The following is a 57400-nucleotide window of genomic DNA, read 5'->3' as shown; positions in this document are numbered from 1 at the left end:
TCCTTTGGCGGCGTGAAGCGCCGCTTTACCCATACTGGTGCGTGGAACGGCGTCGACATATTCGACGACTATGGCCATCACCCGGTCGAGATCAAGGCGGTGTTGAAAGCTGCGCGCGATTCTGCCAAGGGCCGGGTCATCGCGGTTGTCCAGCCGCATCGCTTTACCCGTCTGGCCAGCCTGTTCGATGAGTTCGCGGCGTGTTTCAACGATGCGGATACGGTTGTCGTCGCGCCCGTCTATACGGCGGGGGAAGACCCTATCGAGGGTGTGACATCCGAAGCTCTGGTTTCTCGCATCAGGACAGCGGCACACCGTGACGCGCGCTACATCAACGGTCCGCAGGAAATCGCACCATTGATTGCATCAATCGCCAAGCCCGACGATTTCGTGATTTTTCTGGGTGCCGGCAACATCACCCAGTGGGCCTATGCCTTGCCAAAAGAGCTGGCTGCGCTTTAGAGCATTCTCCGGCCATAGTGACCTATTCTGACGGAGGAATGTTGGGCCAAGATCAAGCAAAGACAGGAAGGCCCGCACTCTTCGTGCGGGCGAGTGGCTTTGCGCCGGAATTGGCGCATCGGGCCCCGTCCCTTCAGGTTTCCGGCTGGCGGACACCCACTTTGTCAGGCGGCGTCGCCCGATGGAAAGACATCGGCCTCGCCACCTTCCGCGTGGACTGTCTCGCCATCCGGGAAACAGAATATGGCCAATATGGCCGGAAAATGCTCTAATTTCGCGGCTGCGCGGGACCCTCTGCGTCTCGCGCCATAACTGCTGGAAGGATATCATGTCTTCAAGGATTGACGGCGAGGCCCTGCTTGGCAAGCTCGGGGATCGTTTCTCGGGGCTGCGCGGGCGTCTGACGCCCAATATGGGGATGGAAAAGGTCACCTGGTTCCGCGCCGGCGGCCCGGCGGAAGTCATGTTCCAGCCCGCCGATGAAGAAGACCTTGCTGCCTTCCTGCAAGCTGTCCCCGAGGAGTATCCGATCCTTGTCGTCGGCATCGGTTCCAACCTTCTGGTGCGGGATGGCGGCGTGCCGGGTTTTGTCGTTCGTCTGTCCGCCAAGGGCTTTGGCGAGGTCGAGCGCGTTGGCGATACGCAACTGCGGGCAGGGGCTGCAACGCCCGACAAGCGGCTTGCCGCAACTGCGCTTGAAGCGAAGATTGCCGGTTTCCATTTTTACCATGGGATTCCAGGCGGACTGGGCGGTGCGCTGCGCATGAACGCCGGTGCCAATGGCGTCGAAACGCGGGAACGGGTTGTCGAGGTGCGTGCGCTGGACCGCAAGGGCAATGTACACATCCTGTCCAATGCCGACATGGGCTATGCCTATCGCCATTCCGGTGCTGCCAAGGACCTGATCTTCACCTCCGCGCTGCTGGAAGGCACACCCGGCGAAACCTACGAGATACAGGCCGCTATGAACGCGGTGCAGCAGCACCGCGAGACAGTGCAGCCAATCCGGGAGAAGACCGGCGGTTCAACGTTCAAGAACCCTGAAGGCACCTCCGCGTGGAAGGAAATCGATGCGGCCGGCGGGCGTGGCCTGATGATTGGCGGGGCGCAAATGTCGCCGATGCACTGCAATTTCATGATCAATACGGGCACCGCCACCGGTCATGACCTGGAAACGCTCGGGGAGACAATCCGTTCGCGCGTGCTGCAGAATTCCGGCATCCACCTGCACTGGGAAATCAAGCGTTTGGGACTTTTCCGTCCCGGACAGGAAGTCCAGGAGTATCTGGGCCAGCTTTTGTAGAAAAAACCGAAATTTTTTTTACAATGAATCAGGGGCGCGTTTGCCTCTGATTTTGTTTCCGAAATTGAATCGCAAACACTTTTTTTTACGCCAAATTTCATTGTTGAATCAAAGGGGACTTGTCACGGAATCAACTCTCTGATTCTTTAGGGGCAAGCGTTAACTGATTTGAGTCGGCTGATTTTGTCAGCCTCGGGTGCCTGCGGTCTTGATCGCCGGGCTTGTGGAGACTCACGTTCTTTTTTCGCCGCGCAGAACCCTGAAAATCGCTTCGATTTTGGAGAGGGTTATGCGCTGACAAAGGATGCTGCTGCGTCCTTTGTGCATCCGGGCGATGCACGGCGCAGTAGTGATGGGGATGTGTACAAGGGGTTGCCTCCATGGCGAAAAAGCATGTTGCGATGCTGATGGGCGGATTTTCATCGGAGCGTCCGGTGAGTCTCTCCTCGGGCAATGCCTGCGCCGATGCTTTGGAAGCCGAAGGCTATCAGATCACCCGTGTTGATGTGACCCGGGACATTGCCAGTGTGCTCGCTGAACTCCGTCCCGATGTGGCCTTCAATGCGCTTCATGGCCCGTTTGGTGAAGATGGTACGATCCAGGGTATCCTTGAATATCTGGAAATTCCCTATACCCATTCCGGTGTGCTCGCTTCGGCACTGGCCATGAACAAGGAACAGGCCAAGACTGTCGCCAAGGCGGCCGGTATTCCCGTGGCTGAAGCCAGGGTGATGAGCCGATTCGATTTCACGACGAAGCATCCGATGAAGCCGCCCTATGTGGTCAAGCCCGTAAACGAGGGGTCGAGCTTCGGTGTTGTCATCGTCAAGGAGGATCAGTCGCATCCGCCGCAGGTGATCACGTCCGCCGAATGGAAATATGGCAGCACTATCATGGTCGAGCGCTACGTTCACGGGCGGGAGTTGACCTGTGCCGTCATGGGCGATGTGGCAATCGGGGTGTGCGAAATCATCCCTGTGGGGCATCAGTTCTACGATTATGATTCAAAATATGTTGCAGGCGGATCAAATCATGTGTGTCCGGCTAAAATTTCACTAAAAATTTACCAAAAAATACAAACACTAGCACTCAAGGCGCATCAGGCAATTGGATGTAAAGGGATTAGCCGGTCGGACTTCCGTTACGACGACCGTTTTTCCGAAGATGGTGAACTGATTTGGCTCGAGGTAAACACTCAGCCGGGCATGACTCCAACATCCCTTGTACCTGATATCGCCAAAGCTGCGGGGCATACCTTCGGTGAATTGTTGAGTTGGATGGTGGAGGACGCATCGTGTTTGCGTTGAAGGGCAAAAAAGTTCACCCGCGGGGTGTAGCGCCGGTGTCTTCGGACAGGCCGTCGTACACCTATGGGGCTTTTGGCCGTTTCCGATTCGTCCTGCCGAAATTCCTGCGCAAGCCCGTGCGTGTCTTTACCCGCATGGTCGAGGGCGAGGTTCATATACCGAACCATACCGGGACCCTCGGTGCCGTGGTTTTTCTGGCTCTGACAGGTGCTTACGGTGCCATTCTCGGTGGTCATGCCCCCGAGGTGGTCAAGGTTACGACCTCGACCTTCGGTTTTGCCATTGAAGATGTGAAAGTGGTCGGCAACAAGGAGACCTCCGAGATCGACGTGCTCGGTGCTCTTGGTCTTGATGGCGAGACTTCACTGGTCGGTCTGAGCGCAGCCGATGCGCAAAAGGCCGTCGCAACCTTACCCTGGGTCGAATCCGTCGATGTGTTCAAGGTCTACCCGAACACGATCCAGATTTCGATTCACGAGCGGTCCGCGCTGGCAGTCTGGCAGAACGGCGATGACCTCTCGGTTATCGATGCTGACGGCCGCGTCATCGTTCCCTATTCCGCCGGCCGCCATTCAGCTCTGCCGCTGATCATGGGCGCCGGTGCCGACAAGCAGGCGAAGATACTGTTTGCGCAGATTGCAGCGTTTCCGGATGTCGTTTCACAGGTCAAGGCCTATGCCCGGGTGGCTGACCGGCGCTGGGATCTGATCCTGAAGAACGGCGTGACAGTGAAGTTGCCGGAGTTCCGTATTGACCAGGCGCTTGCGGATATTGTTGCCATGGACCGGAAGGACGGGCTCCTGTCCCGGGCGATCTCGTCCGTGGATATGCGGCTTGCCGACAGAGTTGTTTTGAAGCTGACGCCAGATGCGATGGTTCAGCGTGTAGAGTTTTTGAAGGCGCGAGACAAAGCGCCTAAGCGTTCGGAGAAGCGTATATGAGTATTCTGAACGGTAAGAGCACGTCGACTGGAGCTGCTTCCGCAAAACGGACGCGGTCTTTGACGGTTCTTGATATTGGTTCAAGCAAGGTGTGCTGCATCATCGCCCGGCTGCGTCCGCGCGAGGAAAGCGCGCACCTGCCCGGCCGCACGCATCGCATCGAGGTGCTCGGCATCGGCCACCAGAAGTCACGCGGCATCAAATCAGGCGTGATCGTCAATCTGGATGCGGCGGAACAGGCCATCCGCCTGGCTGTCGATGCGGCCGAACGCATGGCTGGCCTGACCGTCGATTCGATGATTGTCAATATTTCCGCCGGGCGCCTGAAGAGCGAAAGCTTTTCCGCCAGCATCAATCTGGGCGGACATGAAGTCGATCAGTCCGATATCCGCCGGGTGCTTGCTGCCGGTGCCAAGCAGGCGCTGGCAACGGAGCGTCACCTCGTGCATTCGCTGCCGATCGGCTATGCGCTCGATGGTGAGAAGGGTATTCGTGATCCGCTTGGCATGATCGGGGATACACTCGGTGTCGAGATGCATGTGCTGACAGCCGACGCGGCGCCATTGCGCAATCTGGAACTGTGCGTCAACCGCTGCCACCTTTCGGTCGAAGCGATGATTGCAACCCCTTATGCCAGTGGCCTTTCAGCCCTCGTCGATGACGAAGCGGAAATGGGTGCTGCCTGCATCGACATGGGCGGCGGCACCACGACGATTTCCGTATTCTCTGAAGGCAAGTTCATTCATGCGGACGCCATCGCCATCGGCGGCAACCACGTCACGATGGATGTGGCTCGCGGTCTCTCCGCCCATATGGACGATGCGGAGCGTCTGAAGGTCATGCACGGTTCGGCCCTGCCGAGTGCAGCCGATGACCGGGATCTCATCAGCGTCTCGCCGCTCGGCAATGACGGACGTGATGTCCCCAATCAATATCCACGCGCGGTGCTGACACGCATCATCCGGGCGCGTGTTGAAGAGACACTGGAATTGGCACGCGATCGCCTGAACCAGTCCGGCTACGGCCAGATTGTCGGCAAGCGTGTTGTCCTGACAGGTGGAGCCAGCCAGTTGGCCGGCTTGCCTGAAGTGGCGCGCCGTATCCTGGCCCGCAACGTACGTATTGGCCGTCCTCTGGGTGTTACGGGGCTTCCCGAAGCCGCCAAGGGGCCAGCTTTCTCCGCAGCGGTGGGTCTGTTGATCTATCCGCAGGTGGCAGGAATTGAGGAGCGTTCTGTAAAGGCCGGTTCATCATCGCTGATGACAGGTACGGGTGGGCGTTTTCAGCGTATCGGCCAGTGGCTGAAAGAGAGTTTTTGATCAATCCGGGGAAACCCAAAAAAGATACCGCGGCGGCGAAGCGGTAAAGGAAAAAGGAACAAACAAATGAGCATCAATCTGCAAAAGCCGGACATTACCGAGCTTAAGCCCCGGATCACCGTATTTGGTGTTGGCGGTGGCGGTGGCAACGCGGTCAATAACATGATCAATGCCGGTTTGCGCGGTGTTGAGTTTGTTGTGGCCAATACGGACGCCCAGGCGCTGTCGCAGTCAAAGGCTGAACGTCTTATTCAGCTTGGTGCTGCGGTAACCGAAGGTCTCGGCGCTGGTTCGCAGCCGGAAGTCGGCCGTGCGGCGGCTGAAGAATGCATCGATGAAATCAACGATCACCTGCAGGGCACGCACATGTGCTTCGTAACCGCAGGCATGGGTGGCGGTACCGGTACCGGTGCAGCGCCCGTCGTTGCCCGCGCCGCACGTGAAAAAGGCATCCTGACGGTTGGTGTCGTCACCAAGCCTTTCCATTTCGAAGGTCAGCGCCGCATGCGCACCGCCGACATGGGTATCGAGGACCTGCAGAAGAACGTCGATACACTGATCGTCATTCCAAACCAGAACCTCTTCCGCATCGCCAATGACAAGACGACCTTTGCCGATGCCTTCGCCATGGCTGATCAGGTTCTTTACTCCGGTGTTGCCTGCATCACCGACCTGATGGTCAAGGAAGGCCTGATCAATCTCGATTTTGCCGACGTTCGTTCGGTCATGCGCGAGATGGGCAAGGCGATGATGGGCACGGGCGAGGCATCCGGTGACGGTCGCGCCATGGCCGCTGCCGAAGCTGCAATTGCCAACCCGCTGCTTGACGAAACCTCCATGCGCGGTGCCAAGGGTCTCTTGATCTCGATCACCGGTGGCCGTGACATGACGCTGTTCGAGGTGGACGAAGCTGCAACCCGCATCCGCGAAGAAGTCGACCAGGATGCCAACATCATCCTCGGCGCAACCTTCGACGAAAGCCTGGAAGGCATCATCCGCGTTTCGGTCGTGGCAACAGGTATCGACAAGCAGCTGGGAGAGTCGGCCCCTGCGCCGATCGAATTTCGCCAGCCGATGAAGCCGATCGCCAAGCCTGTCCAGCAGCCAGCTGCCCGGGTAGAAACCGTTGCACCACGTCCTGTCGTGCAGCAGCCAGCTGCTCGCATCACAGATCCTGTCGCCGACGCCATTCGCGCCGCCGAAATGGAAATGCCGCAGCGTGCACCACAGCCTGCCGAACAGGAATTCCGTCCGCAGAGCCGCATTTTCCAGGCTCCTGCTCCGGAAGTGTTTGATGCACCGGTTGCCGCAGCTCCGCAGCAGCCCGTTCATCAGCCTGTAGCACAGCCGCAGGTTGCGATGCAGGCAGCACCGGCTCCACAGCCAGCTCCGGCACCACGCATGCCAAACGTTGCTGACTTCCCGCCAGTTGTTCAGGCTGAACTGAATGCTCGCGATCATGGCCGTGACCAGGCATCCTATGACAGCCACGAAGACCGCGGCCCGATGGGTCTTCTGAAGCGCCTGACCGCTGGCCTGACCCGCCGCGACGATGACACTGCACGGCTTGAGCCAGCGCAGCCACGTGAACCGGCCATGCGCCCGGCAGAGCCACGCCGTCCGCTGTCGCAGGATGCGTCGATCTATGCACCACGCCGTGGTCAGCTTGACGAACAGGGCCGTGTTCAGCCCCAGTCACGCCAGTCGTCGGAAGATGACCAGCTGGAAATCCCGGCGTTCCTGCGCCGTCAGGCCAACTGATCCGATCACGTATTATTAAGAAATATGAAACCCGCCATTGCCTCAATGGCGGGTTTTTTCTTTCAAACTATTGAAAAAGCTTGGGAACGACCTCATTTTTGCCCGAGCAGCATGGTTATGCGGCTGTAGAAACCGTGATTTTGTCTGGTGCCATGACAACTGTATCTTGCGGCGCAAAATAGCCGTGGTTCAGTTTGATTCTGACAAAGCGGCGCAGATCGAATTTATGATGACATTGACAAATCAGGGGCCCCAGTTGCGCGACTATCAAATGACCATTGCAGAACCGGTCTCGCTCTCGGGTATTGGCGTGCATAGCGGCACGCCTGTCAGCATGACCTTTTTGCCCTCGGACGCCAATACCGGGATTGTGTTTCACAGGATCGATCCCGCTGGAACCAGCCATGCAATCAGGGCGCTGGTTTCAGAAGTCGGCACAACGGATCTGAGCACAACCCTCGCCAACCGGGATGGTGTGACCATCAGCACGGTTGAACACGTCATGGCGGCGATAGCAGGGGCAGGAATCGACAATCTCATTATCGAGATTGACGGGCCGGAAGTGCCGATCGTCGATGGCACATCGGCCGCTTTCCTTGCGGCCTTTGATCAGGCTGGATTTGCGCCCCAGACAGCCAAGCGCCGCTTCATTCGTGTTCTGAAACCATCGCGGATTGAAGCCGGAGAATCGTGGGCGGAGTTTCTGCCCTATGATGGCACGCGCTACGAGGTGGAGATCGATTTCGAAACGCCTGTGATCGGCAGACAGACCTTTTCCGGTGATATGAGCGAGGCGGTTTTCCGCGACGAGATCTCCCGTGCCCGGACCTTCGGGTTCATGCGGGATGTGGAAAAGCTCTGGGCGGCGGGGCTGGCACTTGCGTCATCACTTGATAACTCGCTCGTCATTGGTGACGACAACAATGTCATCAATCCCGGCGGACTGCGTTTCAGGGATGAATTCGTCAGGCACAAGACCCTCGATGCCGTCGGGGATCTCGCTCTGGCGGGGGCGCCGTTCATCGGCTGCTTCCGCTCTCATCGCGGCGGCCATCGCCTGAACGCCATGGCTCTTCGCGCGCTGCTGGCTGACCATTCGGCGTTTGAAATCGTCGAGGCGGCGGGACATGACCGCGGCGCACCGCTGATTGCAGTCAATGCGCCGGTGTTTGCCCCGTGGGCTGTTTAGCTATTCCGACCCGATAGTTTTGCATGGCATATTGATGGTGAGCTTGTCGAACCACGAACCGCGCACCGCATTTTCTGCAGCATCCAGCGACACAACCAAGTTCACCTAAGCAGCTTTTGCATCGGCTGGCTGGAATTCCTGCAATGCATGCAGGATGATCGATGCCAGCCGGGCTGTGACGGGTGCGGATTCTGCATCGGCGCGGTGCAGGTCGAGCCCGATTTTCGGCAGCATTGGCAGACCGTTTTCTCCCGGTAGTATCGGCTGTACCGTTTTCGGCAAACCAATCGGCGTGCGGATTGTCAGACCCAAACCTGCCGCTGTCGCTGCCCACAATCCGCCGAGGCTTGGACTGATAAAGGCGAGACGCCAGGCTATGCCGGCACGATCCAGTGCATTGATGGCGGCGGTGCGCAGGAGGCAGGGTGCTTCGAGTGCGGCCAGCGGCAAGGGTTCACCATCAGATCTGTGCCAGATCAGGTTGGGATTGACAGGGCCGACCCAGCACATGGGAACCTCCATGACGCGTTCGCTGTTAGGAAGAGGCGCGCTGTTGTTCCATGCCAGCGCGAGATCCAGGCGGCCCGATGTGACACGCTCAATAAGCTCCGCATTGCGGGCCACGCGCGCTTCGATGCGCACCTTCGGATGGGCGCGGGCAAACTGCCCGAGAATATTGGGAAGCAAGGTTTCACCGAAATCCTCCTGCAGGCCGAGCCGTACCCAGCCTTCCAATTCGATGCCATGGATGGCGCTGGCTGCTTCGTCATTGAGGTCAAGCAGCCGGCGCGCATAGGCGAGCATCGTCTCGCCCGCGTCGGTCAGGGCAAGGCCGCGTCCGGATTTCTGGAAAATCGGTGTCCCGGCCTGCTGTTCCAGCTTTTTCAATTGAGCGCTGACCGCAGAAGTGGAGCGGCCCAGCTTATCGGCTGCCTTGGCAAAATTGCCGAGATCGACGCCTGTCGTAAAGGTCCGCAAAACGTCCAAATCGAATATGGTCCGGCGCATTTCCAATAATCCACTTTTTCAGGATAATTGATCCATATATTTCTGATTATCAGGATTATTGTGTGGTGTTAAAACAATTTCGTCAAGTTCAATTGCGCCTGTCCTCTTGTTCTGAGGCGCCAGTCAAAAAGGATCGTGCCATGCCTTTCGCCCGCATTTCCCTGATCGAGGGCAAGTCTGATGAGTACCTGAAGGCGATATCGGACAACCTGTATCAGGCCATGATTGAGACGTTCAATGTTCCCGTTAATGATCTCTTTCAGGTCATTCACCAGCATCGTCCGAACGAGTTCATTTTCGACCGCAATTATCTCGGCGGTCCGCGCTCGGATGATTTCATCATCTTTGCCATTGCAATCGGCAAGCCGCGCGATACGGCAACGAAGAAAGCATTCTACGAGCGACTTGTGGAACGGCTGGCGACTTCCCCCGGTGTGCGGCCTGAAGATGTCATGATCATCATCAGCACATCCTCCCGGGACGAATGGTCGTTCAGCAATGGCGGCATGCAGATGTTGGAAGTCGTCTGATCCGGCTTTAATTCAATACGAGGGATAGTTCGATGAATGACGATACGATGATCAAGCCAAAGGCCTGTCCGGTGGAGATGACTGTGCTCCGGGCAGGAACGGCAATCGGACGCGCACCCGAGGGAATCTCTTCGGCGCCGTTCTGGGCCGAAATGCTGCTGGAAAGCGGGCAGGAAGCGGAAAACACCGTGATGCGCGCCACGGTTGACCCTGCCGTCATTACCCATTGGCACACCCATCCGCGTGGACAGTTTCTCTATGTTCTGTCCGGGGTCGGCGTTGCCCAGCGTGATGGCGGGCCGCTGGAAGAGTTGCGGGCAGGGGATTGTGTCTGGTTCGCGCCGGATGAGCGCCATTGGCACGGCGCCAGTGACACCAGCACATTCTCCTATGTCAGCATTCAGGCGGTACGCGACGGCAAGTCCGTGCATTGGCTGGAACCTGTCGAACGGGAGGGCGTGTGATCATGATCGCGATGCAGTACAGTTTCACGCTGCCCGCCGATTACGACATGGCGATTATTGACCGGCGGATTGCGGAGAAGGGGCATTTGCTCGACAACTATCCGCATCTGCAATTCAAGGCCTATCTGTCGGCACGACGTACGGATGAAACCCGCAGCAGCGACAATTCCTATGCGCCATTCTATCTGTGGAAAGAGGTGCAGGGCCTGAACAATTTTCTCGGCGGCGACGGATTTGCCGCCGTATCAGAAGCATTCGGCAGGCCGCAGGTGAACTCCTGGTTCGTCTGGCAGGCGCGCATTGCGCCTGATATCGCGCAGGCCGTATTTGCCACCCGCGAGTTTCTGCCGGTCGACGCCCGCATACCACTCGGCGACAGACGGCGTCTGGAGAGTGAAAGAGCGATCGAAGACATTGAACACCCTGATATTGTTGCGTCCGTTACCGGCTTTGAGCCTACCTCGTGGACAGTTGTGCGATTCCGTTTGTGGGGGGCAGAAGGGCCGGGACCCGTCAACGATGCAACCCGGATTTACAGGGTAGGGCATATGTCACTGCCAAAATGAGAGGAATAATTCCTTTTCACAGCTCATTTTTGTCTCCGCCACAAATTTGGACGATTAGATGGCAATAAGATTGCTGATTCTGTTGGCTTGTGGTTTAAGAACGCCCAACTAACGGTTAGTTTGACTGTATCTAGAGCATGATGCGCAAACGTGATATCCGATTTGCGCATGCTCTAATTTCTTGAATGGGGCCTAAGACAGAATGGCGAGTTGCAGAATGTCGATGAGTGCAGGGTTTGGCAGCAAGGCCCGTTTGGCCCTTCTTCTGGCGTCCGTTGCTGGTATTGCAGCTATCTCAGGTTGTGCTTCGAAAGATGACGATCTTGATCTGTCGGCCTATGTCGATACTATCGAGCCCGCAGACGTGCTCTACAATCAGGCCCTGGCCAATCTGAATGCCGGGCGTCTCGACGAAGCCGCCAAGAAGTTCGATGCGGTTGACCGCCAGCATCCCTATTCCGAATTTGCCCGCAAGGCGCTCGTCATGGGTGCTTTCGCGAATTATCGCGCCGGCAAATATGACGACTCCCTTGCCATGACCAAGCGGTACATCGCACTTTATCCGACGCAGCCGGAAGCCGCCTACGCCTATTACATCACCGGCCTTTGCTATTATCGCCAGATTCCGGATGTCACGCGCGAACAGTCTATGACACGCCGCTCCATTGCTGCGTTCAATGAAGTGGTCGAACGCTTCCCGCAGTCGGAATATGTTGACGATTCCAAGGAAAAGATCCGCTTTGCCCGGGATCAGCTCGCCGGCAAGGAAATGCAGGTCGGCCGCTATTATCTTGAACGCAAGGACTATCTTGCCTCGATCAAGCGCTTCCGCGGTGTCGTCGAGCAGTACTCCAACACCCGCCACATCGAAGAAGCACTGGCACGTCTGACGGAAGCCTATTACGCACTTGGTCTGACCAGTGAAGCTCAGACAGCCGCTGCCGTGCTTGGCCAGAACTATCCGGACAGCCAGTGGTACAAGGACAGCTACAAGCTGCTGCAAAGTGGTGGTCTTGAGCCGCGTCAGAATGCCGGTTCATGGTTGTCAAAGGCTGCCGCGTCGATTGTCGGCGGCAAAAGTGGCACCTAATAGACTTTTAACCTGAGCGATTCATGCTTTCGCACCTGTCGATCCGCGATATTGTTCTGATTGAACGGCTCGACATTGAGTTTCGCGATGGCTTGTCGGTACTGACCGGCGAGACCGGTGCCGGAAAATCCATCCTTCTCGATGCCTTGTCGCTTGCCCTTGGGGCACGCGGCGATGCCTCGCTTGTGCGCCACGGCGCGGAGCAGGGGCAGGTGACCGCCGTGTTCGACGTGGCTGGCGCTCATCCGGCGCGGCAGCTCCTGCGCGACAACGATATCAGCGATGACGGCGATATTATCCTGCGCCGCGTTCAGACGTCCGATGGACGCAGCCGCGTTTTCATCAATGATCAGGCCGCAAGCGTAACCTTGTTGAAAGAGCTTGGCCGCCGGTTGGTCGAAATTCATGGCCAGCACGATGATCGCGCGCTGATTGATATCGATATCCACCGTTCGTTGCTCGACGCTTTCGGTTCGCTGGAAACGAAGGCCGCAACCGTTCGCTTCTTGCACAAGACATGGCGGGACGCCGAGAACACACTGGTGCGGCATCGCGCCAAGGTTGAGGCGGCAGCCCGTGAGGCCGATTATCTGCGTGCTTCCGTTGACGAACTTTCAAAGCTTGATCCGGAGCCGCAGGAAGAAGAGGCGCTGGCGACCAAGCGCACCGAGATGATGCGGTCTGAAAAGATCGCCGGCGATGTGAACGATGCCAATGAAGCGTTGTCGGGGTCCGGTTCCCCGGTCCCGTCACTGGCGAGCCTTGTGCGGCGGCTGGAGCGCAAGGTGCCGGAAGCGCCGCAATTGCTGGAGCCGGTGGTCAAGGCGATTGACGAGGCACTCAATGCGCTTGCCGAAGCGCAGAATGGTATCGAACAGGCGATCCGCGCTATTGATTTTGATCCACGCATTCTCGAGCAGACGGAAGAACGGCTTTTCGCCCTGCGCGGCGCCGCGCGCAAATATTCAGTGCCGGTGGATGATCTGGCCGGCCTGCGCGACAAAATGGACGCCGATCTGGCGGATATCGATGCGGGTGCGGAGCGGCTTGCCACGCTTGAAAAAGAAGCTGTCGCGGCGCGAGCCGCCTATGACGAAGCAGCATTGAGCCTGTCGAAGGAACGGCATGAAACTGCCGATCACCTCAAGGCTGCTGTCATGGCCGAGCTTCCGGCATTGAAACTGGAGCGGGCTGAATTCATCGTTGAGATGTCGGTAAATCCGGAAAACCGCCTGCCCGAGGGTATTGATACCGTCGAATACTGGGTGCGGACCAATCCTGGCACCCGTGCAGGACCAATGATGAAAGTCGCTTCGGGCGGCGAGCTGTCCCGCTTTCTGCTGGCGTTGAAAGTGGCTCTGGCTGACCGGGGTTCTGCGCCGACGCTGGTTTTCGACGAGATCGATACGGGGGTCGGCGGTGCGGTGGCTGACGCCATTGGCCAGCGTTTGCGCCGCCTGTCGGATAGGGTGCAGGTGCTATCGGTCACGCACGCACCGCAGGTCGCGGCGCGGGCCCAAACGCATTTTCTGATTGCCAAATCCGCCACGGGCAATGACCGCGTTGCCACATCCATCCGTGCCATGGAAACCGGCGACCGGCAGGAAGAAATTGCCCGCATGCTGGCCGGTGCCAGCGTGACGGACGAGGCGCGCGCCGCTGCCGTGCGTCTTCTGCGCGAGAACAGCGCTGCTGCGTCCTGAGCAGGCTGCACATGGATGGTTCGTGGTTCGACAAGCTCACCATGAGGGAAAGAGTGGGCTGCAAGATAATTCACCACCGTTGCAGAATAGAACTCCCTGCAATCCTCACTCTCCCTCATGGTGAGCTTGTCGAACCACGAACCACGCACTATCGTGATGCAGAAAGGCTCATGGCAGGAGCTGACCGCAACCGGCGGTCTACGACGATTTTGAACGGTGCTTTTCCCCGCCTCTTCAGCTAATCTCCGGCCGAATCCGTATTTTCAGCGTCGGACAGGCCATGGCAGACATTTCCGTAGAAGAACTGAGCGAAGCAGAAGCGGCAGAGGAGCTTGGTCGTCTGGCGGCAGAAATTGCCCAGCACGACTATCGCTACAATACGGAAGATGCCCCCACCATATCCGACGGCGAATATGATGCCCTGCGACGCAGGAATCTGGCCATCGAGCAACGCTTCCCGCAGCTGAAGCGCGAGGATTCGCCATCGAACAAGGTGGGCGCAACGGTCTCGGAGAAATTCGGCAAGGTCACGCATTCCATCCCGATGCTGTCACTGGACAATGCCTTTTCCGATCAGGACGTGCAGGATTTTGTCGATCGTATCCGCCGTTTCCTGAAGCTGGGTGCAAGTGCTCCGGTAGAAATTACCGCGGAGCCGAAGATCGACGGGCTGTCTCTGTCCCTGCGTTATGAGCTGGGACGTCTGGTTACGGCGGCAACCCGCGGCGACGGGACAACGGGCGAGAACGTCACGCTCAATGCCCGCACTGTGGCCAGCATTCCGAATGTGCTAGGCGGCAATCCGCCAGATGTGCTTGAGGTGCGTGGCGAAGTCTATATGAGCCATGCGGATTTTGCCGCGCTGAACGAACGCCAGACACAGGATGGCAAACCGGTTTTCGCCAATCCGCGCAATGCGGCAGCGGGATCGCTACGCCAGCTCGATGCCACCATTACCGCATCGCGGCCGCTGCAGTTCTTCGCCTATGCGTGGGGTGAAGTCAGCACCATGCCGGCAGTGACACAAATGGGCATGGTGGAGGCGTTCAAGTCCTATGGTTTCCGCGTCAATCCGCTGATGCAAAAGTTTGATACGGTTGAAGGCCTGGTCAAGCATTATCACCAGATCGAGGAACAGCGCGCGATGCTGGGCTATGATATCGACGGCGTCGTCTACAAGGTGGATGATCTTGCCTTGCAGCAGCGGCTGGGGTTTGTTTCCCGCAGCCCACGCTGGGCCATTGCCCACAAATTCCCGGCCGAACGGGCGATCACCATTCTTAGGGGCATCGATATTCAGGTCGGGCGCACCGGCGCGCTGACACCTGTGGCGCGGCTTGAGCCGGTCACCGTGGGCGGTGTCGTCGTCACCAATGTGACGCTGCACAATGAGGACTACATTAGGGGTATCGGCCAGAATGGCCAGCCGATCCGCGAGGGGCGGGACCTGCGCGTTGGCGATACCGTCGTGGTGCAGCGGGCGGGCGATGTCATTCCGCAGATCGTCGATATCGTTGAGGACAAGCCGCGCGGCCCGTCACCTTATGTTTTCCCGGATACCTGCCCGGCCTGCGGTTCACACGCGGTGCGTGAGGAGGGGGAAGCGGTCCGCCGCTGCACAGGTGGTCTCATCTGCCCGGCGCAGGCGGTGGAGCGCATCCGGCATTTTGTCTCACGCAACGCCTTTGATATTGAGGGCCTTGGCGAAAAGCAGGTCGAGTTCTTCTTCAAATCCGATGATCCGGCACTGCATATCGGCACACCTGCGGATATTTTCACCCTGCGAAAAAGGCAGGCGGCATCGCTGGCCAAGCTGGAAAATATCGACGGCTTTGGTTCTGTGTCCGTCAAGAAACTCTATGACGCGATCGATGACCGGCGGCAGGTGACGTTGAGCCGGTTCATTTACGGGCTGGGTATTCGCCATGTCGGCGAGGTCAATGCCAAACGGCTGGCCAAAGCCTATCGCTCCTATGGGGCGCTGGCGGCCGTTGCACAGGCCGCAACTTTGCCGGTGGACAAATCAGACAAGGGCAATGACGCCTGGCGTGAGCTCAATGAAGTGGACGGCATCGGCAGTATCGTGGCCGAGGCACTGGTCGATTTCTATGCGGAAGAGCACAACCGGACAGCATTGGCGGCATTGCTTGCTGAAGTGACGCCCCTGGATGAAGAGGTGCGCACGGTCAGCAATTCGCCGGTCGCCGGCAAGACCATTGTCTTCACAGGTTCGTTGGAGCGTATGTCACGCGACGAGGCAAAGGCCATGGCGGAGCGTTTTGGCGCCAAGACCGCCGGGTCCGTTTCCAAGAAGACCGATCTCGTGGTGGCAGGACCGGGCGCGGGATCGAAGCTGACGCAGGCGCAGTCTTTGGGCATTGAAGTTATTGATGAAGATGCCTGGTTTACATTGGTGGGCGCATGAGCGAGACGGTTTTCAAGGGCTTTGGCGACAAGGCACTGCCTTTCCTCAAGGCGCTGGATTTTCATCAGAACCGGGAATGGTTCCTTGAAAACAAGGATCTGTTCGAAGCCCATCTGCTCGAACCGCTGGGCGACCTCGTTGACGATCTCATCGCCCGGTTTGAAAAAGCCGGACTACCGTTCAAGGGAGACCGGAAGAAATCGCAGTTCCGCATCAAACGGGATACGCGTTTTGCCAAGGACAAAAGCCCTTATAACAGGCACCTGTCAGCACTGCTTTCCTCCGATGGCAGCAAATGGGCCGAATCAGGCTGCTTTTATGTCTGCATCGGTCTGGAAGATTACAAAGGGTGCTATGCTGCCGTCGCGTGGTGGCAGCAGAAGCCGGAGCTTCTTGCGGCCATGCGCAAGGCCATTGTCGAAAAGCCTGAGAATTACCGGGCCATGGTGGCAGCATTGAAAAAGAGCGGTCTCACCTTGAGCGACTATGACCGACTCAAGCGCACGCCGCGCGGCTTTGAAACTGTCACCGAACCTGATCTTGTCGAGGGTCTGCGCAACCGGCATTTTGCCGTGCGCTACCCTATCGATCCGAATGGCATCACCTCGCCGGATCTGGCCGATGAACTTTTCGGGTTCGCACTGAAGGCAAAGCCGCTTATCGACTGGGGTAAGAAAATCGAGGGAACGCTGATTTCCTGACGATATTTCAATGGGCTGCGGCTTGCCTTCCGCTACGGAACGTGTCGTCGCGGCAACACTGTTCCAGTCAATAAAACGCCCGGAAATAATCCGCCTCATTAATATTGACTTTTATAGTCATGTTTTTGTACTGAACAAATGTACAGCGTGAATACACGCAGGATAATTCGCTCAGCAAGCCATCAACGCGGTGTGTAAAACACGCTGCCCGTTAAGCCAGCCAAGCATTCTCTCGGGGGTTTGTTGGATATGGTTTTGGCACGGAATCTGCTTGCGCGCCTGTTGTGTGGTAGCGCCGGTACTTTGTTGGTTGTCGGGTTAGGTACGGGTGCTGCATTCGCGCAGACGGCACCTGCACCTGCATCGGGTGAGAATATCGAGCTCGCACCGATTGTTCTCAAAAGAAATCAGAGCGGTACGGAGGCGACGCCGCTGACGACGACGACTGACCGGGAAACCATCCAAAAACGGATGGTCGATAATTTTCAGGATCTCGGGCGCCGAGTCGATGCTGGCGTGAACTTCAATTCCGCCTCGAAAAGCATTAATCTTCGCGGTCTGGATCAGAACCGTGTTCTGACGATCATCGATGGCATCCGTGTGCCTTGGCTAGCCGATCCGCGCGGTATGCAGGGCGGGCTTGATGGTTTTGACTTCGATGGGCTTTCAAAGATCGATATCACCAAGGGTGCAGATTCGAGCCGCTATGGCTCGGGTGCATTGGGCGGTGTCATTCAGCTGAGAACGCTTGATCCCTCGGATGTGATTGGCGAAGGGCGCAATTGGGGTGTTCTGACGAAGGGCAGCTATGACAGCGGCGACAGCAGCTGGCGTACAAACGCGGCGGTTGCAGCCCGTGCCGGTAATACGGAATTTTTGGTGCAGGGCGGATATCGCCAGGGGCATGAGAAAGATATTCCCGGCGATGTTGGCGGCTATGGCGCTGCGCGAACAGAACAGAACCCGCTCGACTATGATCAGGGCAATGTGCTGGTGAAACTCTATCAGAATGTCGAGGGCGGGCACCGCTTCGGCCTGACGGGCGAGATTTTCAAACGCGATACCGATTACGACAACATGGTCGGTACGACATCTGCCTATGTACCGGGCAGCTTCAAATCCGGCGAGAATTACGATCGCAAACGTATTTCCGGCAGCTACGATTATATTGCTCCGGAAAAAGGCGGCTGGCTGGATGAGGCGCACGCCACCGTCTATTGGACCCAGCAGACCCTTAACAACACCACTGATGCGATCCGCGTGCCGGACGCCCGCGCGCGGGCGATCCGCGGCGACCCATTCCGCTATGGCTTCCCCTCTGGCGTGTACAAACGCGACAATGAGCTGAACCTCGACGCCTATGGCTTCAGCGGTTACGTGATCAAGGAAGCCGAGATCGGCAACATCAAGCACAAGTTCCGCATTGGTGCCGAAATTTACCGGCAGGACTGGCATCAATACGCTGCCGGCGTCGATAACTGCCCCAATGTCGACTGGACGAAGATAGGGCAACCCATGGGCCCGCAGACGTGCCGGATGCTGCACGCCAACAGCTCCGATATGCCTGATGTTCAGTCTACAGGATTTGGCATCTACGCCGAAGACGATATCGAACTGTTCAATGGCCGTCTGACCCTGACGCCCGGTGGCCGTTTCGACTGGTACGAGCATAGTCCGCAGTCGACGGCGGCCTATGAACGCGGTCCGAACTATGATGGCACGCTGCCGGGCTCCAACAGTGACTCGCGCTTTACGCCGAAGCTGCGTGCGACTTACCACGCAACCAGTGATCTCGATTTCTACGCACAATGGGCCCAGGGGTTCCGTGCGCCGTCTGCGCAGGAACTGTTCCAGAACTACGGTGCTCCTGGCTCCTATGCCAGTGTCGGCAATCCAGACTTGAAATCGGAAACCAGTAATGGTTTCGAAATCGGCACCAAGTTCGAGAATGCGAAGTACGGGTTGTCGGCGAGTGTGTTCAACAATTACTATCGCAACTTCATCGATACTGTGACGATTGCGCCTCCGGGCGGTGAATACCCGGTTGGTGGTATCACTGGCTACGCCAATCTCGACCGTGTGCAGATTTATGGTGCTGAGATCAGCGGCCACGTCAATTTCGCAGAGAAATGGGTTACCTGGGCATCGGTTGCCTGGTCAGAAGGCAAGAACACCGAAACCGACGAGTATCTGAACTCCATTCCTCCGATCCGCGCGATTGTCGGACTGGGCTATAACGCAGACAGCTGGGGTGCCGATGTTTCCCTCACCATGGCAGCTGCACGTGACAAGGTCAGTACCGGCGGTTTCGTTGCGCCAGGCTATGGCATCGTCGATACAACTGCCTATTGGGAACCGAAGTTTGCCAAGGGCATGAAGATCCAGGGCGGTGTGTTCAACGTCTTTGACAAGAAGTACTGGACGGCGACGGATGTTCCCAACAGCATCAACCTTGCGGCGAGTGACCGTTATGCTGAGATCGGACGCAGCTTCCGCATTTCCCTGACCCAGAAGTTCTAAGCCAGCTTCTGTCGGTCTGATGCCACCGGGCGCCGACCTCGCCCGGTGGCATTTCTTTTGCGCGGTGATGCTACTCAAGCCATTCTGTTATGAAGACATCATTGGCGTGAATATCAATGGTCTCAAGAAGATCGGGACCAAGGTTCTTGAATTTATGCGGCGTATTGGCAGGGGCGATGACGATTTGCCCCGCATGTGCATCGATCACCTCGTCACCCACAGTGAAGCGGGCGTTGCCGGAACGGATGATGAAAGTTTCGGGGTAGGGATGCGTATGCAGATCCGGACCGCCCCCAATCTTGTGCGTGCTGTAGAAGATCACCGAAACATTGGTGCCGCAGGACCTACCGGTGAATTCGCCCTTCCACAGTTCGGTATCTTCGGCCCAGTCCTTGCGGTTGATGATGTGTGCCATGCGTCTCCTCCCGATAGACTTTGCATGAGCCTACGCTCGGCGCCACGCTCCTGACAAGCGCCGGACATTGCAACAACATTGATGATAGCGATCAACAATTCTCACGTGACAGGCTGGCCAACCTGCCTTAGACCAGCCTCATCATGAGCGAACAAACATATCAAGATAACACTGCCGTCGCGCGGCAGGCGGGCTTTGGCGTGGAATTCTGGCAAGGATTCCGCCGCGGCCTTCCTGTGATGATTGCCTCGGCGCCTTTCGGTCTGCTGTTCGGCGCTTTGGCGATCGATAATGGTTTCACCGTGTTCGAAGCGGTGCTGATGAGTGCGGCCATCTTCGGCGGTGCGAGCCAGATGGTCGGCATCGAGTTGTTCGGCCATAATATTCCGGCGTGGCTGATCGTCTTTTCCATCTTCGCGGTCAATTTCCGCCATGTACTGTACTCAGCGGCCGTCGGCCGCCGTATTGGCCATTTCACCATACCGCAGGCTTTGCTGAGCTATTTTCTGCTGACTGATCCGCAATATGCGGAGACAGAGAAGCGGGCGGAATCTGGCGTCCGGGTCACCTTCGCGTGGTATCTTGGTGTTGCGACGCCGATCTATGTGATGTGGGTCGTGGAAGCGTGGATTGGCGGTCTTTTTGGTAATCTGATCAAGGATCCGCACGCGCTCGGTATTGATATGCTGCTGCCGATCTATTTCCTGGGATTGGTGATGGGGTTCCGCAAACGCTCCAACTGGGCACCCATCGTCATTGCCAGCGGGATCGCATCGATTGTCGCGGCCAAGACCATTGGTTCGCCATGGCATGTCAGCATCGGCGCTCTCGCCGGTATCCTGACTGCGGTGATCGTGACGAAACCTGAAAAAGCTGCGGGAGAGAATTGAGATGTCGACGATCTTCTGGATCATCCTTGCCGGCGCCGTTCTGACGTTTCTCACTCGTATCGGGGGGCATCTCGTCCTGTCGCGCTTCGACCATGTGCACCCGCGGGTGGAAGTGGCGCTCAATGCCGTACCCGCTGCTGTCTTGACGACCCTTGTGGCGCCCGCCATCGCCACAGCGGACTGGCGCGGAGTGATCGCGCTGGTGTTTGCCGGGCTGGTTTCCCTGCGGTTCAATGCACTGACGATGTTTCTCGCCGGCGCAGCCATGATCATCCTGCTGCGCCAGCTTCCGGTTTAAGCTATCCGAGCGGTTCGGTCGCCTTGATCAGCCAGTCGCGGTCAGCTGCGCTGGTGTGCGGCAGCAAGGTCTCCCGCACCTTCGCGTGATAGGAATCGAGCCACACCAGCTCTTCCCGGATAAGCAGACTGGTATCAATCAGCCGCCTGTCGATCGGGCAGAACGTGATCGTCTCAAAACCCATCATCGGGATATCGCCGCCCTCGGGCACAACAGGTTCCGTGACAATGAGCAGGTTTTCCGTGCGGATGCCATAGCCGCCGGGCTTGTAGTAGCCCGGTTCGTTGGACAGGATCATGCCCGGCAGCAGTTCGTGCATGCCGCGCTTGGAGATGCTCTGCGGCCCCTCATGCACCGACAGGAACGAGCCGACACCATGGCCGGTGCCGTGGCCGTAATCGTAGCCCTGTTTCCACAGGGCTATACGGGCGAGCACATCGATATCCATGCCGCGCGTACCCTTGGGGAACCGCGCCGTGGTGATGGCGATCACGCCTTTGAGCACCAGCGTGAACTTGCGCTTCATGTCGTCCGTCGGCTTGCCCACGGGCAGGGTGCGGGTGATATCGGTCGTGCCGTCGCGGTACTGGCCGCCACTGTCGATGAGATAGAGCTCGCCCTCCTGCAATTTGCGGTTTGACTGGGTGTTGACCCGGTAATGGGCAAAAGCGCCATTGGGGCCAGCGCCCGAAATGCTGTCGAACGAAAGGTTTTCGAGCGGCATCTGGAAACCTTCGGCCACGGTGCGGCGGGTTTCCTCCAGCTTCTTCGCCGCGTCGATCTCGTCGATCGTGCCGGGTGTCTGCGCGTCGACCCATGCCAGGAAGGAGACCATGGCAACGCCATCGCGTTCGTGGGATTTGCGTGCGCCTGCAAGCTCAGCTGCGTTTTTGAGCGCGCGGGGCAGGCGGGCGGGATCCGTGCCCTCGACGACCCTGCCACCGGCATGTTCAACCACGAGCCGCAGTTTTTCGGCTGCAAGCGCCGGATCGAGCATCACCACTTTGCCTTGTGCGCCGAGGTTGGCGACATCGGCTTCAAGGGCTGATGGCGGGCGGAGCGTGGTGAGTTGTGTCAGATAGGCTTCCGTCTCGATGGGCAGCTTGCGCTTGTCGATGAAGAGCAGCGGCTCGCCCGAAACAGGGATAATGGCAAAGGCGAGAGGCAGGGGCGTGTTGCTGACGTCATTGCCGCGAATGTTGAATGCCCATGCGATTGAGGAGGGGTCTGTCAGCACGGTTGCGTCGGCCTTTGCCTTTTCCACCGCTTCAGCCAGTTCCTTCAGCTTGTCGCTGGCGAGTTTCCCGGCATATTTTTCCGGCTGGATCGTCACGGCTTCCAGTGGCGGAGCAGGCTGGTCTTCCCAGACCAGATCCACAAGATTGTCCTTGACCGCAACGAGGGTGCCGCCATTGGCTTCAAGCGCTTCGCGCAATGCCTTTGTTTCGGCAATGGTGTGCAGCCAGGGATCGAAGCCGATGGTGAGTTTGCGGCCACTGTTGCGCAGCCAGACTGGCGGAGGGGTTTCCACCAGGCTTTCCACCGTGAACACCGCCGGGTCGGTCTGTTCGGCGGCCTGCAGCGTGTAGCGGCCGTCGACAAACAGATGTGCGTTGTTCCTGAGGACGAGCACAACGCCGGCAGAACCGGTGAAGCCCGTCAGCCATGCCAGGCGCTGCGCGCGGGGTGGTACATACTCGCCCTGATGCTCGTCCGCACGGGGGACAAGAAAACCGTCAAGATTGTGGGATTCGAGTTCGGCGCGCAGCTTGGCGACGCGCGGGGCGCCGGTGGCCGGATTGCTGACGACCTCAAACGACTGGAACATGGTGATGCAAACCTCTGCTGTTGGGTGATGGAACCTATCTTTCGATCACGGCGGAGGCAATGGAGGCGTATTGTTTACACCGGCTTTTTGCAATGGCTGACGGTCGTCGTATCATGTGTGCATTGCACAATCATGACTTCGCATATGCACAATCGTCATGACTGCCATGCAGCGGGACGGCTGGCCGAGATAGGGGAGAGTCAGCTATAGCGTAACAACGGGAGGATCGGTTGCCACCATCAATCACGGAGATGCACCATGGCACAGAAGGTCCGCGGGTTTTTCAAGACAGCGCTCGAAAATCTGATCGCTTACCGCACGGCCCAGATGGAACGGTATGTTGTCCGTTCCGTCGACGGCACGCGTGAAAGAACCAAGCACATCGCTTATTACGTTTAAGCATTCAGGCTGAGAATAAAGGGCAGCTTTTGGCTGCCCTTTTGATTCAGTAGGTGGATTTTGCCTTGAGGTGCAGGGTGACCCAGCCCTCGCGCCGCAGCGTCTTCTGATGGAAAAGACCCTGCACGCGATAGGCGGCCAGCACCTTGTCGCGCTGGGTCTCCAGAATGCCAGAGAGAATAAGCGATCCGCCCCAGGCCAGATGCTTGCGCATCTCCGGCGCGAGCTGCATCAGCGGGCGGGCGAGAATATTGGCGACGATCAGATCGAACGGCGCGGCAAAGCGCATGGCCGGGTGATGGAAACCTGTGGCCGTCTCTGTCTGGACGCGTGACGCAACGCCGTTTTTCACCACATTATCCTGCGCCACCGCCACGGCCACCGGGTCGATATCCGTTGCGAGAACCGGAATGGGCGCGAGCTTGGCAATGCCGATGGCCAGCACGGCGCTACCGGTGCCGAGATCCAGCGCATTGCGCGGATGTTCGCGGCGGATCACTTCGCCGATCATATCAAGGCAGCCGGATGTGGTGCCATGATGGCCCGTGCCGAAGGCAAGACCCGCGTCAATCTCAATACCGAGGTCATTGATGCGGCGCTTGTCGCGGTCATGCGATCCATGCACGAAGAAACGGCCGGCGCGAACCGGCGAAAGGCCCTCGAGTGAGTGGGCAACCCAGTCGATATCCGGAACCTGCTCGCGCTGCACGTCGAGGCCAAAGGCATCAGCGCCAAGTATATCGCGGATGCGCGGCTCGATCTCGTCAGGTTCGAACGTGTAGACCGAGACCTCGAAGATTTCCGCATCCTCGTCCACTTCGAAGGTGGAGATCGGCAGGCCATCCTCTTCAAAGGCGAGCTGCAACAGATCGAACACGCGGTCGGCTTCGATCTTGCCAGCGGTGAGGAACAGGCGGGTTTGGGTCATCAGGTCGTGTACTTTCGAAATTCTAGGTGGCGCTGCTTTAGTGCATCAGCTCTTGGCCAGACGTTTCAGCTTCGCGACAGCCGTATCAGGATTTTCGCCATAGGCAATGGTGCCGAAGAAACCGCCCTTGCTATCCAGAAGAAAGACCGAGGCGGTGTGATCCATGGTGTAGTCATTGCCCTCGGTGGCCACTTTGCGTGCATAGACGCTGTAACCTTTGAGCATTGCCGCCATTTTGTCAGGATCGCCAGTGATGCCGGTGATGCGGTCCGATACATTGCCGACATAGGTTTTCATGACATCGGCCGTATCGCGTTCAGGATCGACGGTAACGAAATAGGCATTGATGTTCTGCCCCTCCGGGCCCAGCTGCTTCAGCCAGGCGTCAAGTTCAAACAGGGTGGTTGGACAAATCTCCGGGCAATGGGTGAAGCCGAAGAACACCACCGACGGTTTTTGCCGGAAAGCCGCCTCGGTGATCGGCTGGCTGTTCATGGTAACCAGCTGAAAGGGCACGCCGAAAGGACCGGCATTGGCGGAACCCGGCTGATGGCGGTAGGATTGGAACGTGATCCATCCGGCCGCGGCGGCAAGCAGAACGATCGCGGCGACAAGGAACGGCATCAGGCCTCTGTTCATGGGGAAATGTCCTTTGGAAGTGATGTCGGCGCTTCTACATGCACCAGGAAAGACCAGCCTGGATAAGCGATAGAAAGATTGTATCGCCATGGTTGAACCATGCGGCGAAGGTCACACCGGTTGCAACGGCAGCGGCAAGCGCCAGCGTTGCGTAGAGTGTCAATCGCGACGGGCTGATGGAATAGGATGATTTCATCAGTTGATTATAGGATTTCACCGTCATTTATGCAAAAGGATTGCCCTGATAGTGCACGAGAAACATGATGGCTGAACCCGACGAACTGCGTTTCCAAAACCCCGAGCCGCGTATTCACCCGACGGCACAGCTCAAGAGCGTGAAGCTTGGCCGTTTTGCCGAGGTGAGCGAACGGGTGATCCTGCGCGATGTGACGATGGGGGATTTCTCCTACATCGAACGCCACAGCGAGGGCATCTACGCGGATATCGGCCGCTTCTGCTCGATTGCGTCCAATGTGCGGATCAATGCACTGGAACACCCGATGGAACGGCTCACCACACACAAGGTGAGCTACCGGCCCAATGAATTCTTCCGTTTTCGGGGTATCGATTTCGATTTCCGCGCCCGGCGGCAGGCCAAGCGGGTCAATATCGGCCATGATGTGTGGATCGGTCATGGCGCGGTGATCATGCCTGGCATCAGCATCGGCCATGGCGCGGTGATCGGAGCCAACGCGGTGGTCACCAAAAATGTGGCGCCTTATACGATCGTTGCAGGCAATCCGGCGCGGGTGATCCGTCCGCGGTTTTCCGCTGATATTGCAGAGCGCCTCATGGTGCTTGCCTGGTGGGACTGGCCTGCAGAGACGATTTTCGAGGCCGTGCCTGATATCCAGTCGCTCAGCATCGAAGATTTTCTGGCGAAGTGGGAACGATAGCAGCAGCAGGCCGTTCTGCTTGCAATTCCAGGACACGGTACCCAACTGTGTCTCGCACTTCTAATCAACTTTCAGGAGAATTTCGATGAAGCGTGCTCTTGCTGCTCTGGCCCTTCTGGGCGCTGCCATCCTGCCTGTACAGGCCGAAGAGGTCGGTAAAGTCGGTGTGGACTGGCTGGGCAATGATATCGTCATCGATGCGGTTTCCGACCCGAAAATTCAGGGCGTGACCTGCCATCTCGCTTCATTCTCCCGCGGCGTGATTGACCGGCTACAGAAGGGTAACTGGTTCGAGGACCCGTCCAACGCATCAATCTCCTGCCAGCAGACCGGGCCGATCGTGATCGGTGATATCAAGCTGGGCGAGGGTGGTGAGCGGGTTTTTTCCGAGCGCACGAGCCTTATCTGGAAGAAGCTGAACATCACCCGTATCTATGACAAGCAGAACAATGCGCTGATCTATCTGGCCCACGCCAGCCAGGTGCAGGATGGTTCCGCCAAAACCTCGATCGCTACCATTCCGCTGTTTGCCGGGAATGTCACCTGGACAAAGGGCAAACCGGAATAGGTTTGCTGCGATTCCAGGGAAACGATTTATACCCCCCTCTACCCTGTCGGGCATCTCCCCCACAAGGGGGGAGATCAGCCTTCACTAAGGTTTCAGCTAATCTTCAATGGTGAAAATTGAGCGGGATCGTGATGGCGATGTGATCTCCCCCCTTGTGGGGGAGATGTCCGATAGGACAGAGGGGGTGCTCAAATCTGCTTTACAAAACTGTCCAGCACACGTTTTTGTCCGGCCTTGTCGAAATCGATGGTCAGCTTGTTGCCTTCGATGGATGAGACGTTGCCGTTGCCGAACTTGATGTGGAACACCCGGTCGCCGACATCGAAATTCGATGGGGTTTCGCTGACGGACTTGGCCACCAGCTCGCCATCGATCATGCGGCCCTTGACCGAGCCGCGACCGGCGCCGTGGCCGGAATCCGTTTCGCCATAGCCGATGCGCTCGACCTTTGAGCCGGAGCGCGAGCCCCAGTTGTTGCGCGTGGCATCGGAACGGTTCTGCTGGGCGCGCTGCCAACCGGGCGTGGAATAGGTATTCTCGAACGGATCGGCGCGGTCAAAGCGCGACTGGCCGTAGCCGCCGCCGGATCCGTAACCACCATAGGAATTACCCGTAGCAACAACTTCCACGTGCGCTTCCGGCAGTTCCTCGAGAAAACGGGAGGGGATTGTCGATTGCCAGAGGCCATGAATACGCCGGTTGGAGACAAACCAGATGTGCAGGTTTTTCTTGGCGCGGGTCAAGCCGACATAGGCGAGGCGCCGCTCTTCCTCAAGACCGGAGCGGCCGCCTTCATCCAGCGCGCGCTGGTGCGGAAACAGGCCTTCCTCCCAGCCGGGCAGAAAAACGGTCTCAAATTCAAGACCCTTGGCTGAATGCAGCGTCATGATGTTGACCGCATCCAGATTTTCGTTCTGCTCGGCATCCATGACCAAAGCCACGTGCTCGAGGAAGGACCGCAGGGACTCATACTCCTCCATCGAGCGGATGAGTTCTTTGAGGTTTTCCAATCGGCCTGGCGCTTCCGCTGAACGGTCCGCCTGCCACATGGCTGTGTAGCCTGATTCATCGAGGATCATTTCGGCCAGCTGCGTATGCGGCGTGGAATCAATCAGCGATTGCCAGCGATGGAAGTTTTCAACCACTTCACGCAGGGCCGAGCGGGGTTTGGGCTTCAGCTCTTCCGTCTGCACCAGATCAGAAGCGGCTTCGAGCATGGCGATGTCGCGGGCGCGGGCGTAGTCATGCACCTGCCGAATCGCGGCTTCACCGAGGCCACGCTTGGGCGTGTTGACGATGCGCTCAAGGGCAAGATCATCAGATCCCTGGGCAACGACGCGGAAATAGGCGAGGGCATCGCGGATTTCGAGGCGCTCGTAGAAGCGTGGACCGCCGACAACCCGGTAATTGAGGCCGAGGGTGACGAAACGGTCTTCGAATTCGCGCATCTGGAAGGAGGCGCGCACGAGAATCGACATATCGTTGAGCTTGTGGCCCCTGCGCTGCGCCTGTTCGATTTCCTCGCCGACCGCGCGGGCCTCCTCTTCGGAATCCCAGGCGGCATGCACGTTGACCTTGGCGTCTTCGGCATTCGGGGCGTCGGTGAACAGGGTTTTGCCGAGACGGCCCTCGTTGTGGGAAATGAGGAAGGAGGCCGCGCCGAGAATATGCGCCGTCGAGCGGTAATTGCGTTCCAGCCGGATTACGACCGCGCCGGGAAAATCCTTTTCGAAGCGCAGGATGTTGTCGACTTCGGCACCGCGCCAGCCATAGATCGACTGGTCGTCATCGCCAACACAGCAGACATTTTTCGAGCCCTGTGCGATCAGGCGCAGCCACATATACTGGGCGGTGTTGGTGTCCTGATACTCATCGACGAGGATATAGCGGAATTTGGCGTGATATTCCTTCAGCACATCCGGATAGGCGCGGAACATGCGGATGGGATGGCAGAGCAGATCGCCGAAATCGCAGGCATTCAGCGTTTTCAGGCGGTTCTGATAGGCGGTATAGAGCTCGCGGCCCTTGCCATTGGCAAAGGCGCGGGCATCGCCCTCGGGGATTTCCGAGGGGCCAAGACCCTTGTTTTTCCAGCCGTCGATCATCAGCGCGAATTGTTTGGCAGGCCAGCGCTTGTCGTCCAGCCCTTCGGCCTGAATGATCTGCTTGATCAGGCGGATGACATCATCCGTGTCGAGAATGGTGAAATCAGAGCGCAGGCCAACCAGTTCCGCATGGCGGCGCAGAAGCTTGACCCCGATGGAGTGGAACGTGCCGAGCCACGGCATGCCTTCCACGGCACCGCCGACGAGAACGCCGATGCGCTCCTTCATCTCACGCGCCGCCTTGTTGGTGAAGGTCACCGCGAGTATCTGGCTGGGATAGGCCTTGCCGAGTGACAGGATGTGGGCGATGCGCGAGGTCAGCACCCGCGTCTTGCCGGTACCCGCACCCGCCAGAACCAGCACGGGCCCTTCGGTAGTTTCAACCGCAAGGCGTTGTTCAGGGTTGAGGCCATTGAGATAGGGCGGCGCGCCACGAGCCTGCATGGCGCGTGCAGCTATGCCCTGAGGCTGGCGAGGCGCATCAGGTTCGTCAAAAAACGGAATATCGTCAGGCAATCCGGACATTTGTCTCCAATGTAGTGATTCGGCACAGAAAAACTAGGCCAAAGCGATACAAAGCAAGAACATACAGCATTTAGCTCATTGTTTCCCCTAAAACTTGCGATTGAAAAATTCAATCACCGATATTGCACGCGCCCAAATTAAGGCATACGCATTTTATCTGAGAGGAATCTGGCAGCCGATGGTGCGTTCGCAACCTCATGTCAGGACCATTCGATCTTGATTGAGCTTGGAAAGGACCCCTACCATGGCAATCACTCTGACGGCTCTCCTTTTTCTGATCATTGCTGCAGTTCTTGGCGCGGGCGGCGTCTGGCTCGCCGCTCTCGGCGGCAGCTGGTATTATATTATCGCAGCTCTCGCGTTTCTTCTGACGTCTATTCTTCTCTTCCGAAGACGGCCTTCCGCCTTGCTGGTTTATGCGGCCTTGGTGATCGGCACACTTGGCTGGGCAATCTGGGAAGCCGGGTTCGACTGGTGGCAGCTTGCACCGCGCGGCGGCGTTATCATACTGCTCGCGCTCTGGTTGTTGACGCCATGGGTGCGGGGCAAGCTGGTGCGGGCTGGCGGTGAAACTTCGGCAGCTGGCACCGGCGCGCTGCTCGTGACGGTTCTGGTGGCTCTTGGTGTTGCCGGTTATTCGATGACACAGGATCCGCTTGATCTGGCGGGCCAGCTGAGCAAGGAGGCGGTTACCACCACGCCTGATCTCGGCGGTGTACCCAATGACGACTGGCATTTCTACGGCCGCAGCCTTTACGGCCAGCGTTATTCGCCGTTGAAGCAGATCACGCCTGACAATGTTGCCAAGCTGCAGGTCGCCTGGACCTACCAGACCGGCGATATACGCCGCTCGACCGATGTGCCCGAGACCACCTATCAGGTCACGCCGCTCAAGGTGCGCGATACGCTTTACATCTGCACGCCGCATAATTTCGTCATTGCGCTCGATGCGGCAAGCGGCAAGGAAAAATGGCGGTTTGACCCGCAGGTCAAGGACAACGACGATCGGCAGCACCAGACATGCCGCGGCGTATCCTATTATGCGGACACGGCAGTTGCTGCCGGACAGCCCTGCGCTGAACGGGTTTACATGCCGACCGCCGATGCGCGGCTGATCGCGCTTGACGCGGCCAATGGTCAGATTTGTCCGGCCTTTGGCGACAAGGGCACCGTGCATCTTGAAGCCGGCATGCCTTACAATCCCTCCGGCTATTATTATTCCACCTCGCCGCCGGTCATTGCGGCGGGCAAGATCATTGTCGGCGGCGCGGTCAATGACAATTACTCCATCCACGAACAATCAGGCGTTATCCGTGCCTTTGACATCAACACCGGCGCGCTGGTGTGGAACTGGGATTCCGGCAATCCTGACGTGACGACGCCGCTGCCGGAAGGGCAGAAATACACGGCCAATTCTCCCAACAGCTGGTCGATTTCCAGCGCCGATGAAAAACTGGGGCTGCTCTATGTGCCGCTGGGCAACCAGACGCCGGACCAGCTTGGGGCAGGGCGATCAGCCAATGTGGAGAAATTCTCGTCGTCTATCGTGGCACTTGACCTGAATACCGGCCAGTTACGCTGGGTGCGCCAGACAGTCCATCACGATCTGTGGGACATGGATGTGCCGTCGCAACCCAGTCTCGTCGACATCAACACCGCAGGCGGAACGGTACCGGCGCTGGTCGGTCCCACGAAGCAGGGTGACATCTATGTGCTCGACCGGCGTTCCGGCGAGCCGATCATCCCGGTCGAGGAAGTGCCCGCCCCCGGTGGTGCAATCGAGGGCGATCATACCTCGCCGACACAACCGGTCTCGGGCCTGACATTCATGCCGGAACCGCTGAAGGGCAAAAACATGTGGGGCGTCACGCTGTTTGACCAGCTTGCCTGCCGCATCGAGTTCCACAAGCTGCGCTATGAGGGGCGTTATACGCCACCATCATTGCAGGGGTCGTTGATCTATCCGGGCAATTTCGGTGTGTTCAACTGGGGCAGCGTTGCGGTCGATCCGGAACGTCAGGTGATGTTCGGCATGCCGACCTATCTGGCGTTTACCTCGCGGCTTGTACCCCGTGCCGATGTGCCAGCACCCGGTGCCGGTACCAAGGGCAGCGAGCAAGGGCTCAACCGCAATGAAGGCGCGCCTTATGCGGTGGTGATGGGGCCATTCGTTTCGCCGCTTGGCTTGCCATGCCAGACACCGCCATGGGGTTATGTGGCCGGTGCCGATCTGCGCACGGGCAAGATTGCATGGAAGCATCGTAACGGCACCGTTTACGATTCCTCGCCATTGCCCCTGCCGTTCAAGGTCGGGGTGCCAGGGCTTGGCGGTCCGATCATCACGGCGGGCGGCGTGGCATTCCTCGGAGCATCGGTCGACAATTATCTGCGCGCCTATGACGTGACGAGCGGTAAACAATTGTGGGAAGGACGGCTTCCTGCCGGAGGACAGTCGACACCCATGTCCTATGCTTTGGCGGGCGGACAGCAGTTCGTCGTCATCGTCGCTGGCGGGCACGGATCGATCAACACGAAGGCAGGCGACTATGTCATCGCCTATACCTTGCCGAAGTAAGCAAGTCGCACAATTGCAACCTCCCGGGTCAACGCCCGGGAGGTTTTTTGTTGACTGCTTTATCCCGTTGACGTCGCCCAAGACTGCTTATATCGATAGGCAAGGCAGATACAGCCAGCCGCTCGCGGTCTTCAAAGCCAAGGTGAATGTATCGAACGACGCTGCGTTTCATCCTTTGAATGGTGAACGGGTCGGCAATGCGGGCACTGACTTTCCTCGTTCACCGCACACGAAGGATAGACGATGCGTACTTTTCATGATGCCAAGGCGATGGCCAAATCGCTGCGACAGGCACTTGCCGCCAAAGATATCGAGATTTCCCACAGCGATGGTCTGGAACTTGTCGCGGCCGGTTTCGGACTCGACAACTGGAACGTGCTGGCGGCGAAGATTGCCTCTGACACACCGGCCGGCAAGGGAGCAATTTCCTTTGGACCGGCCAATCCGATCCTGCGGATTTTCGACGTTGATAAGGCCAAGGAATTCTATCTGGACTATCTGGGCTTCAGCCTCGACTGGGAACACCGGTTCGAGGAAAATACGCCGCTCTATTGTCAGGTCACACGCTCCGGCCTGACGCTGCATCTGAGCGAACATTCCGGCGATGCCAGTCCCGGTGCGCGCGTTTTTGTGCGGATGACCGGAATAGAGGCGTTTCACAAGGAGCTTCACTCCAGGAATTATCGCTTCATGAAGCCGGGCCTCGAGGACGCTCCCTGGGGACGCGAAGTGCATGTGATCGATCCGTTCAGCAACCGCATCAGCTTTTGTGAAGATAAATAGTTGATCGGGCTACCCCCCTCTGGGCTATCGTCCTACCGGGGCGAGCCACGGGTCTCGCCCGCCTTCGGCCCCCCACAAGGGGGGAGATCAGCCTTCACAGCTATTTCTCACAATTTGCAACTTTGAAAAGTTAGCGATCATTCCGATGTCGATGTGATCTCCCCCCTGTGGGGGAGATGCCCGACAGGGCAGAGGGGGGTATCTCATTGCCGCCTAATCAACGCTGCGGCAGCTTCAACGGACTTCCCGTCTTGATCGTACGGATGGCGAAATTGGAACGGATGTCGGAAATACCCGGCAGAACCAGCAGCTTTTCGGTGAGAAAGCGCTCATAGACACTGAGGTCTTCCACCACCACTTCGGCCAGAAAATCAGCCGTTCCTGAAATCAGGAAGGCGCCTGTCACTTCAGGCATCGCAATCAATGCCGCCTGCTGGGCGTCGGAATTCTCCCGGCTGTGCTGTCCGACCTTGATCTCGACGAACACGGTCAGACCGAGCCCGACTTCCTTGCGGTCGATATCAGCGCGATAGCCGCGGATAACACCGGACTTTTCCAGATTGCGGATACGGCGCAGGCAAGGCGAGGGCGACAGGTTCACCCTCTCTGCAATCTCCACATTGGTTGCCCGCGCATCCTCCTGCAGTGCTTCAAGGATGCCGATATCAAATTTATCAAGATTTGGCATAAATCACCTTTTAAGAGGTTTGATCTTCCCTAATATTGCTGAAATAGTAGTTTGACTCGCATGAACTTGCAAGGACATGTCTCGGTATTCGGCGGTAATCTTCTTTCAGACAAGGTCCTCGGGCCCGATTTTGAAAGGACAGTACAATGGTCGCTCTTGCTCAGGACTACAGAAAGTCCACATCCCTTGGCGCAGGCTATGCCGGAGCGCTGGTGACGGTTTTCATATGGGCGACGTGGATCATTGCCACGCGCCACAGCAGCGGTACCTCGCTTGGTACAATTGATCTCGGGCTCATCCGTTACGGCGTTCCGGCGCTGGTTCTGTCCCCCGTCTGGCTGCGCACCGGGCTTGTCCCGCGCAATGTGCCGCTGATCCTTCTGGTGATCATGGTCTGCGGCGCCGGAGCCCTTTTCTTCCAGTTCACAACCTTTGCCATCCACTCCACGCCCGCATCGGCGGTCGGTGTCCTGCTCGGCGGATCCATGCCTCTGGCCGCTGCCCTGATCGGTGTCGTCCTGTTCGGAGAACGGCCTGACCTGTTTCGCAGCCTTGGGCTTGCTGCCATTCTCGGCGGACTTGCCATTCTCCTTCTGCGTGCAGTTGCCGGCCATGAAATCACTTGGATCAGCTTTGTCTTCCTGCCGCTTGGTGCATTGCTGTGGGCCGGTTACACCCACGCATTTCGCCGCTCGGGCCTGACCGCCCTTGAAGGCGGCGCGCTCATTGCCGTCTGGTCCTTCCTTATCCACGTGGTGCTGGCCCTGACCTTCGGCTCAACGATTACAACTGTGCCTTTAACGGAGCTTGGCCTGCAGTTTCTCAGCCAGGGTGTACTGTCGGGCCTTGCCGCCATGCTGGCCTATGGCGTTGCGGTGCGTGCTCTTGGCGGCAGTCAGGCGGCGGCCTTCAGCGCGCTCACACCCGTCCTTGCAACTTTTGGCGGAGCCATCTTCCTTGACGAGCCGGTCGGTGTCTGGGAAATTACCGCAGCAGTGATGACGGGACTCGGCGTTGCGCTGTCGACCGGTGTTCTTTCCCACCGCCTGAAAAGGTAGCGGGAAACCGCAGGGATCGGCGGTCCGGCAGTCCTTTTCGATGGAAAGAGCCCTAATGGACAAGCCGAAGAAAACTCCGAAGATCAGTCAGGCCATGGTCGATGCCTATGACGAATACACACATCTGACCCTTGACCGGCGGTCGTTCATGGACAAACTCGCCAAGCTTGCGGGCTCCGGCGCCGCTGCGGCTGTCATCGCGCCGATGCTGGCGGCAAATTCCGCCCAGGCTGCGGTTGTTGCATCCGATGATCCGAGGCTGCTCACCAAGGATGTGATCCACTCCAGCCCGTCGGGTGACATGAAGGGCTACAGTGTGCGCCTGACCGACACGGCGGAGAAACTGCCTGTTGTCGTGGTCATTCACGAGAATCGCGGTCTCAACGATCATATTCGCGATGTTTCCCGACGTATGGCACTGGAAGGTTTTACGGTCTTTGCGCCGGATTTTTTGTCATCGGCCGGGGGCACGCCGTCGGATGAAGACAAGGCACGGGACTTGATTGCCAATCTGGACCCCAACAAGACCATCGCCGAAGGGGTTGCAACGATCTCCTCTTTGAAAGAAGCAAAATATGCCAATGGCAAGGTTGGCGTCATGGGTTTTTGCTGGGGCGGTGGACTGGTCAATGATCTCGCCATCAATTCACCGGAGCTTGACGCTGGTGTTGCCTATTACGGCCGTCAGCCGAAAGCCGAGGACGTGGCGAAGATCAAAGCGCCGCTACTGTTGCACTATGCGGGCCTCGATACACGGATCAATGCGGGCATTGATGGCTACCGGAAAGCTCTGACGGACAATGGCAAGACGTTCGACATTGAGGTTTACGAGGGGGCAAACCACGCGTTCAACAATGACACATCCACGGCGCGTTACAGCAAGGAAGCTGCCGATCTCGCCTGGAGCCGGACAGTTGCGTTTTTCAAGAAGTATCTGAGCTAAGAGGCGTTGCGGGCGAACCACGCACAATGGGCCTGCAGCGTTTTGCTCATTTCTATCACGCATGAAACCAATTGCTTGCCAGACCGTTCCGGGCACTGCTAGTCACAACAACGGAACGCGACGGGGATGGCCTTCATGCGCTACATAACTGCTCTCTTGGTCTTCATGGTGATATCGCTTGTAAATGTGCAAACGGGCTTTGCGCAGGAGGCGGTCTTTCCAGAGGGCTCAAGTGTCGGTCTGATCATTCCAAAGAACATGCAGGCATCGTCGACCTTCAGCGGATTTGAAGATGTGAAGACGGGTGCGTCGATCGTTTTCACCGAGCTGCCAGCCGACGCCTATGCGCAAATCGTCCCCAAATTCAACGCGGAAGGTTTGGCGCCGACGGGCATTGTCGTCACCGATGCGGTGCAGGACTGGACGGTCAAGGGAGCCTCCGCGGCCAAATACATCCATGGCAGCCAGATCGCGTCCGGTGTCAAATACAGCAAATGGATTGTGCTGACACAGGCACCGAAAACAACCGCGATGGTCACCATGCAGGTGCCCGATGGGATTGCGGGCGGTCCGTCGGATGCGGATATCGAGGCGACGTTGCGATCGATTGCAGTGCGCTCGCCGCCGACCCTGGAAGAACAGGTGACGGCCCTGCCGTTCAAGGTGGGGGATCTGGCAGAGTTCCGGCCCATCCGGGTCATCGCCGGCGCGACCTATATTCTGACCGATGGTCCGCAGGATATTCCTGCCAACTCATCGCAACCGGTGATCATCATCGCGTCCAATCTTGGCAATGCGCCCGAGGCGGATCAACGCATGGATTTTGCCAAACAGGCCTTTGCATCGCTGACAGGGATCAAGGATGTCCGCTCTGACAATGAAACGAGCGCGCAGGCCGATGGCGGGGAGTGGGTCGAGATCGACGGAAGCGCCAAGGATACAGCCAGCGGTGATACGCTTTACGTGGCCCAGATCGCCCGGTTCGAGACCAATCGTTATGTTCGTGCGATCCTCATCGTGCGCAGCAGCGAAAAGGATAAATATGCAGAACGTTTTCGCAGACTCGCCAAGTCGCTGACGATCAACTAAAATTAGGTATGGATAAAACCTATCGACTCACCAAAGGCGAGATACGGCCGTTGGTCCGCAATTACGGCGGCTGTATTGCAACCGATACGATCACAATTGACGGCTATCCCGTGCGCTTCATGTACCGCGAGGATCCCGACAATGAACTGGACAGCGGCTGGCGGTTTCTTTCGGGTTTTGAAAGTGATGACTACATGGAAGACCCCGAGAACAGCGGGATTTTCGACGTTAACACCATCGCCAATTACGATCCCAGCATTATCCCTCTCCTCGACTCGCCGATCGGCAGTGTCTTTGAACGGACCGGTGAACAGGAACGCTTTGTCCAGGTGACCGACTGGGAGCCCAGCGACGATGATGACGAGGATTGATTGAATTGAGCTTAGCAGATGAGTTTACAAGCTTCACCCCCCTCTGTCCTGTCGGACAGAGGGGGGTGCCCTCAATGCCGTATCGATTATCTCAATGACTTTCTCCCTGACCCTTGCGGTTCTGTCACACAGAGTTACAACTGGACAAGTCGCGTGCACTGACTGAAAATGCATGCGAATTAGACGAATCCTCGATTGGAATTCTGGAGACCGGAATGGCATTGGCTGATGCAGGAGCAATGGTGCGCAACGAAAATGGTATTGCGACCGTTGTTTCAATTCTCAAGAAAAGATTTGGTGATAACGCGCAGACGGGCAAATCCATCCGCGAACAGCATGGCCATACAACAAGTTATGTGCCGAACCAGGCTCCTGATCTTGTGGTCTTTGTTGAAAACACCGAGGACGTTCAGGAGGTTGTGCGTCTCTGCGGCGAGTGGCATGTGCCGATCATTCCCTTCGGCACGGGCACGTCGCTCGAAGGGCATGTGAATGCACCGGCGGGCGGCGTTTCCATCGACTTGTCGCGAATGAACCGGATCCTCAAGGTCTACAATGAAGACCTGAATGTCGTTGTGGAGCCGGGTATTACCCGCAAGGAACTCAACGAATATCTGCGCGATACCGGGCTGTTCTTCCCGATTGATCCCGGTGCCAATGCCAGCCTTGGCGGCATGGCGGCAACGCGTGCCTCCGGCACCAATGCGGTGCGCTATGGCACCATGCGCGAGAATGTGCTGGCGCTGAAGGCCGTCATGCCGGACGGGCGCCTGATCAGCACCGCAAAACGGGTCAAGAAGACTTCCGCCGGCTATGATCTGACACGGCTGCTTGTCGGCTCGGAGGGCACGCTTGGTATCATTACGGAACTTACCCTGAAACTCTATGGCATCCCGCAGGCAATCTCCGGCGGTATCTGTGCTTTTCCGGATCTCGAAAGTGCCTGCAATGCAGTGATCGAGACCATCCAGATGGGCATTCCCGTGGCCCGTATCGAGCTGGTCAACAGCCTGCAGATGCAGGCGATGATCAATTATTCCAAGCTTGATTATCCGGTTGCACCCTACCTGTTTCTCGAATTCCATGGCAGCGATGCGGGCGTGGCCGAACAGGCGGAACTCTTCGGCGAGATTGCCGCCGCCAATGGCGGTGGTACGTTCAAATGGACCGCCAATCTGGAAGAACGCGAGAAACTGTGGTCGGCGCGGCACAATTCCTACTTCGCCTGCATGACACTTGCACCGGGAAAGCAATCGCTGTCCACGGATGTCTGCGTGCCGATTTCCCGGCTTGCCGAGTGCATTGTCGAGACGGAGAAGGACATTGCCGCCAGCGGCCTGATTGCACCGATTGTCGGCCATGCGGGCGATGGCAATTTCCACGTACTGATCCTGTTCGATGACAAGAATGCTGAAGAAATCCAGAATGTGGAAGCGTTTGTCGAACGGCTCAACCTGCGCGCCATTGCCATGGATGGTACATGCACGGGTGAGCATGGTATCGGGCAGGGCAAGATCAAATTCCTGCGGCTCGAGCTTGGCGGCGCAGTCGACGTGATGGAATCCATCAAGCGGGCCATCGATCCAGGCAATATCATGAATCCCGGCAAGATCTTACGCCTGTAAGTTGGTATTTTGATTCCGCATGTTCGCCCAATTTGTGAACCTTGTGGCGTATAAGGTGCCTGCTGGAACGAATTTGGCATCCGCATCCCATTTGACATCAGGCAGACCCTGCGAATGTCAAATTCAAAGTTCCACTAGTGCGTAAGAATGGAGTTGAAACACTGGCACGCCTCTTTGTCCTGATCGGCGGATTATTGGTACTGGTGCTGACCGCAGCACTGGTGGTGCCGTATTTTGTCGATTGGGCCGGATATCGCTCTTCCTTTGAACGGGAAGCTTCGGCGCTTCTCGGGCGACCGGTCACGGTTGCCGGGACGGCCAGCGCGCGGCTTCTGCCGTTTCCATCGGTGACATTTTCCGATGTGAAGGTGGGTGATGCCGGGTCCGATCCGGTCATGACCATCGACAAGTTTTCGATGGATGCGGAACTTGCACCTTTTCTGCGCGGTGAAATACTGATCTTCGACATGCGGCTTGAGAAGCCGACCGCCAAGGTGAGTATCGACAAGAATGGTGTGGTCGACTGGGCGATCCGTCCGCAGACCTCGTTCGGCACGGCGCAGGTCAAACTGGAAAATATGAAGATTAGTGACGGATCGGTGGTGGTGCGTGATGCCTCCACCGCCACGGTCCGCACGATCAACGATCTTGATGCAACGCTTTCGGCAACCAAGCTGAGCGGTCCCTGGAAGTTTGACGGCACCTTGCTTTTCAATGGCGAACGAACCGCTGTTTCCGCGTCGACCGGTGAAGTGAAAACGGATGGTTCGCTGAACCTGCATGCCCGTGTCACACCGGATGGCATCCCTGCGGTGCTTGAAACGGATGGTGGTATCAGCATCGACAAAGGCGCGCTGAAATATGCCGGGAACATCAGTGTCCGCTCGGTGGACGAGACCGCTCCCAAGACCGGAAATACAACCAAAAATCCAGCGGCGGACGAGAAGCCTCTTTTATCAAGTGTACGTGTGACAGGACGTTTTGAAGCCGACCACGGCCGGATCAATATTCCTGACTTTCGTATGGAACAGGGGACTGCCGATGATCCCTACATCGTCAACGGCAACGCGCTTTTTGACTATGGCAAGAATCCGCGTTTTGAGATCAAGGCCGATGGCCAGCAAGTCACCTTCAGCGACCAGAACGAGGATACCAAGGGCAGCCAGCCAAAGCCGCACACGGCGGCGCAACGGCTTGGAGTGTTCCGCCGGTTGATGGATCAGCTGCCGATTCCGACAGTGCCGGGGACAATCGATCTGAAGCTTCCGGCAATTGTGGCGGGTGATACCACTATCCGTTCGGTGACGATCGATGCGGAACCATCTGATGGTGAATGGAAGATCAACCAGCTTCGGGCGGAGCTGCCCGGGCGGACCCAGTTCGAAGCCAATGGCATGCTGCAGATCGGCGAGGATTTCGGCTTCGACGGCAAGCTCCTTCTGGCATCACGGCAGCCTTCCGGTCTGGCGGCATGGCTGACCGATACTGTCGACGAGTCGATCCGGCGCCTGCCGGGTGCGGGGTTTTCCGGCGATGTGAAGCTGCATGATGATCTGCAGCGGATCGACAATCTCGAGGTTGCATTGGGCGGCGCGTCGCTGAAGGGCTCGCTGATCCGCAGCGCCAAAGGCGAATCGGTGCCGTTGACCCAGTTGACGCTCGAGGGTGGGGCGTTGGATGGCGATGCACTGGAAGCCTTCGCGGCCATATTTGGCCGGAACGCGCCATCGGTGGCTGATAAGGGTGCGCCCCAATTGGCAGGCGAAGATCTCGACGTCCGATTGAAGGCAGGTCCGGTCAGCCACGGCGGGCTGGTAGCGGAATCACTCGATACGGGTTTTCGCCTGCGCGATGGGGTTTTCGATATCGACCGTCTGACTGTGGGCAATCTTTCGGGGGCAACGATCACCGCGACTGGCAAGATCGAGCCATTCAAGGCCGAGCCAGCGGGTTCGCTGGATGCCACCATTCTTTCGGATGATCTTGCGCCCTTCGTTTCGGCTTTGGCAAAACGCTTTCCGGATTTTCCGTTCATCGCTGCTCTCAACGAGCACGCGGCGAAGTTTCCCGGTCTGTTTGAAGACACGCAGTTGAGCATCCTTGCCAATGCCCTGCATGGCGGGAATGCGACGGATGAACTGTCCATAAGTGCTTCTGGTAAAACCGGGGGCACGAATGTCACGCTTTCCGGTACAACCAGCCAGGGTGCCGACAAGCTGCGGGTTCTTGAGCTGACCATGAACGGACGTACCGATCATGGCGAGAACCTTATGGCGCTGATGGGACTCCCGGCGCTGCCGCTCGGTCTTGCCGGAGAGCTCGAAGCTGACTTGGCACTGAAGGGTGATGGCAAGGATGGCATTCAGACCCAGCTTTCCCTCAAGGCACCGGATGGGCAGGCATTGCTTGACGGCAGCCTGCGCTCGACCAACGGCGTCCTGAATGGTGAAGGGCGCGCTTCGATCAAAGCCAGCGATCTCGAACCATATCTGGCGACGGCGGGTTACTCCCTGCCGGGCTTCGGCAATGGCATGCACGTCGACGTGGCCAGCAGTTTCCAGTTGGCCAAGGGCAGGCTGGTGCTGCCCGATTTCAGCGGCAAGGTAAGCGACACCAAGATCGCCGGACGGCTTGATCTTGGGGCTGACGGCACTGTTCCTGACGTGCAGGGCAATCTGACGCTCGGCAAGCTTGATCTGCCATCGGTGGTGCAGTTCATGCTCGGCACCAGCGCCATCGACGCGAGCGGTGCAAAGTCCTGGCCCAAGGAAACCTTCGCTCATGCACCGCTGTTTCCCGTGGCTTTCAATCTGAAGCTCAAGGCTGACGAAGTGGATGCGGGGGTTCTCGGTCCTGTGACCAAGCTGCAGTCGACAGCGTCGCTGAAGGACGGTTATCTGCGGCTGGATGATACGCAAGGGGAAGTGCTCGGCGGCAATTTCAAGGGCATGTTCGAATTGCGCAATACGAGCGGCAATGGTCTGGCCACCGGTCAGTTCACGCTGGAGCAGGCATCTCTGGACGATCTCTATACCCCCGACGACCATGAGCCTCTGCTGGGTACGGCCAAGATCGCAGCCTCGGTCAATGCAAGCGGTACATCCATCTCGGATATGATGGCATCCGTTGCCGGTTCGGGTGTTGTTTCGGTGGAAGACCTTGCAATCGATGCCATCAATCCCGGCGCGCTCAGGCCAATTCTGGCTGATGCCGACGGGTTGGCAGGACCCATTACGGCCGATGCAGTGAGCGGTGTGATCGGCAAGTATCTGCACGCCGGCCCGTTCAATGCGGGTGCCGCCGAGTTTGCCTTTACCATTGCAGGCGGTACGGCGCGAACCTCAACATTCCAGCTCAAGAGCGAAGGTGCAACGCTGAATGCCGATCTGCGGCTCAACTTCCCTGATATGACCATGGCTTCGCAGGGGCGCTTCTCGTTCGATCCGGGCAAGCTGATTGTCGCCGGTGCCGAACCGGTTGTCGAGTTTAGCGGGGAGGGGCCATGGCGTGCGCCAAAATGGACGCTCAACCGTCAACCTCTGGAACAGTTTCTGACCCAGCGTACACTGGAGCGCGAGCAGCAGCGGGTCGAAACCATGCAGGCATCCCTCGTGGAAAAGCAGCGGCTGCGGCGCGAATCCCTGCTTTACCAGAGTAGGGCCACCGAGCGGCAGAAGCTTGCTGAAGAAGTGAAGCTGAAGGCTGAACAGGAAGCCGCTGCCCGTGCGGAGGCGGAACGGCAGGCAGTGGAAAAGGCTGTTGCGGAGAAGGCGGCGGAAGAAGCGGCCCGAAAGGCCCGCGAGCAGCAATCTCCATCGGGCGGCGGCGCACAGGCGCAGCCGCCGACAAACGGCGCCATCAATCAACAGTCGGTTGATGATTTTCTGAAGACGCTTGAACCGAAGATACAATAGCGCCAAGCACCGCTCTCCCTCATGGTGAGCTTGTCGAACCACGCACGATGGTCAGTAAGTGTTGGGTGAGTTTTCACCCCCCCTCTGTCCTGTCGGACTCCGGGGCGAGCCACGGGTCTTATTCTGCAACGTCTCAAAACTGATCGAAATAGTAATGAAGGCTGATCCCCCCCCTTGCGGGGGAGATGCCCGACAGGGCAGAGGGGGGTGAACGCAACATTGCAATCAAATCCAGACGTTACAAAACAGTCTTCATCCCCATCACCCAGTCGAGCACATAGATGCGCAGGGCTGAAGACAGGTTGGAATTGCGGTCGCGGCCTTCGTCGATATCGGCGATCAGACCGGCAACGGTCATCTCCCGGCTCTGCGCAATGGATGTGATGATCTCGTAGAAGGGATCTTCCAGGGAAAAACTGGTGCGGTGCCCGCGAATTGTCACGGAACGTTTGCGGACAAGGCTCAAGGCTTGTCCTTGTCGTCATCAGAAGCAGAGGGTTGGCCTTCAAGCCGATTGCTCTCAAGAAACAGTCCGGTCTTCCGGCCGGCATTTTCCTCAAACTGTTTCTCGGTCTTGGTGCGGCCAAAAACGATCCGGTGCTCGGCCGCAGTCTGTTCCTTTGCGTCCTTCGCCTTGCGCTTCCTGAATTGACGCAGGTTGACGATATCGGCCATCGGTGCCGTTACTTTTTCTTCCGGAACGAATCCAGAGAAACAACCGACGCGGATGTCTTTTCGCCCGTCTCTTCGCGTGGCGCATCGGCTTTCTCACCGCCAGCTTTCACGGGTTTCTTGGCCGGTTTGGCTGCAGACTTGGGCTTGGCGCCGGAAGTGACGCTCTTCGGCTTTTCTGCAGGCTGCACCGGAGCGATGCTGGTAATGCCCTGATCGTTGTCGCCAACGGTTTCTTCCACCTCGACGTCGAATTCCAGTTCGAAATTGACGGAAGGATCGTAGAAGCCGCGAATGGCCGAGAACGGTACCACGAGACGCTCGGGCACATCACCAAAAGACAGACCAACCTCGAAGAGTGTATCGGTGACCTGCAGATCCCAGAACTGGTGCTGCAGGACGATGGTCATCTGCTCGGGATATTTTTCGTGCAGACGCGTGGAGATACGCACGCCCGACGCACCGGTCAGGAACGTGACGAAAAAATGATGGTTGCCAGGAAGACCAGCCTTGGCAACTTCACCAAGGACTTTTCGGATAACGCCGCGCAGCGCTTCCTGGGCCAGTATATCGTAGCGGATCATATCTTGTGGCATGCACTCTTATCCCATGGATTCGCCCCTCTCTGTCAAGCAGAGATGACAATCACGTTTGAGCCATTATGGCGCATGGATAAAGGAATTGCGACTGGTTGTGTTCGTGTTGATCAAATTATGGTTGACCTGCGGGTTCGGGAGGGGCACGTGGGCCTGATTATGGCGGTGCCGGAGCACGAACCGCCGCCGCCGCTCCAATCACCCGAGGCGCTTCAGCCCACGGTCGCTTTGAGTAAAGGGGTTGCTGCTGACAAAGGTGTTGCCGGGGTCGAATAAGCCCTGAGGAAGGTGCGCACGGCATTGTGCGCCGCACTCTCCAGTTGTTCATCGGTTGGCGATTCGCCAAACAGGGTAATCATCTGCAGATCGGCATTGACCAGGGCCAGGAACTGCCGGGCGGCGAGGTCGAAATCCTCCATCTGCAGGACGCCGCCATAGGAGAGGCGGGCAAAGAGCGCGGCGAGGGCGGTCCCGATCTTTCCGGGACCATGCTTGCGCCAGCCCTCGAAGAGCTGCGGATAGCGCTCGCCTTCGGATTGAACAAGCTTGCGCAGAAACTGGCCATCCTGATTGCACAGGCAATTCTTGGTGAGCCGCACGGCAAACGCGCTCAGATCATCTTCCAGATTGCCCGGTTTGTCGGGAAATGTCGCCAGTATCGAGAACAGGCTCGCATTGGTGCGGTTCATCACATCTTCAACCACGGCGGTAAAGAGTGTTTCTTTTTCCCGGTAGTGATTGTATATAGTCTGTCGCGAAACACACGCTTCCACAGCGATTTCGTCAATACTCGCTCCGGCAAAGCCTTGACGGCAAAAGACCTCCGCCGCCGCATCCAATATCGATAGTCGTTTTGAACATTGACCACGTTGGGTATGGCCGGTCGCCTTATGCGCTGCTTCTTTTGGATTCCTCATGAACCGAAGATAATGCGCATTGACGTTTTAGACAATAGTGTCTATTTTGACAGTTGTGTCTAAAAACATTGACACACTGTTTTGTGATGTGACGAGCGTCCTCCCAAGCCGCGCCGTTTCGTTGCAGGTGAAAATTCTGAACCTCTCCTGAGAGCAATGCAGCGCGGAAGCTGATGGGTTTCACGCTGCCGTTTTCTGAAAGATAAACACCATGACGACCTCTTTCTTTCGCACGGCCCTCATTCTTGGTCTCCTGTCGGCCATCGGCCCATTCGCGATCGACATGTATCTTCCGGCGCTGCCATCCATCGGCAAGGATCTCAACGCTGAAAACAATGTCGTGCAGATGAGCCTTCTGGCCTTCTTCATCTCGTTTGCAATCTTCCAGCTGATCTATGGACCGCTCTCCGACATGTGGGGCCGCAAGGCTCCGCTCTATATGGGCATCGGTCTGTTTGCCGTGGCCAGTGTCGGTTGTGCCCTTTCGAACGATATCGAAACCCTGATCGCATTCCGCTTCCTACAGGGTATCGGCGGTGCTGCAGGCATGGTTATCCCCCGTGCCATCGTTCGCGATATGCACACGGGTGTCCAGGCCGCGCGTCTGATGTCACTGCTGATGCTGGTTTTCAGCATCTCTCCAATCCTCGCACCGCTGACAGGCAGTGCCGTTATCAGCTTCTATGGCTGGCGCGGCGTGTTCTGGGCGGTGACGATTGCCGCTTTCATCGGCCTGATCCTGCTTTCAACGCAGTTGAACGAAACCCGGCCGAAGGCCGCACGCGTCGAAAGCGGCCTTGGCAGCGCCATGGCAGCCTATCGCCTGCTGCTCGGGGACCGGAACTTTCTCACGCTTACCTTTATCGGTGGGCTCGGTATCTCGAGTTTCCTCGTTTACCTCGCCAATTCACCCTTCGTGCTGATCGATCACTATGGCCTGACACCAACCCAGTATAGCGTCGCCTTCTCCATCAATGCGGTCTCGTTCTTTACGGTATCGCAGCTGACCGGCTGGCTGGGTGATCGTTTTGGCCTTGTGCGGGTGATGCGCATGGCATTGACGGCCTTCTCTTTCACCATGGCGGCGATGGTTGTCGTCATGGCGCTCGGCTTCAACCAGCTTCCGGTCTTGGCCACGTTCCTCTTCATTGGTTACGGCTTCCTCGGTCTGGTCATTCCGACGACGGCGGTGCTTGCGCTTGAAGATCATGGCGAGATTGCAGGAACGGCATCGGCCCTGATGGGAACGCTGCACTTCGTGACGGCAGCCATTGCAATGGTTATTGCGGGCCTGTTCTTCGACGGGACTGCACTGCCAATGGCTGCCGGCATCGGCCTGTGCGCCGTGGCTGCGTTTATCCTGACGCAGGCAACGATTGCGCGCCGCCGCGTTGTCGAGGTGGAAGCAGCTGCCGAGTAATCAGTCTGCTCTACCCATAGAAGAAAAAGGCCCGGGACTTATGTTCCGGGCCTTCTGCGTTCAGCGCCTATGATCAAGGTACGCGAGGATGAAATCGACACGTTCGGCAATGGACTGCCTGGGAACCTCGACAAGGTGATAACCGCTTTGCACGTAGGCTGTTGCCAAGGCGTTATACGTCAATTCCGCTTCCTCGATTGTCTGCTTGCGTTCGGTGTCCTGTTCGAAAATCTCCGGCCATGGCGGCAGGATGAACACGGTCGGATTGTAGCGAAACAGCTTTGCGGCCTGTCTTGTGTGCTCAGGAACGGGAATTCCGGTGAGGTCGAGATAGCCGAGCACATCCGGTACGCCGCGGTCAAAGAACACTGTGCCTTGCTGTTCCGCTGCGGCGGCATATGACCGCATTTCCCACGACAGCATCAGTTCGGCAAAGAGGGCTTTGTCCCGCCAAGGCAACGCAGGTCCGTCAATGACTTGATAATCCTGGATGATGGCGCGTCCGGCCTCCGGTGCGGTTGCATGACCCCGCTCCTTCAGTGCGGCGATGAGGGTGGTTTTGCCGGCTCCCGGGCCGCCTGTGAGAATCACATAGCGATCGTTGTTTCTGTGCATGGACGGACTCCTGACTGCGCAATGCAACCCTGCTGCAGCGCGTAACGATTGATGAGAATAGCTGTGCAAAGCCGGAAAAAGGCTCGCAGCGCTGCAAATTGTCAAAAAGGGGAAAAGTGGAGGTTTCTGTTGCCAGGTACCTCCGAACCCCGCCTAGAAGTGCGAACCCCTAGGACTTAATTTGAAGCTATCGCACCGCATTAAGCGGCGAGACGTGCTTCCGCATAGTTGTCGTTTGCAACTACTGAGTTAGCCCGATAACGGTGGTACTATGCCGGGCAAAAGAGCGATTTTTACACCCTTGTCGATCCTATTTCGCCCCCGCCACAATGCAGTCTTTCAACTGCACTCTGGTGGAGGCGCCGGGTACCGCCCCCGGGTCCAATAGGCTTATTGTATCGTCCGTTTATCACCATAGCTGGCCGAAACCAGCAGGACCTATATAAGTGGTGTCGCGACGAAATGAAAGAGTGGCATTGACACGTTCCTGTTGGTGAGGAATGTTTCTTGTGTCTAATGAGTCATCGCCTCATGCATCTGCCGGTTGTGCGATGTCTTTCGTGTCAGGGAGGGTTTCAATGCCTGGGCATTGACCCTAACAATCAGGGGATTTTTCCATGAGTGACTATCTAAAAGATGTACGTCATTATGATGCCGGTGCCGACGAAGCCACGGTAGCAAAAATCGTCAAACATCTCGGAATTGCTCTGCGCAACAGGGATTCTTCGCTGGTTTCCTGCTCGGATCCGGAAGAATTGGGCCGTGTTCGCACCAGTTGGGTCGGCAAGAAGCTCGGTATCGCGGACGCCGCAAAGGCTGATGCTGCAATCCAGGCTGTCTGTGAAACCATGAAAGCCGACCGCTCCAAAGGCCGCGTCACCTTCTATTATCTAACGGCAAAAGAACTCGGGGCGCTCGGCAGCCTCTGATTGTCCAATGCTCTAAGTACAATCCCCGGTGATTCGCCGGGGATTTTTGATACCGGTGCTTGTGGATCACACAGAAGTTTTACTGTTTCGTAGAGCGAATCTGCTAAAGAGAAACCATGCGCGCTTATCTAGATCTTCTTCAGCATGTGCTCGACACGGGCATCGACCGCGGTGACCGGACCGGCACCGGTACGCGTTCCGTTTTCGGCTACCAGATGCGATTCGACCTGTCAGCCGGTTTTCCGGTTCTGACAACCAAGAAGCTGCACCTGAAATCCATCATCCACGAACTCCTCTGGTTCCTGAATGGCGAAACCAACATCGCCTATCTCAAGGAAAACGGCGTGACGATCTGGGATGAGTGGGCGGACGAGAATGGGGACCTTGGTCCCGTCTATGGCTATCAATGGCGTTCGTGGCCGGCTCCCGATGGCCGCCATATCGATCAAATCGCGAATCTTGTCAGTGCGATAAAGCAAAATCCTTATTCGCGGCGTTTGATTGTTTCGGCGTGGAATCCTGCGCTTGTGGATGAAATGGCATTACCGCCATGCCATTGCCTTTTCCAGTTCTATGTGGCGGACGGGAAACTCTCCTGCCAGCTCTATCAGCGTTCTGCCGATATTTTCCTGGGTGTGCCATTCAATATCGCGTCCTATGCGCTGCTTACCCTGATGGTGGCGCAGGTCACGGGACTGAAGCCAGGCGATTTCGTGCACACGCTGGGTGATGCTCACCTTTACGCCAATCATTTCGAGCAGGCGAAACTGCAACTGAGCCGCACGCCCGGCCCACTGCCAAAGATGCGCATGAATCCTGACGTGAAAGACCTCTTCGCCTTCAAGTTCGATGACTTCCACCTCGAGGACTATGCGGCGGAACCGAGCATCAAGGCGCCGATTGCCGTCTAGGACGGTCCTGTCGAATTGCTCGCACCTGTGGTTTACGCTGTTTTGCTTTCCCGGAAGGAATGAGTCCCAATGATCAGTTTTGTTGTTGCCGTTGCGCAGAACGGGGTTATCGGCCGGGACAACGGCCTGCCGTGGCGTCTGTCATCCGACATGAAGCGGTTCAAGGCGGTTACCATGGGCAAGCCCATCGTCATGGGGCGCAAGACGTGGGACACCCTTGGCAAACCCCTGCCAGGGCGGACCAACATCGTCATCACCCGTGACCCTGCGTTCTCGGTCGCGGGCGTCATTGCCGTCCGTTCGGTTGACGAAGCGCTGATGATTGCGGGCAGTCATGCGGCTGCCGACAAGGTCGATGAGATCTGCGTGATCGGTGGTGGCGAAATCTATCGGCAACTTCTGGACCGGGCAGACCGTTTGTACATCACCTGGGTTCTGTCGAATATCGAAGGCGACGCTTTCTTCCCGGCTCTCGATGCCAAGGTATGGAACGAAGTTTCGAGCGAAGAATTTCCGGCGGGTGAAAAAGACAATTATCCGACGCGCTACGCGATTTACGAACGGCGCTGAAAATGGGCCCTTGCAGGGCAATCGATATGAAAATGTCGTGATAAGCGGGCATAATCATTCAACTTTTTACCAAATCCGCATGAAAAGCCGTCCTGCGCGTTGAAAGCGCGCCTCGCGATCCCTATAAACGGGATATCGGGTTAGCGGGACGTTGCCATGGGGTGGCGAATCTCGTTCCAAAACATGAGGTAGGAATGCCCTGGAGTAATCAGAACGGTGGCGGCGGCCCTTGGGGTGGCGGCGGTAACAATAATGGTGGCGGCGGTGGTCCATGGGGCCAAAAACCGCAAGGAGGAGGTCCCGGAGGCAATCCACCCGACCTTGAGGACATAATCCGCCGTGGTCAGGATCGTCTGCGCCAGGCACTTCCCGGCGGTACAGGCAGCAGCTCGACGATTTTCGGTCTTGTTGCGCTTGCTTTGGTTGCCTTCTGGCTTTTCCAGTCGATCTATACGGTTCAGCCGGACGAACGCGCCGTTGAGCTACGTTTCGGCAAACCGAAAGCTGACATCGCCGAGCCAGGCCTGCATTTCCATATCTGGCCGATTGAATCCTATGAAAAGGTCCAGATCGTCGAGAAACAGAAGAACATTGGCGGGCAGGGTGTGTCCGGTGCCAAGGAAGGCCTGATGCTGACGGGTGATCAGAACATCGTGAATGTTCAGTTCTCCATCCTTTACCGCGTTTCTGACCCGGTTGCTTACCTCTTCCATGTGGAAAGTCCTGAAAACATGGTTCAGCAGGTCTCCGAGAGCGCGATGCGCGAAATCGTTGGCCGCAGTCCGGCACAGGATATTTTCCGCGACAATCGTGCCGGCATAGCCAATGACGTGCGCGGTATCATTCAAAAGACGCTCGATGATTACGGTGCAGGCATACAGGTCAATGCCGTATCGATCGAAGATGCTTCGCCGCCGCGTGAAGTGGCCGATGCCTTCGATGAAGTACAGCGCGCGGAACAGGATGAAGACCGCTTCGTTGAAGAGTCGAACCAGTATTCCAACCAGAAGCTGGGCCAGGCACGCGGTGAAGGCGCGCAGATCCGCGAAGATGCCGCCGCTTACAAGAACCGGATCGTGCAGGAAGCACAGGGTGAAGCCCAGCGTTTCACATCTGTCTATGATCAGTACATCAAGGCACCGGAAGTTACCCGCAAGCGTCTTTACCTCGAAACGATGGAGCGTGTGCTGAAGGACTCGAACAAGGTGATTGTCGACCAGAACAACGGTCAGGGAATTGTTCCCTATCTGCCCTTGTCAGAGATCACAAAGCAGCAGCGCCAGACTGAGGGGACAAAGTAATGAACCAGAACCGTTTTCCTCTCATTGCGGGTCTGATCGCATTCATCGCCCTGCTGGTCTATTCATCGGTTTTCGTCGTCAATGAGCGTCAGCAGGCGATTGTTCTGCGCTTCGGCGAGATCGTTGATGTGAAAACGCAACCTGGCATTTACTTCAAGTTGCCATTCGGTTTCCTGGAAGCCGACAATGTCCAGATGATCGAAGATCGTCTGCTGAGCTTCGAACTCGACAATATCCGTGTTCAGGTCTCGGGCGGCAAGTTCTATGAAGTCGATGCTTTCCTCGTCTATCGCATTACGGATCCGCGCAAGTTCCGCCAGACCGTATCCGGTGATGTGACGTTTGCGCAGGCTCGTTTGAAGACACGTCTCGATGCATCCTTGCGTAGCGTTTACGGTCTGCGCGGATTTGAAGCCGCGCTTTCGGATGAACGTGCCGGCATGATGCGTGAAGTACGCGAGCAATTGCGTCCCGATGCGGAATCGCTGGGTCTTGAGATTGCCGACGTGCGTGTTCGCCGCACGGACCTGACGCAGGAAGTTTCGCAGCAGACCTTCGAACGCATGAAAGCCGAACGTCTTGCGCAGGCTGAATTCCTTCGGGCGCGCGGCCGTGAAGCAGCACAGCGCATCAAGGCCATTGCCGATCGTCAGGTGGTCGAGATCATTGCGGAAGCCCGCAAGGAATCGGAAATCGCTCGCGGTGAGGGTGAAGGCGAGCGCAGCCGTATCTTCGCTGACGCCTTCTCCAAAGATCCGGATTTCTTTGGTTTCTACCGGTCCATGTCTGCCTATGGCGCAGCGCTTGACAATACGGGAACAACGATGGTGCTTTCGCCCAACTCCGAGTTCTTCCGCTATTTCCAGGATGCCAATGGCGCGGCCAGCGGCGCTGTACCACCGGCACCGCCGGCTCTTCCAAAACCTGCCCCGCAATAGGGGCAGGTGAGACATGATTGATTTTCTGGATGCCGTAGGGCTGTTCCTCGTCTTTGAGGGGCTGCTCTACGGTTGTTTTCCTCTCATCGCAAAACGGGTCGCCCGGGATGTCAGCGGACAGCCGGACGGCTTTCTGCGTATTGCCGGTGTGGCGTCCGTCGCTCTTGGCGTGGCGGTCGTATGGCTCGCACGGGGGTAATGGCGAGATAATCGCCATTACCAAACTTGATCAAACTTGGCGCCAGTGGCCATATTTTCGTCTACTCTGGCGGCTCTGTTGTAATCTGTCGCCGTTTATCTTTAAATCTGACTACGCAGACAAAGGCCCGAACGCATGGTTTTAACTCCTGGTCGCCCGTTTTTCCGTTCAGCAACCGCAGCAATCGCGCTGATTGCGCTGTCCGCTACGAGCGTGACGCCTGCCTTTGTGAACGTCGCTGCAGCGCAATCGGCCCAGCCGCGGGCCCAGGGGCCGGCATCTGTTGCCGATCTTGCCGAAGGCCTGCTGGATGCGGTGGTCAATATTTCGACATCGCAGACAGTCAAAGGTCAGGATGGCGATTCTGATTCCGGACCGGTTCCAATGCCGAAGGTACCCGAGGGATCGCCATTCCAGGAGTTCTTTGACGAGTATTTCGGCAAGCAGGAGCCGGGCAAGGGCAATCCGTCGCGCAAGGTCCAGTCGCTCGGCTCGGGCTTTGTCATCGATGCCGAGCAGGGCATCGTCGTGACGAACAATCACGTGATCGCTGACGCTGACGATATCGAAGTCAATTTCACCGATGGTTCCAAGCTGAAGGCTGAACTGGTCGGCAAGGATATCAAGACCGATTTGGCGGTGCTCAAGGTTGACCCGAAGAAGCACAAGCTCGTCGCCGTCAAGTTTGGTGATTCTTCGAAAGCCCGCATCGGCGATTGGGTCATGGCCATCGGCAATCCGTTCGGCCTTGGCGGCACGGTGACGGTTGGTATCGTTTCGGCCCGCAACCGCGATATCAATTCCGGTCCCTATGACAACTTTATCCAGACAGACGCCGCGATCAACCGCGGCAATTCCGGCGGTCCGCTGTTTGACATGTACGGTCAGGTCATCGGCATCAACACGGCGATCATTTCGCCGACCGGTGGATCAATCGGCATCGGGTTTGCGATTCCCGCGGAGCTTGCATCCGGTGTTATTCAGCAGCTGCGCGACCGCGGCGAAGTGCAGCGCGGCTGGCTTGGCGTGCGCATTCAACCGGTCACGGATGATATCGCCGAGAGCCTCGGCATGACGTCGAGCAAGGGCGCGCTGGTGGCCGGAATCATCGACGGCGGTCCGGTCGCCAATGGCTCGATCCTTGCCGGTGACGTCATCACCAAATTTGACGGCAAACCGGTCAACAATGTGAAAGATCTGCCGCGTGCCGTGGCGGAAAGCCCGGTCGGCAAGGAAGTTGACGTGGTCGTTGTCCGCAAGGGCAAGGAGCAGACGGTCAAAGTCACGCTCGGCCGTCTCGAAGATACCGATGACAAGGGTAAGGACAAGGACAAATCCAAGTCGCAGACCGATCAGGACGAAGACTCCTCGCAGGATGTGGATGTTCTGGGGATGTCGCTCGGTGTCCTTGACGACGAGACCAGAAAGACTTTCGGCATAGCCAAGGAAGTCGAGGGCGTTTTGATCACCGAGGTGCAGGCCGAGTCGATTGCAGCCAACAAGCGCATCGCGGCAGGCGACGTGATCGTCGATATTGCCCAGGAAACCGTCAAGACGCCGGAAGAAGTGGCTGCCCGCATCGAAAAGCTGCGTGACGAAGGCCGCAAGAATGCCCTGTTGATGCTTGCATCGAAGACGGGCGAGCTGCGTTTCGTCACCCTGCAAATGAACTGATCGTTTTGCCCTGATCAGCAAAAAGGCGGCCAATGGCCGCCTTTCTCATTTCAGGCAATGTCAGAGGACAAAGTCTGTCTTGCGATACCCCTGAATATAAAGAAGTGCGGTGAGATCGCCGTGATCCACCCGCACTTTTGCCTGTGCGGCAACCGATGGTTTGGCATGAAGCGCAACGCCCGTGCCGGCAAGCTGCAGCATGCCGAGATCATTGGCACCGTCACCGACAGCCAGTGCTTCCTCGGGTGAAAGGTTGAAGCGTTCGCAGATGGAATGGAGTGCAGCGACCTTGGCCTCGCGGCCGAGGATGGGCTCGGTGACTTCACCAGTGAGCGTTTCGCCATTGTCGATCAGTGTATTGGCACTGTTCTCGTGAAAGCCGATCATGGCGGCAATGCGCTGGGTGAAGACGGTAAACCCACCTGATACTAGCGCCGTATAGGCCCCGTGCTTCTTCATCGTGCGGACAAGCTCCGGCCCGCCGGGCATGAGCGTGATGCGGCTGGCGATCACCTTGTCGATGACGGAATAGGGCAGGCCCTTGAGCAGTGCGACCCGTTCGCGCAAGGCCGGTTCAAAGGCAATCTCGCCATTCATGGCGCGTGCCGTAATGGTTGCCACCTTGTCACGCAGACCCGCCTCTTCGGCCAGTTCGTCGATGCATTCCTGCTGGATCATGGTGGAATCCATATCTGCAATCAGGATCTTCTTGCGCCTTGTATCCTGTTCCTGAACGACGATATCGATGGGTTCGCCATCGACGATCCGCGCCAGTTCCGCGTGGCTTTCGGCCGCGTCGGAACCTGTCCGCAAAGCGAGATCGCAGGCAATTCCGTCGGCCAGCCAGTAAAGTCCTGTTGCATTGACTGCCGCTGAGGCTTTAATCCCGAGCGATGTGCTGAGACGGGGTGAAGCCGGATTGGCGATAAGCGTGGCCATCAAGGGCATGGGCATTTCCTGATTGGACGATTGGTGTGACAAGAAGACAGACAATCCTGATAGCGGGACCGACGGCAAGCGGCAAGTCGGCATTGGCGGTGCGCTTTGCCAAAGAGACAGGCGGCTGGATCGTCAATACGGATTCCATGCAGGTCTATGACGTGCTCGATGTACTGACCGCACGGCCGGGACCGGATGATCTTCGGGAGGCGCCACACTTTCTCTATGGGCATGTTCCGCCATCGCTCGCCTATTCGACCGGCCGCTGGCTCGCCGATGTCGACCATCTCCTGAAGACCGAGGCTGCGGGCGAGCGGCCGCTGATCTTTGTCGGCGGCACGGGGCTTTATTTCCGCGCGCTTCTCGGTGGTCTCTCGGCCATGCCCGATATTCCTGATGACGTGCGGACCTATTGGCGCGAACAGGATGCAAAAGCCGGTGCAGGGCAGCTGCATGCAATTCTCGGGGAAAAAGACCCGCTGGCGGCAGCAGCGCTGCGCCCGACCGACAGTCAGCGTATTGTGCGGGCACTGGAAGTCATTGATGTGTCGGGGCGGTCGATCATCGATTGGCAAAAGGAAACCGGGACACCTTTGATCGACAGCGCCTCGGCCCGCAAGATCGTTATCGATCCGGATCGGGCGTGGCTGCGAGACCGGATAGCGCAGCGTTTTCAGGCGATGCTGGAAAAGGGTGCTGTCGAAGAGGTCAAAGCCTTGCTGGCTTTTGGTCTGTCATCCGATTTGCCTGCCATGCGGGCCATCGGGGTGAGTGAGATCACGCGGATGCTTGCGGGCAGCATAAGCGCCGGGGAAGCGGCGGAGCTGTCGACTATTGCAACGCGGCAATACGCCAAGCGGCAAATGACATGGTTTCGCAATCAGCTCGATGATGACTGGGAGCGGCTGGCCTATCCCTGAAACGTCTCAGGTCTTGTCGCTGCGGAAACTGCGGATGAGGTCGCTGGCGCGGAAGCCCTCTGTCTCGGATCGCGCCGGCTTGCGTGGTGCCTCAATGATTGGGGCGGCTTCTGCCGCGCGCCATTGGGTTCTGACCGGTTCCGGCAGGATGGGCGCCCCCGCGGGGCGCGGGACGATCGCCGGTTTTTCAGCGGCACTGAAACTGCCTGACGTATGGTCCGTTGTGGTGTTGTCAGCCGCATTCAACTGACGCATCCGGCCAAGGATCATATCGAGCGAGATATGGCTATCGCCAGTTCGAACCGCCTCCTGCTGTTGTGTCATGTGGGCGGCAGGCAGGTGTTCCGGGGCAATGGTTTCAAACATCATGCGCATCGGCGTTGGCACGGCTTCACCAAAGGCAATCGCTTCACGATTGGCTATCGATGACAGAAAGCCAACAGCGCTTTGCGATGCGCCGCTGATGGCGCCGCGGATGATTTCCTGATCACGCTCGTTACCAAGCCGCATGGCAAAAACCGTGCTGCACTGGGACAGGATCGTGGGGTCCAGTTCACCTGGACGCTGGGTCACGACGGAGAGGTAGACACCGTATTTGCGGCCTTCCTTGGCGATGCGCGCAATCGCCTGTCGCGTTGGCCAGAAACCGGCGCTGGTATCGGCCGGGATATAACGATGGGCTTCCTCGCAAACGACGAGCGTCTGCACATTGCCGTCGCTGGAAACGGCAAGATCGAAGGCCATGCGGCACAGGACCGAAGCGACGGAGTTGACGACTTCCGACGGCAATCCCGCCAATTGGAACACGCAGATAGGCCGGTCGTTCTTCGGAACGCGGAAAATCTGGCCAATGGTCTGGCGCATCGTATCCAGTGTTGCCGGTGCCGAGAACATGAAACGGTAGCGCGGATCGGCGACCAAGGCCTGCAGGCGATAGCGAAGCGCCTTCATGGTCGGACGATCGGTCTTGCCGTCGAGCTGTCCGATGCGCTCTTCCAGCAGCTTGATCAGGTCAGCCATGCGGTAGGGGGTCGGTGTGTCGGCGGTCATCGAGGCGAAATCACGTTCTCTCTTCAGGAGGGAAGACGTGGCCGCCGCTTCGACATTGGCAAAGCGTTCTTTGGCGAGCGGAATGAGATCGCGCAGAATATCGATTTCAGCCGCGATCTGCGGGCGTCCGCGGAACACGGCTTCGCCAAATTCCTCCAGCTTGAACATCCAGTAGGGCAGGTCGAATGTGCTGTAATCGATGGAAATGGCAAGATCCGGGAAGGCACTGGCAAACTCGTTGTGCGGATCTAGAATGAGAATGCGCAAGTCCGGGCGCTGTGAAATGATTTTCCGCAGCAGCAGTGTCACGGCGCTGGATTTGCCGACGCCCGTGCTTCCAAGCACGGCGAAATGGCGGGAGATCAGACTGTCAATCGAAATCAACGCCGGAATTTCGGCATTCTGGGAGAGATGGCCGATGGAAACAGTGTTCTTCAGCGACGTGGTGTAGATGGTCGCCAGATCGGCAGAACGGATGCGGTGCGCGATGGCGCCCATATGCGGATAGGTCGTAATGCCCGAGGAGAACCGCAGCTTGCCATCGGTATGTGCATCAACCTGGCCGACAAGCTCCACATGGATATGGATGCTTTGATCCACATCCTGTTGCCATTCGGCATTGGGCAGGTCGACCTTGTAGACAAGGCCAACCACGCGGCTGCCCGCAACCTGAATGGAGATGAGCTGACCGACCGACCAGTAATCTTCCGATGCGGTGATTGATGGTCCGGTTTTGGCATGGATAATGGCTTTGTCGCCGTTGCATTCGATGACATGCCCGTCGGTCCGGTTGCGGATCAATGGTTTTTCTTGTGCGGAGGACAGGGCTTCGGCGCTCATGGGTTGTGATCAATCCTGAAACTTGGCAGCAGGATCGAACTTTAGTTGCAAGGCATTGAGAATATCTTAGCGATGCATTTTGCATTTGAAGGATGTTGCGCCAAAGCATTGCTTTGTTTGCAAACATTTCAATTTCCTCAATTTTGCCGTTGACGGATAGAGTTTGCTTAATTATCGTCCGCGACCATGAAAACAGTTCTTATCGTCGTGGGACCGCGCATGGGCAGGGTGTTGTAAACACCCGGCGGAAGCTCCCATGCGCGAAACACAGGCTCCTTCGGGGGCCTTTTTTATTTCCAAACCTTACGCTAAACGAAAACACCTTCTGGAAGGCCACGAGCCGCAGAATAGACGGGAAGAGACCGATGACCGCAGACAAGCAGGATAGTGACAACCACACATCGCAACGACGTGAGATGACCGGCGCCGAAATGGTGATACAGGCACTCATCGATCAGGGCGTAACGGATATTTTCGGATACCCGGGTGGTGCGGTCCTTCCCATTTATGACGAGCTGCATCAGCAGGACAAAATCAATCACGTGCTCGTTCGCCACGAGCAGGGTGCCGGCCATGCGGCGGAAGGCTATGCCCGTTCGACCGGCAAGGTCGGGGTTATGCTGGTCACTTCGGGTCCTGGTGCCACCAATGCGGTGACACCGTTGCAGGACGCGCTGATGGACTCGATCCCGCTGGTTTGCATCAGCGGTCAGGTTCCAACCAGCCTCATCGGTTCGGATGCGTTTCAGGAATGCGATACAATCGGCATCACGCGTCCCTGCACCAAGCACAACTGGCTGGTGAAGGACGTCAACGATCTGGCACGCGTCCTGCACGAAGCTTTCCATGTGGCGCGCACGGGCCGTCCCGGCCCGGTTCTCGTTGATGTGCCGAAAGACGTCCAGTTTGCCACCGGCTTCTATACACCGCCTGAAACCTCGCCGCGCACCAGCTATCGTCCCAAGGTTGAGGGCGATATCGAGGCGATCAAGCAGGCTGTTGCCCTGATGGCGACAGCCAAGCGCCCGGTCATCTATTCCGGTGGTGGTGTCATCAATTCCGGCCCACAGGCCAGCCAGCTGC

General features: G+C 57.6%; 54 protein-coding genes and 1 other RNA gene (2 of these 55 running past the window's edge). 39 read left to right on the top strand and 16 right to left on the bottom strand.

The window, feature by feature from the left end; translation table 11 throughout:
• From murC to lpxC, 8 genes are all read left to right on the top strand, one after another.
• Positions 1–462: the 3' end of a UDP-N-acetylmuramate--L-alanine ligase gene (murC, locus tag FHW16_RS11785; protein ID WP_182549372.1), read on the top strand. Its footprint begins 939 nt before the window's first position; the window shows 462 of its 1401 coding nt (coding positions 940–1401); its start codon lies beyond the left edge, outside the window; it ends in the stop codon at positions 460–462.
• Positions 463–500: 38 nt separating this feature from the next.
• Complete coding sequence (locus FHW16_RS11780) at positions 501–734, top strand: hypothetical protein (protein ID WP_182549371.1); 234 nt, start codon at positions 501–503, stop codon at positions 732–734.
• 56 nt (positions 735–790) lie between these two features.
• Positions 791–1765 carry a UDP-N-acetylmuramate dehydrogenase gene (gene murB / locus FHW16_RS11775; protein ID WP_182549370.1) on the top strand — a complete coding sequence of 325 codons (975 nt, stop codon included), beginning with the start codon at positions 791–793 and terminating at the stop codon, positions 1763–1765.
• 380 nt (positions 1766–2145) lie between these two features.
• Positions 2146–3072 carry a D-alanine--D-alanine ligase gene (locus tag FHW16_RS11770; RefSeq protein ID WP_182549369.1) on the top strand — a complete coding sequence of 309 codons (927 nt, stop codon included), beginning with the start codon at positions 2146–2148 and terminating at the stop codon, positions 3070–3072.
• Complete coding sequence (locus FHW16_RS11765) at positions 3060–4013, top strand: cell division protein FtsQ/DivIB (RefSeq protein ID WP_182549368.1); 954 nt, start codon at positions 3060–3062, stop codon at positions 4011–4013. Before FHW16_RS11770 ends, FHW16_RS11765 begins: the two co-directional genes overlap by 13 nt.
• Entirely contained in the window at positions 4010–5332 is a 1323-nt protein-coding gene (ftsA, locus tag FHW16_RS11760) for a cell division protein FtsA (protein WP_182549367.1), read from the top strand. Before FHW16_RS11765 ends, ftsA begins: the two co-directional genes overlap by 4 nt.
• 66 nt (positions 5333–5398) lie before the next feature.
• The gene (ftsZ, locus tag FHW16_RS11755; RefSeq protein WP_182549366.1) at positions 5399–7093 is read left to right on the top strand and encodes a cell division protein FtsZ; all 1695 of its coding nucleotides are present in this window, start codon (positions 5399–5401) and stop codon (positions 7091–7093) included.
• A 226-nt stretch (positions 7094–7319) separates the two neighbouring features.
• The gene (gene lpxC / locus FHW16_RS11750) at positions 7320–8282 is read left to right on the top strand and encodes a UDP-3-O-acyl-N-acetylglucosamine deacetylase (protein WP_246711722.1); all 963 of its coding nucleotides are present in this window, start codon (positions 7320–7322) and stop codon (positions 8280–8282) included.
• 105 nt (positions 8283–8387) lie between these two features.
• Here lpxC and FHW16_RS11745 read toward each other — a convergent pair whose 3' ends face one another.
• Positions 8388–9290 (bottom strand): LysR substrate-binding domain-containing protein, encoded by a 903-nt coding sequence (locus tag FHW16_RS11745; RefSeq protein ID WP_182549365.1) that lies wholly within the window; start codon positions 9288–9290, stop codon positions 8388–8390.
• 140 nt (positions 9291–9430) lie between these two features.
• On the opposite strand from FHW16_RS11745, the gene FHW16_RS11740 reads away from it, so the two are divergent.
• From FHW16_RS11740 to FHW16_RS11705, 8 genes are all read left to right on the top strand, one after another.
• Complete coding sequence (locus tag FHW16_RS11740; RefSeq protein WP_182549364.1) at positions 9431–9820, top strand: tautomerase family protein; 390 nt, start codon at positions 9431–9433, stop codon at positions 9818–9820.
• A 32-nt stretch (positions 9821–9852) separates the two neighbouring features.
• Positions 9853–10284 (top strand): cupin domain-containing protein, encoded by a 432-nt coding sequence (locus FHW16_RS11735; RefSeq protein WP_246711721.1) that lies wholly within the window; start codon positions 9853–9855, stop codon positions 10282–10284.
• Positions 10285–10286: 2 nt separating this feature from the next.
• Positions 10287–10850: a DUF4865 family protein gene (locus tag FHW16_RS11730; RefSeq protein WP_182549363.1), complete on the top strand. Its 564-nt coding sequence runs from the start codon at positions 10287–10289 to the stop codon at positions 10848–10850.
• A 217-nt stretch (positions 10851–11067) separates the two neighbouring features.
• The gene (locus FHW16_RS11725; protein WP_432652020.1) at positions 11068–11940 is read left to right on the top strand and encodes an outer membrane protein assembly factor BamD; all 873 of its coding nucleotides are present in this window, start codon (positions 11068–11070) and stop codon (positions 11938–11940) included.
• A 23-nt stretch (positions 11941–11963) separates the two neighbouring features.
• Positions 11964–13643 (top strand): DNA repair protein RecN, encoded by a 1680-nt coding sequence (recN, locus tag FHW16_RS11720; RefSeq protein ID WP_182549362.1) that lies wholly within the window; start codon positions 11964–11966, stop codon positions 13641–13643.
• 280 nt (positions 13644–13923) lie between these two features.
• A complete protein-coding gene (gene ligA / locus FHW16_RS11715) occupies positions 13924–16068 on the top strand; it encodes an NAD-dependent DNA ligase LigA (RefSeq protein WP_182549361.1) in 2145 nt (714 codons plus the stop codon).
• Positions 16065–16769: a DUF2461 domain-containing protein gene (locus FHW16_RS11710; protein ID WP_182549360.1), complete on the top strand. Its 705-nt coding sequence runs from the start codon at positions 16065–16067 to the stop codon at positions 16767–16769. The genes ligA and FHW16_RS11710 overlap by 4 nt, the downstream gene beginning before the upstream one ends.
• Positions 16770–17024: 255 nt before the next feature.
• Positions 17025–19289 (top strand): TonB-dependent hemoglobin/transferrin/lactoferrin family receptor, encoded by a 2265-nt coding sequence (locus tag FHW16_RS11705; RefSeq protein WP_182549359.1) that lies wholly within the window; start codon positions 17025–17027, stop codon positions 19287–19289.
• A gap of 70 nt (positions 19290–19359) precedes the next feature.
• Here the strand turns inward: FHW16_RS11705 and FHW16_RS11700 are convergent, their stop codons facing one another.
• On the bottom strand, positions 19360–19704 hold the full coding sequence (locus FHW16_RS11700; protein ID WP_182549358.1) for a cupin domain-containing protein: 345 nt from the start codon (positions 19702–19704) through the stop codon (positions 19360–19362).
• Positions 19705–19847: 143 nt separating this feature from the next.
• Between FHW16_RS11700 and FHW16_RS11695 the strand changes: the two genes are divergently transcribed.
• Both FHW16_RS11695 and FHW16_RS11690 read left to right on the top strand, forming a co-directional pair.
• Positions 19848–20594, top strand: coding sequence for an AzlC family ABC transporter permease (locus tag FHW16_RS11695; protein ID WP_182549357.1), 747 nt, complete (start codon positions 19848–19850; stop codon positions 20592–20594).
• Position 20595: 1 nt separating this feature from the next.
• The gene (locus FHW16_RS11690; RefSeq protein WP_182549356.1) at positions 20596–20892 is read left to right on the top strand and encodes an AzlD family protein; all 297 of its coding nucleotides are present in this window, start codon (positions 20596–20598) and stop codon (positions 20890–20892) included.
• Position 20893: 1 nt separating this feature from the next.
• Here FHW16_RS11690 and FHW16_RS11685 read toward each other — a convergent pair whose 3' ends face one another.
• Positions 20894–22720 (bottom strand): aminopeptidase P family protein, encoded by a 1827-nt coding sequence (locus tag FHW16_RS11685; protein ID WP_182549355.1) that lies wholly within the window; start codon positions 22718–22720, stop codon positions 20894–20896.
• Positions 22721–22978: 258 nt separating this feature from the next.
• Between FHW16_RS11685 and FHW16_RS11680 the strand changes: the two genes are divergently transcribed.
• On the top strand, positions 22979–23119 hold the full coding sequence (locus FHW16_RS11680) for a hypothetical protein (RefSeq protein WP_182549354.1): 141 nt from the start codon (positions 22979–22981) through the stop codon (positions 23117–23119).
• A 46-nt stretch (positions 23120–23165) separates the two neighbouring features.
• On the opposite strand, the gene FHW16_RS11675 is transcribed toward FHW16_RS11680, so the two are convergent.
• From FHW16_RS11675 to FHW16_RS11665, 3 genes are read right to left on the bottom strand one after another with little or no spacing between them, the layout of a single operon-like run.
• Positions 23166–24047: a 50S ribosomal protein L11 methyltransferase gene (locus FHW16_RS11675; RefSeq protein WP_182549353.1), complete on the bottom strand. Its 882-nt coding sequence runs from the start codon at positions 24045–24047 to the stop codon at positions 23166–23168.
• A 45-nt stretch (positions 24048–24092) separates the two neighbouring features.
• Positions 24093–24686 (bottom strand): SCO family protein, encoded by a 594-nt coding sequence (locus FHW16_RS11670; protein ID WP_246711720.1) that lies wholly within the window; start codon positions 24684–24686, stop codon positions 24093–24095.
• Positions 24687–24720: 34 nt separating this feature from the next.
• Positions 24721–24882: a hypothetical protein gene (locus tag FHW16_RS11665; protein ID WP_182549352.1), complete on the bottom strand. Its 162-nt coding sequence runs from the start codon at positions 24880–24882 to the stop codon at positions 24721–24723.
• 67 nt (positions 24883–24949) lie between these two features.
• Between FHW16_RS11665 and FHW16_RS11660 the strand changes: the two genes are divergently transcribed.
• Together FHW16_RS11660 and FHW16_RS11655 are read left to right on the top strand one after the other, a co-directional pair.
• A complete protein-coding gene (locus tag FHW16_RS11660) occupies positions 24950–25582 on the top strand; it encodes a DapH/DapD/GlmU-related protein (protein ID WP_182549351.1) in 633 nt (210 codons plus the stop codon).
• Between the two features lie 85 nt (positions 25583–25667).
• Positions 25668–26150: a CreA family protein gene (locus FHW16_RS11655; RefSeq protein ID WP_182549350.1), complete on the top strand. Its 483-nt coding sequence runs from the start codon at positions 25668–25670 to the stop codon at positions 26148–26150.
• Positions 26151–26338: 188 nt separating this feature from the next.
• On the opposite strand, the gene FHW16_RS11650 is transcribed toward FHW16_RS11655, so the two are convergent.
• Positions 26339–28780, bottom strand: a complete 2442-nt coding sequence (locus tag FHW16_RS11650) for an ATP-dependent helicase (protein WP_182549349.1) — start codon at positions 28778–28780, stop codon at positions 26339–26341.
• Positions 28781–29024: 244 nt separating this feature from the next.
• On the opposite strand from FHW16_RS11650, the gene FHW16_RS11645 reads away from it, so the two are divergent.
• A complete protein-coding gene (locus FHW16_RS11645; RefSeq protein ID WP_182549348.1) occupies positions 29025–31355 on the top strand; it encodes a glucose/quinate/shikimate family membrane-bound PQQ-dependent dehydrogenase in 2331 nt (776 codons plus the stop codon).
• Between the two features lie 243 nt (positions 31356–31598).
• Positions 31599–32138, top strand: a complete 540-nt coding sequence (locus FHW16_RS11640) for a glyoxalase superfamily protein (protein ID WP_182549347.1) — start codon at positions 31599–31601, stop codon at positions 32136–32138.
• A gap of 217 nt (positions 32139–32355) precedes the next feature.
• Here the strand turns inward: FHW16_RS11640 and FHW16_RS11635 are convergent, their stop codons facing one another.
• A complete protein-coding gene (locus FHW16_RS11635; protein WP_182549346.1) occupies positions 32356–32826 on the bottom strand; it encodes an Lrp/AsnC family transcriptional regulator in 471 nt (156 codons plus the stop codon).
• Positions 32827–32972: 146 nt separating this feature from the next.
• Here FHW16_RS11635 and FHW16_RS11630 point away from each other — a divergent pair, with 146 nt between their 5' ends.
• From FHW16_RS11630 to FHW16_RS11605, 6 genes are all read left to right on the top strand, one after another.
• Positions 32973–33884: a DMT family transporter gene (locus FHW16_RS11630; protein WP_182549345.1), complete on the top strand. Its 912-nt coding sequence runs from the start codon at positions 32973–32975 to the stop codon at positions 33882–33884.
• Between the two features lie 55 nt (positions 33885–33939).
• Complete coding sequence (locus FHW16_RS11625; RefSeq protein ID WP_182549344.1) at positions 33940–34827, top strand: dienelactone hydrolase family protein; 888 nt, start codon at positions 33940–33942, stop codon at positions 34825–34827.
• A gap of 135 nt (positions 34828–34962) precedes the next feature.
• Complete coding sequence (locus FHW16_RS11620) at positions 34963–35916, top strand: hypothetical protein (protein ID WP_182549343.1); 954 nt, start codon at positions 34963–34965, stop codon at positions 35914–35916.
• A gap of 8 nt (positions 35917–35924) precedes the next feature.
• Positions 35925–36287 carry a DUF2185 domain-containing protein gene (locus FHW16_RS11615; protein WP_182549342.1) on the top strand — a complete coding sequence of 121 codons (363 nt, stop codon included), beginning with the start codon at positions 35925–35927 and terminating at the stop codon, positions 36285–36287.
• Positions 36288–36502: 215 nt separating this feature from the next.
• A complete protein-coding gene (locus FHW16_RS11610) occupies positions 36503–37912 on the top strand; it encodes an FAD-binding oxidoreductase (protein ID WP_182549341.1) in 1410 nt (469 codons plus the stop codon).
• Positions 37913–38049: 137 nt separating this feature from the next.
• Positions 38050–41826: an AsmA family protein gene (locus FHW16_RS11605; RefSeq protein ID WP_182549340.1), complete on the top strand. Its 3777-nt coding sequence runs from the start codon at positions 38050–38052 to the stop codon at positions 41824–41826.
• Positions 41827–42064: 238 nt separating this feature from the next.
• On the opposite strand, the gene FHW16_RS11600 is transcribed toward FHW16_RS11605, so the two are convergent.
• From FHW16_RS11600 to FHW16_RS11585, 4 genes are all read right to left on the bottom strand, one after another.
• Positions 42065–42292, bottom strand: coding sequence for a ribbon-helix-helix domain-containing protein (locus FHW16_RS11600; RefSeq protein ID WP_182549339.1), 228 nt, complete (start codon positions 42290–42292; stop codon positions 42065–42067).
• The gene (locus tag FHW16_RS11595; RefSeq protein ID WP_182549338.1) at positions 42289–42501 is read right to left on the bottom strand and encodes a DUF4169 family protein; all 213 of its coding nucleotides are present in this window, start codon (positions 42499–42501) and stop codon (positions 42289–42291) included. The genes FHW16_RS11600 and FHW16_RS11595 overlap by 4 nt, the downstream gene beginning before the upstream one ends.
• A gap of 8 nt (positions 42502–42509) precedes the next feature.
• The gene (locus FHW16_RS11590; RefSeq protein ID WP_182549337.1) at positions 42510–43094 is read right to left on the bottom strand and encodes an SspB family protein; all 585 of its coding nucleotides are present in this window, start codon (positions 43092–43094) and stop codon (positions 42510–42512) included.
• 212 nt (positions 43095–43306) lie between these two features.
• Positions 43307–44011, bottom strand: a complete 705-nt coding sequence (locus FHW16_RS11585; RefSeq protein ID WP_182549336.1) for a TetR/AcrR family transcriptional regulator — start codon at positions 44009–44011, stop codon at positions 43307–43309.
• Positions 44012–44222: 211 nt separating this feature from the next.
• On the opposite strand from FHW16_RS11585, the gene FHW16_RS11580 reads away from it, so the two are divergent.
• The gene (locus FHW16_RS11580; RefSeq protein WP_182549335.1) at positions 44223–45431 is read left to right on the top strand and encodes a multidrug effflux MFS transporter; all 1209 of its coding nucleotides are present in this window, start codon (positions 44223–44225) and stop codon (positions 45429–45431) included.
• A 60-nt stretch (positions 45432–45491) separates the two neighbouring features.
• Here FHW16_RS11580 and FHW16_RS11575 read toward each other — a convergent pair whose 3' ends face one another.
• A complete protein-coding gene (locus tag FHW16_RS11575) occupies positions 45492–46046 on the bottom strand; it encodes an AAA family ATPase (protein ID WP_182549334.1) in 555 nt (184 codons plus the stop codon).
• Positions 46047–46161: 115 nt separating this feature from the next.
• Positions 46162–46518, bottom strand: a transfer-messenger RNA (tmRNA) gene (gene ssrA, locus FHW16_RS11570).
• 145 nt (positions 46519–46663) lie between these two features.
• On the opposite strand from ssrA, the gene FHW16_RS11565 reads away from it, so the two are divergent.
• The 7 genes from FHW16_RS11565 to FHW16_RS11535 all read left to right on the top strand — a co-directional run bounded on the left by FHW16_RS11565 (position 46664) and on the right by FHW16_RS11535 (position 52568).
• Positions 46664–46975 carry a DUF2853 family protein gene (locus FHW16_RS11565; RefSeq protein WP_182549333.1) on the top strand — a complete coding sequence of 104 codons (312 nt, stop codon included), beginning with the start codon at positions 46664–46666 and terminating at the stop codon, positions 46973–46975.
• Positions 46976–47091: 116 nt separating this feature from the next.
• Positions 47092–47886: a thymidylate synthase gene (locus tag FHW16_RS11560; protein ID WP_182549332.1), complete on the top strand. Its 795-nt coding sequence runs from the start codon at positions 47092–47094 to the stop codon at positions 47884–47886.
• A 69-nt stretch (positions 47887–47955) separates the two neighbouring features.
• Entirely contained in the window at positions 47956–48456 is a 501-nt protein-coding gene (locus FHW16_RS11555) for a dihydrofolate reductase (RefSeq protein WP_182549331.1), read from the top strand.
• A 194-nt stretch (positions 48457–48650) separates the two neighbouring features.
• Entirely contained in the window at positions 48651–49757 is a 1107-nt protein-coding gene (gene hflK, locus FHW16_RS11550) for an FtsH protease activity modulator HflK (RefSeq protein ID WP_182549330.1), read from the top strand.
• Complete coding sequence (gene hflC / locus FHW16_RS11545) at positions 49757–50695, top strand: protease modulator HflC (protein ID WP_182549329.1); 939 nt, start codon at positions 49757–49759, stop codon at positions 50693–50695. Before hflK ends, hflC begins: the two co-directional genes overlap by 1 nt.
• A 13-nt stretch (positions 50696–50708) precedes the next feature.
• A complete protein-coding gene (locus FHW16_RS11540; protein ID WP_182549328.1) occupies positions 50709–50894 on the top strand; it encodes a DUF2065 domain-containing protein in 186 nt (61 codons plus the stop codon).
• A 135-nt stretch (positions 50895–51029) separates the two neighbouring features.
• Positions 51030–52568 carry a DegQ family serine endoprotease gene (locus tag FHW16_RS11535; protein ID WP_182549327.1) on the top strand — a complete coding sequence of 513 codons (1539 nt, stop codon included), beginning with the start codon at positions 51030–51032 and terminating at the stop codon, positions 52566–52568.
• Between the two features lie 60 nt (positions 52569–52628).
• Here the strand turns inward: FHW16_RS11535 and serB are convergent, their stop codons facing one another.
• Positions 52629–53516 (bottom strand): phosphoserine phosphatase SerB, encoded by an 888-nt coding sequence (gene serB / locus FHW16_RS11530; protein WP_182549326.1) that lies wholly within the window; start codon positions 53514–53516, stop codon positions 52629–52631.
• Positions 53517–53536: 20 nt separating this feature from the next.
• Here serB and miaA point away from each other — a divergent pair, with 20 nt between their 5' ends.
• Positions 53537–54427, top strand: a complete 891-nt coding sequence (gene miaA / locus FHW16_RS11525; protein WP_182549509.1) for a tRNA (adenosine(37)-N6)-dimethylallyltransferase MiaA — start codon at positions 53537–53539, stop codon at positions 54425–54427.
• Between the two features lie 6 nt (positions 54428–54433).
• On the opposite strand, the gene FHW16_RS11520 is transcribed toward miaA, so the two are convergent.
• On the bottom strand, positions 54434–56317 hold the full coding sequence (locus FHW16_RS11520; protein ID WP_182549325.1) for an ATP-binding protein: 1884 nt from the start codon (positions 56315–56317) through the stop codon (positions 54434–54436).
• Between the two features lie 365 nt (positions 56318–56682).
• Here FHW16_RS11520 and FHW16_RS11515 point away from each other — a divergent pair, with 365 nt between their 5' ends.
• Positions 56683–57400: the beginning of an acetolactate synthase 3 large subunit gene (locus FHW16_RS11515; protein WP_182549324.1), read on the top strand. 1088 nt of this gene lie beyond the right edge of the window; 718 of the gene's 1806 nt are visible here — the first part of the coding sequence; its start codon is at positions 56683–56685; its stop codon lies off the right edge, out of view.

The sequence above is a fragment of the Phyllobacterium myrsinacearum genome, assembly GCF_014138285.1.
Taxonomy (GTDB): Bacteria; Pseudomonadota; Alphaproteobacteria; order Rhizobiales; family Rhizobiaceae; genus Phyllobacterium; species Phyllobacterium myrsinacearum_A.
The sequence above is the reverse complement of the archived record's forward strand: the minus strand, read 5'-3'. Positions and strand labels throughout refer to the sequence as shown.

Coding starts and splice junctions, on each gene's coding strand:
- FHW16_RS11780 (WP_182549371.1), top strand. CDS start 501: ATGTTGGGCCAAGATCAAGCAAAGACAGGAAGGCCCGCACTCTTCGTG.
- murB (WP_182549370.1), top strand. CDS start 791: ATGTCTTCAAGGATTGACGGCGAGGCCCTGCTTGGCAAGCTCGGGGAT.
- FHW16_RS11770 (WP_182549369.1), top strand. CDS start 2,146: ATGGCGAAAAAGCATGTTGCGATGCTGATGGGCGGATTTTCATCGGAG.
- ftsA (WP_182549367.1), top strand. CDS start 4,010: ATGAGTATTCTGAACGGTAAGAGCACGTCGACTGGAGCTGCTTCCGCA.
- ftsZ (WP_182549366.1), top strand. CDS start 5,399: ATGAGCATCAATCTGCAAAAGCCGGACATTACCGAGCTTAAGCCCCGG.
- lpxC (WP_246711722.1), top strand. CDS start 7,320: ATGATGACATTGACAAATCAGGGGCCCCAGTTGCGCGACTATCAAATG.
- FHW16_RS11745 (WP_182549365.1), bottom strand. CDS start 9,290: ATGCGCCGGACCATATTCGATTTGGACGTTTTGCGGACCTTTACGACA.
- FHW16_RS11740 (WP_182549364.1), top strand. CDS start 9,431: ATGCCTTTCGCCCGCATTTCCCTGATCGAGGGCAAGTCTGATGAGTAC.
- FHW16_RS11735 (WP_246711721.1), top strand. CDS start 9,853: ATGAATGACGATACGATGATCAAGCCAAAGGCCTGTCCGGTGGAGATG.
- FHW16_RS11730 (WP_182549363.1), top strand. CDS start 10,287: ATGATCGCGATGCAGTACAGTTTCACGCTGCCCGCCGATTACGACATG.
- FHW16_RS11725 (WP_432652020.1), top strand. CDS start 11,068: ATGTCGATGAGTGCAGGGTTTGGCAGCAAGGCCCGTTTGGCCCTTCTT.
- recN (WP_182549362.1), top strand. CDS start 11,964: ATGCTTTCGCACCTGTCGATCCGCGATATTGTTCTGATTGAACGGCTC.
- ligA (WP_182549361.1), top strand. CDS start 13,924: ATGGCAGACATTTCCGTAGAAGAACTGAGCGAAGCAGAAGCGGCAGAG.
- FHW16_RS11710 (WP_182549360.1), top strand. CDS start 16,065: ATGAGCGAGACGGTTTTCAAGGGCTTTGGCGACAAGGCACTGCCTTTC.
- FHW16_RS11700 (WP_182549358.1), bottom strand. CDS start 19,704: ATGGCACACATCATCAACCGCAAGGACTGGGCCGAAGATACCGAACTG.
- FHW16_RS11695 (WP_182549357.1), top strand. CDS start 19,848: ATGAGCGAACAAACATATCAAGATAACACTGCCGTCGCGCGGCAGGCG.
- FHW16_RS11690 (WP_182549356.1), top strand. CDS start 20,596: ATGTCGACGATCTTCTGGATCATCCTTGCCGGCGCCGTTCTGACGTTT.
- FHW16_RS11685 (WP_182549355.1), bottom strand. CDS start 22,720: ATGTTCCAGTCGTTTGAGGTCGTCAGCAATCCGGCCACCGGCGCCCCG.
- FHW16_RS11680 (WP_182549354.1), top strand. CDS start 22,979: ATGGCACAGAAGGTCCGCGGGTTTTTCAAGACAGCGCTCGAAAATCTG.
- FHW16_RS11675 (WP_182549353.1), bottom strand. CDS start 24,047: ATGACCCAAACCCGCCTGTTCCTCACCGCTGGCAAGATCGAAGCCGAC.
- FHW16_RS11670 (WP_246711720.1), bottom strand. CDS start 24,686: ATGAACAGAGGCCTGATGCCGTTCCTTGTCGCCGCGATCGTTCTGCTT.
- FHW16_RS11665 (WP_182549352.1), bottom strand. CDS start 24,882: ATGAAATCATCCTATTCCATCAGCCCGTCGCGATTGACACTCTACGCA.
- FHW16_RS11660 (WP_182549351.1), top strand. CDS start 24,950: ATGGCTGAACCCGACGAACTGCGTTTCCAAAACCCCGAGCCGCGTATT.
- FHW16_RS11655 (WP_182549350.1), top strand. CDS start 25,668: ATGAAGCGTGCTCTTGCTGCTCTGGCCCTTCTGGGCGCTGCCATCCTG.
- FHW16_RS11650 (WP_182549349.1), bottom strand. CDS start 28,780: ATGTCCGGATTGCCTGACGATATTCCGTTTTTTGACGAACCTGATGCG.
- FHW16_RS11645 (WP_182549348.1), top strand. CDS start 29,025: ATGGCAATCACTCTGACGGCTCTCCTTTTTCTGATCATTGCTGCAGTT.
- FHW16_RS11640 (WP_182549347.1), top strand. CDS start 31,599: ATGCGTACTTTTCATGATGCCAAGGCGATGGCCAAATCGCTGCGACAG.
- FHW16_RS11635 (WP_182549346.1), bottom strand. CDS start 32,826: ATGCCAAATCTTGATAAATTTGATATCGGCATCCTTGAAGCACTGCAG.
- FHW16_RS11630 (WP_182549345.1), top strand. CDS start 32,973: ATGGTCGCTCTTGCTCAGGACTACAGAAAGTCCACATCCCTTGGCGCA.
- FHW16_RS11625 (WP_182549344.1), top strand. CDS start 33,940: ATGGACAAGCCGAAGAAAACTCCGAAGATCAGTCAGGCCATGGTCGAT.
- FHW16_RS11620 (WP_182549343.1), top strand. CDS start 34,963: ATGCGCTACATAACTGCTCTCTTGGTCTTCATGGTGATATCGCTTGTA.
- FHW16_RS11615 (WP_182549342.1), top strand. CDS start 35,925: ATGGATAAAACCTATCGACTCACCAAAGGCGAGATACGGCCGTTGGTC.
- FHW16_RS11610 (WP_182549341.1), top strand. CDS start 36,503: ATGGCATTGGCTGATGCAGGAGCAATGGTGCGCAACGAAAATGGTATT.
- FHW16_RS11595 (WP_182549338.1), bottom strand. CDS start 42,501: ATGGCCGATATCGTCAACCTGCGTCAATTCAGGAAGCGCAAGGCGAAG.
- FHW16_RS11590 (WP_182549337.1), bottom strand. CDS start 43,094: ATGCCACAAGATATGATCCGCTACGATATACTGGCCCAGGAAGCGCTG.
- FHW16_RS11585 (WP_182549336.1), bottom strand. CDS start 44,011: ATGAGGAATCCAAAAGAAGCAGCGCATAAGGCGACCGGCCATACCCAA.
- FHW16_RS11580 (WP_182549335.1), top strand. CDS start 44,223: ATGACGACCTCTTTCTTTCGCACGGCCCTCATTCTTGGTCTCCTGTCG.
- FHW16_RS11575 (WP_182549334.1), bottom strand. CDS start 46,046: ATGCACAGAAACAACGATCGCTATGTGATTCTCACAGGCGGCCCGGGA.
- FHW16_RS11565 (WP_182549333.1), top strand. CDS start 46,664: ATGAGTGACTATCTAAAAGATGTACGTCATTATGATGCCGGTGCCGAC.
- FHW16_RS11560 (WP_182549332.1), top strand. CDS start 47,092: ATGCGCGCTTATCTAGATCTTCTTCAGCATGTGCTCGACACGGGCATC.
- FHW16_RS11555 (WP_182549331.1), top strand. CDS start 47,956: ATGATCAGTTTTGTTGTTGCCGTTGCGCAGAACGGGGTTATCGGCCGG.
- hflK (WP_182549330.1), top strand. CDS start 48,651: ATGCCCTGGAGTAATCAGAACGGTGGCGGCGGCCCTTGGGGTGGCGGC.
- hflC (WP_182549329.1), top strand. CDS start 49,757: ATGAACCAGAACCGTTTTCCTCTCATTGCGGGTCTGATCGCATTCATC.
- FHW16_RS11540 (WP_182549328.1), top strand. CDS start 50,709: ATGATTGATTTTCTGGATGCCGTAGGGCTGTTCCTCGTCTTTGAGGGG.
- FHW16_RS11535 (WP_182549327.1), top strand. CDS start 51,030: ATGGTTTTAACTCCTGGTCGCCCGTTTTTCCGTTCAGCAACCGCAGCA.
- serB (WP_182549326.1), bottom strand. CDS start 53,516: ATGCCCTTGATGGCCACGCTTATCGCCAATCCGGCTTCACCCCGTCTC.
- FHW16_RS11520 (WP_182549325.1), bottom strand. CDS start 56,317: ATGAGCGCCGAAGCCCTGTCCTCCGCACAAGAAAAACCATTGATCCGC.